The following is a 56776-nucleotide window of genomic DNA, read 5'->3' as shown; positions in this document are numbered from 1 at the left end:
TTGCGCTCTTCTTCGTCTAGCTCCGCAATTTCCGATTCGATAGCGGCGCATACCGGCACCACAATGGCGCCTTCTTTCTCAGCGATCGCAGTAACGATATCTAAGTAGGGGTTATTCTCGAAACCATCTTCCATCACGTTAGCAATATACATGGTGGGCTTGATCGTTAAAAAGTTCATGTAGGCAATCAGCGCCTTTTCTTCTTTTTCTAACTCAAGCTGGCGCAGGGTATGGCCCTGTTCTAAATGCGCCTTCACTTTTTCTAAAACCTGGATTTCTGCTTTAGCGTCTTTATCGCCGCCTTTTGCTTTCTTTTGAACACGGAAAATGGCGCGATCAGCGCTGTCCATATCAGATAGCACTAATTCCATGTTAATGGTTTCAATGTCATCGGCCGGATCAATTTTACCGGCAACGTGAATAATGTTTTCATCGTCGAAACACCGTACAACATGACCAATAGCGTCAGTTTCGCGGATGTTTGCTAAAAATTTATTACCTAAACCTTCACCACGGGAAGCGCCCTTGACTAAACCTGCGATATCCACAAATTCCATGGTAGTGGGTAATACGCGTTGCGGTTTAACGATTTCAGCCAGTTTATCTAAGCGTAAATCGGGTACTGGCACCACGCCGGTATTCGGTTCGATAGTACAGAACGGAAAGTTGGCGGCTTCGATGCCAGCTTTGGTTAAAGCATTAAATAAGGTGGATTTACCAACATTAGGTAAACCGACGATGCCACATTTGAAACCCATGAGTGTATCCTTTAATGTGCTATTAGCGACGGGAGTGTTCCGAAATTTTAGCTTGCCTGAAAGCTGTGTAAACGGTGCTGAGCTTTTACCAAGCCATCGCGAGCTAACAGGTCGAAACAGGCAACCGATTCATCGATGCAGCTATTAATCAGTGATTGTTCACTGCTTGGCGCTTTACCCAGAACAAAACCAGTTACCTGATCTTTGTGCCCCGGATGGCCGATGCCAAGCCGCAAGCGATAAAAATTGGGGTTATTACCCAACTTACTTGTGATATCGCGCAGACCATTGTGGCCCGCATGTCCACCGGCAAACTTAAATTTGGCTGTGCCGGGCGGTAACGCCAGCTCATCATGAACTACTAGAATGTGCTCTGGTGACAGTTTATAAAACTGTGCCATAGCCAAAACGGCTTTGCCGCTTAAGTTCATATAGGTCGATGGAATAAGTAATTTGAATTCTTGGCCGGCAAGCATGAATTTGCCAGTGTGCCCGAAAAATTTAGTTTCGGGTTTTAAGGTCGCATGATAGGTCCGAGCCAGTTGCTCAACAAACCACACGCCCGCATTATGACGGGTATATTGATATTCGGGGCCTGGATTACCCAGGCCCACGATTAGCTGAAGCTTTGGCTGAACAGCGTCAGACATTACTCAGCAGGTGTTTCTTCTTCAGCTTTACCAGCTGGTTTGTTTACAGATACTACAGGCAGGTCATGACCTTCGCCTTTAGTTAACTGAACAAAAGTAACACCTTTAGGTGCTTTGATGTCAGTTAAGTGTAAGGTTACGCCTACTGCAACATCGCTTAAATCTACTTCGATGAACTCTGGCAGATCCTGTGGTAAGCAGGCAATTTCAACTTCGTTCATACCATGAACAACTACACCACCTTTCTTCGCACCGGCTTCTTCATTGATGAAGTGGATAGGAACAATAGTATGTAACTCGTGGCCAGCTTCTACGCGTTGGAAGTCAACGTGTAAGATTTTTGGCTTGAACGGGTGACGTTGCATGGCTTTAACGATGGCTTTTACTTCTTCACCCGCGACGTTGATAGTCAGGATGTGAGAGTAGAAGGCTTCAACGCTTTGCGCTTTCAACAGTTTAGAGTGCTCTAAAGTGATTGATTGAGCGGCTACGCTGCCACCGTAAATGATAGCTGGAACTTTGTCTTCGTGACGTAGGCGGCGGCTCGCACCTTTCCCCAGGTCAGAACGGACTTCTGCGGTTAATGTAAAAATTGCATCAGACATGATGTACTCCAATAATTAGTATTTGTCCCGGCTTGCGACCAGCCGAAACCTGTTGCCTTTTGTAGCATGACAAAAGGCGCGACATATTACCACCAGCCCCCGTTAGCTGCAAATGCAAATTGGCAGCGTTGTGGCTGTGTCGCTATCTGATATGCTGTTTATCATTTTTCAGCGTCTAAGGATAAAACGCTCAATGGCTTTTTAGCATGGCGTATTAGGCTTAAAAAAACCAAAAGGCGCCCTAAAGCGCCTTTATGATCGAAATCGTCTGCTTAATCGAACATCGATGAAATCGACTCTTCGTTACTAATACGACGAATACATTCGGCTAATAAATCGCTTAAGGTTAGCTGACGTACTTTTGGAATGGCTTTCATCGCTGCGGATAATGGCACAGTATCGGTAATAATGAGTTCATCAATAACCGAGTTGGTAATGATCTCAGGCGCATTACCTGAAAATACCGCATGCGTCGCGTAAGCAAAGACACGTTTAGCACCTTGCTCTTTTAAGGCTTCGGCTGCTTTACACAGTGTACCGCCCGTATCAATCATATCGTCAACGATAATACAGTCACGATCACGTACATCACCAATAATATGCATCACTTGCGACACGTTAGCGCGCGGACGGCGCTTGTCAATAATCGCTAAATCAGCGTCATTCAACAGTTTAGCCACGGCACGCGCTCTGACTACACCACCGATATCTGGCGATACCACAATGGGTGATTGCAGATTTTTCTTGCGCATGTCATCCAGTAAAACCGGACTGGCAAAAACGTTATCCACCGGCACATCAAAGAAACCTTGAATTTGCTCAGCGTGTAAGTCAACCGTCAGCACACGGTCAACACCGACGCTAGACAGAAAATCGGCAACCACTTTCGCGGTGATAGGAACCCGAGCTGAACGTACACGGCGATCTTGACGCGCATAACCGAAGTAAGGCATCACGGCAGTGATCCGTCCGGCAGAGGCACGACGTAATGCATCAACCATCACGATCAGTTCCATCAAGTTATCGTTGGTGGGTGCACAAGTAGATTGGATAATAAAGACGTCTGAACCGCGTACATTTTCGTTGATTTGCACACTGACTTCGCCATCACTGAAGCGACCAACAGAGGCGTCTCCCAGTTTGATGTAAAGACGGCTGGCGATTTTGTTGGCAAGATCTGGTATGGCGTTACCAGCGAAAACCTTCATGTCGGGCACGGTAGGATCCTCAGGGCAGTGGTGAGTCCGGTTTAATCATTATAACGTCATAAAAGTTAAGTATACCCAGATTATTGTCAAACCGACCTATTATTACGTTGGCGTGTAACATCCATGCACACTGTCATCAGGCTGCGTTGCCTGCAACGTATAACGTAATGATCGTGTTAGCAACTTATTCAGTAATACACTAACGTTTAGTGACATCAGCTGTTAGAGTCGGTATCTGTCAGCGCAGCCCATAATGGCGACTGGTTGACCCCTCTTGCGATAAAGCCATTGCATGATGCAGGCAAACTCGCTAGGGCATGTTGAGCACTGGCCGCGTCCGGGAATTCGGCGAACACACTTGCACCAGTACCCGTCATTCGACACGGGGCGTATTCTAACAACCACTGTAAGGTCATTGCAACAATCGGATACAGCTGTTCGACCAAAGGCTGGCAATCATTTTGCCAATTGCGTTGCATTAAATCAGCCAAAACCATGGTAGGCGTATCACGTTTTAATTGCGGGTGGCTGAAAATAGCCGCCGTACTAATATGACAATGAGGTGTCACCACGAGATAAATTTTTTCGGGTAATTCGACAGCTTGTAAGCGCTCGCCAACCCCCTCAGCAAAGGCAGTTGTGCCATGCACAAAAACAGGGACATCTGCGCCTAAGCGTAAACCCAGTTCGGCAAGTTGCTGGGTAGACAGGCCTAATTGCCATAACTTATTTAAACCATGCAGGGTCGTTGCTGCATCAGATGAGCCGCCGCCTAAGCCGCCACCCATGGGTAAGTTTTTTTCTAAATAAAGCTGACAGCCCGCTGCAGCGGGCGCAAAAGGTTTCAGCAGTTGAGCCGCACGATAAATTAAGTTATCGCTACCGTTAAGTGAAGGATCGCTACAACTTAGCGTTATTTCACCGCTGTTGTCTGCTTTGAAATGTAAGCGGTCACCAAAATCAAGCATCTGAAACAGCGTTTGCAGATTATGGTAACCGTCAGCGCGACGGCCTGTGATATGCAAAAATAAATTCAGTTTGGCCACTGCCGGTAACGAAAAACTCATGGTTGCCAGCTCCGGATCACTAAGCGAATGTGTGTATCGTCGCTGCTTAATTCTAGTTGCTTGGGTAACGAGAGCGCATCGGCAAAAAAGCTGCGATATGTTAATTGCCAGCGAATACCGGTGCTATCTTGTAACGTAAAGCGGGTTAAGCGTCCAGCAGCGTCATATTGCAACTCGGTGGCACTGGCGCCAGGTAAGCCGCGCAGCCATAACGGCATATCATGCAGCGGAATTGACCAACCGGCTAATTGCCACAACAAACTGCTGGCATCTGCCGCCTGATAACGTTCGCCTTTAACCAGTAGTTCTGAAAAGTTTGTTTGCTGGGTCAGTTCAAATAAACTGATACCGAGCATATTGGCCAGCCGAGCTTGAAAATCGTTGGCATTCATTTGCTGCCATCGCAAATTACCACTGATCGATTCATTCGGCGCTTTAATGCCCATCGATGCTTGTACGGTAAAACTTTGCATGGCGTTTAATTGTTGTTGTCGCGCCGCGGCGTTCATCACTGGCTCGGCGGGTGGAGCCTTGGGTTTTAGGCCACAAGCGCTTAATAAAGCCACAAAAACTAACATACTCCATCGGCTATTCGGTAATGACACACTAAAGTCCTTTGCTTTTGCTTTTATTAACCTGGGCTTTTTCGTACAATTCGCCCCCTACAGAAACCATGATACAGGTGATGGCTATTTTTGCACTAGGCATAAATCACAAAACAGCTCCAGTTGCGCTGCGCGAAAAGCTGGCTTTTGCACCCGAACAGGTGCCTGAGGCCTTGCAACAATTGGCAGCGAAACTGCAGTTGGTCGATGCAGTGATTTTGTCTACCTGTAATCGTACCGAGCTGTATTTTAGCGGTGGTGCTGAACAAGCCGAGCAAGTGGTGCAGTGGTTAGCACAGTTTCATCAATTGTCGTTACCGGATTTACAACAACATCTCTACTTATTTCAAGATCAGCAAGCGGTGCAGCATTTAATGCGCGTGGCGGCAGGGTTAGATTCTTTGGTGTTGGGTGAGCCGCAAATTTTTGGGCAGGTGAAGCAGTCTTATAATCAATCGCGCCAAGCGGGTACGATCCAGCCCTTATTCGAGCGGCTATTTCAAAAGACTTTTGCTGTTGCTAAAGACGTGCGCACCGAAACAGAGATTGGCGCAAATGCGGTATCGGTTGCTTTTGCTGCCGTTACGCTGGCCAAACAGATTTTTGGCAAGTTAGATAATGTGCGGGTACTTTTGATTGGCGCAGGTGAAACCATTGAACTGGTTGCGCGGCATTTGTCTGAGCAGGGCGCAACTAAATTAAGCGTGGCGAACCGCACCTATGAGCGAGCCGAAAACTTGGCTAAGCAGTTTAATGCCCAAGTGTTAACCTTAGCGCAGGTGCCATCTCGTTTAGCTGAAGCGGATATTGTGATTTCCTCAACGGCCAGTACCTTACCTATTGTGGGCAAGGGTATGGTTGAGCAGGCGTTACGGCAGCGTAAGCACAAACCGATGTTCTTGGTTGATTTAGCTGTACCGCGAGATATTGAGCAGCAGGTGTCTGAGTTAGAAGATGCTTACCTGTACACCGTAGATGATTTACAAAGCATTGTGGCGCAAAATTTAAACCATCGACAACATGCCGCTGCACAAGCGGAGGTGATGATCGAATCGGGCGCCAACGAGTTTCAGCAATGGTTACTTTTACAGGATAAAGCCGATTGGCTGCGTGATTATCGGCAGCGTTGTGAACACGTGAAACAAGAATTGCTTGTCCGAGCGCAAAACCAGTTGGCCGCAGGGCAAGATCCCGAAAAAGTGCTGCAAGAAATGGCCAATAAACTGAGTAATCGTTTAATGCACAGCCCAACGCAAGCCATTCGTCATTTATTACAATCCGAGCAACCGGACGCGTCCGAGTTGGTTAAGGTCTTAGTCGATTTATAATCAGGTTAACAGGTTAAAATGAAAGAGTCGGTATATCGTAAGCTCGAAGCCTTAGTAGAACGCTACGAAGAAGTGCAAGCGTTGCTAAGTGACGCAGGCGTTATTAGCGATCAAAAACGTTTTCGTGAATTATCAAAAGAATTTAGTCAGTTAGAAGATCTTAACAAAGCCTTTCGTAGCTATTGTCAGGCGCAAGACGATTTGCAAATGGCTGAAGAAATGCAAAAAGATCCCGATCCTGAGATGCGGGAAATGGCGCAAGAAGAGTATAAATCTGCTCGTGCCAGCATTGAAGCGCTTGATACTGAACTGCAAATTTTGTTACTACCTAAAGATCCGAACGACAGCAATAGCTGCTTTTTAGAAATTCGCGCCGGTGCCGGTGGCGATGAAGCCGCCATTTTTGCCGGTGATGTGTTTCGAATGTATAGCCGTTTTGCTGAAAAACAACGCTGGCGATTAGAAGTGGTCAGTGCCAGTGATGGTGAGCACGGTGGTTTTAAAGAAGTTATCGCCCATATTCAAGGTGAGGGTGCCTTTGGTACCTTGAAATTTGAATCGGGTGGCCATCGTGTGCAGCGCGTACCCGCAACCGAATCGCAAGGTCGGGTGCATACTTCCGCTTGTACTGTAGCCATTATGCCGGAGATCCCAGAAAGTGAAGCCATTGAAATCAATCCGGCTGATTTAAAGGTGGATACCTACCGCGCTTCTGGTGCCGGTGGACAGCACGTTAACCGAACTGACTCCGCTATTCGGATCACTCACTTACCAACGGGTATCGTGGTGGAGTGTCAGGATGAGCGTTCGCAGCATAAAAACCGTGCCCGAGCAATGAGCGTGTTGCAATCTCGTATTCAAGCGGCCGAAGATGAAAAGCGCCGTTTAGCAGAACAAGACACTCGCCGTTCATTAGTGGGCAGTGGCGATCGTTCAGAGCGCATTCGCACTTACAACTTTCCACAAGGCCGCTTAACCGACCACCGAATTAACTTAACCATTTATCGTTTAAACGAAGTGATGGAAGGTGAATTAGGCTTGGTGATTGAGCCATTGAAGCAAGAGCACCAAGCTGACTTATTAGCCGCGTTAGCGGATGAAAACCGTTAATGCAGCTGCAGCCTTGGTTGCAGCATAGCGCCGCGTTGCTGCAAAGCTGTTCTGAGAACCCGCTACACGAAGCTCGGCTGTTGCTCTGTCGGGTATTAAACTGCAGCAGCAGTTTTTTATATACCTATCCAGAGCGTCTGTTAAGTGCCACTGAACTGCAAGAGCTCGAGCGTATGTTAAAGCGGCGTTTAGCGGGTGAGCCCTTAGCCTATATTTTTGGTTACTGGCATTTTTTTGGTTTAGAGTTGGCCGTAGCGCCTAGTACGCTGATCCCTCGACCTGATACCGAAGTGTTGGTAGAGCATGTTTTAACATTACCCTTAACTGCTAATGCACGGGTGCTCGATTTAGGCACCGGCACGGGCGCTATTGCCTTAGCGTTGGCAAGCGAGCGCCCGACTTGGCAGATCACGGCGGTTGACCTACAGCCAGAGGCTGTCGCCTTAGCACAGCGTAATGCGGCTGCTTTAACGTTACCTCACGTGCAAGTGCAACAAAGCCGTTGGTTTAGCCAGCTTGCTGCAGAGCAATATCAATTAATTGTCAGTAACCCCCCTTATATTGAAGCTGAGGACCCGCATCTTTGTGCCTTACGTTATGAACCTTTGAGCGCTTTGGTGGCCGCCGATCAGGGCTATGCCGATTTGCAACATATCATCACTAATGCTCCCCAGCATCTGACCCCGGGCGGTTGGTTGTGGCTTGAGCATGGCTTTGAACAAGCGCCGCTGGTAAGACAGATGTTAGTTGCTGCGGGTTTTGAGGAAGTGAGTTCGGTGAAAGACTACGGTGGTCATTGGCGCATTAGTGGCGGTCAACTTAATTAGCTACCGGTAAGCAGAGCATTCTCCCTACTCCTTTCAAAAGAAACTTAATGCTCACTATCCGCTTTCTTCACGATTTGGTGGTTTAGCTTTTTTGTATGCGCGCGCTCCCATCATCATGCCCAACACTCAAGCCGATCGGATACAATTATTTTGACCTGCAACGAAAAGCAGCCTATAACCATGGTAAGTTTTTTTGGGAGGGAGCCTCAGTGATGTCTGAGCAATTTCTGTTTGCAGATGAACCAGAGTTAGAAACCACAGTATCCAATGGTACTTGGAAGGTATTGATCGTGGATGATGAGTCTGAAGTGCATGTAGTAACGCGTCTTGCACTGAGTGACTTCAGTTTTCAACAAAAAAAATTATTGTTTATCAGTGCCTACTCTGGCGCAGAAGCACAACAAATCATGTCTGAACAACACGATATTGCCATCGTATTGCTTGATGTTGTAATGGAAACCGATGATGCCGGCTTAAAAGTCGCGCGCTATATTCGGGAGCAGTTAAATAATCAATTTGTAAGAATTATTTTACGTACCGGTCAGCCAGGACAAGCCCCTGAGCGGCAGGTAATAGTGGATTATGATATCAACGATTACAAATCAAAAACTGAGTTGACGGCACAAAAGTTATTTACCGTAATGATGTCAAGCTTACGCTCTTACCGCGATATTATTTCCATCGAACAGAGTCGACAAGGCTTAGAAAAAATCATGAATGCCTCCGTCGATTTGTTTTCTGCACACTCGATGGAACAATTTATTGATGGTGTGTTGCAACAACTAACCTCAGTGCTCGGCTGTGATCAAGACGCTTTATTGGTCAGTTCTTCTTTAGTTGCAGGTAATGTACAAGCGAGCGACCCACATGAGTTGGTGGTGTTTGCTGGGCAAGGCGAATTTGAGCAAAAAGAAGGGCAGCCTATTCAAAAGGTATTGGAGAAGCCTTTACTCGATGCTTTTGAGCAAGCGCTGAGTTCCAAAGACATCGTTTATCGTGATAATTATCTGGTTGCATATTGCAGCAGTAAATTTACTCACGGATCTTTGTTATATATATCTGGTTTACCCGGCCCGATGAGCGATAACCAACAAAAGTTGGTGCAGTTATTTGCACAAAATGTGCAAATTGCTTATGAAAACGTGCAATTACAGCACGAAGTTGAAGATACACAGCGTGAAATTGTTTATCGGTTAAGTGAGGCTGTTGAGCAGCGCTCGGTGGAAACCGGCAATCACGTGCGGCGTATTGCCTTTATTTGTTATGAATTAGCCATTGCCTATGGTTTAGCCAAAGAGGATGCTGAATTACTAATGTATGCTGCGCCGTTGCATGATGTCGGTAAAGCGGGGATCCCTGATGAAATTTTAAATAAACCGGACAAACTCACCGCTGAGCAATGGTCCGTTATGAAGCAACACACCAACATCGGTTTTAACATACTCAAAGATTCGAAGCGCTCTATTATTCAGGCGGGCGCAATCATCGCACGTGAACATCATGAGCGTTGGGATGGTTCGGGCTATCCGGATGGTAAAAAGGCAGAAGAGATCCATGTGTTTGCGCGTATCGCGGCATTGGCCGATGTTTATGATGCGTTAAGGCATCGTCGCTGTTACAAAGACGCTTGGAATTTGCAGCAAGTCATCGCAGAGATTAATGCGCAAGCTAATCGGCAGTTTGAACCTAAAATGGTGGCGGCCTTTAACCAGATTGTTACAAAGCTTGAAGCTGTACTGCAAAAATATCCAGATAGTGGTAACGTAGCGCCACTTTAATTGATTGATATTCACAAGAGGTTGTTTTTTATGTATATGGCGTTTAAGCATATTCATTTGTTAATGGTGGCGTTAAGTGTATCACTGCTATTTATTCGCTTTGCTTTGCGTTTAAAAGACTCGCCGCTGTTGCAGCGTAAATTCTTTAAAATAGCGCCCCATGTGGTTGATACCTTTTTATTGTTATCGGCGGCGGCGTTAATGATCACCATTGCCCAGTATCCCTTTGTTAATCCGTGGTTGACCGAAAAAGTTATCGCGCTGTTTGCTTACATCGCTTTAGGTTTTTCTGCTTTAAAAGGCCGCACTGTCGCCATTCGTTGGTTATCGTTTTTAGGTGCATTGGGCTGGCTTGGTTTAATGATCCGGGTTGCCCTGAGCAAGCAGCCGATATTTCTTCCATTTTAATAAGCTAACCTGACGGATCTGTTATGCAAAACCACCTGATTAATGTTGCCGGTATTGATGTTGCCAACGATAAACCTTTTGTGCTGTTTGGTGGCATGAATGTATTAGAGTCTCGCGATCTCGCCATGCGTATTGCCGAGCACTACGTGCAAGTGTGTGCAAAATTGGGCATTCCTTATGTGTTTAAAGCGTCGTTTGATAAAGCGAACCGTTCTTCTGTGCACTCTTACCGTGGTCCAGGGTTAGAAGAAGGATTACGTATTTTCGAAGAGATTAAACGTACGTTTAATGTGCCGCTGATTACTGATGTGCATGAGCCGCATCAAGCAGCGCCGGTTGCAGAAGTTGTCGACGTGATCCAATTGCCTGCTTTTTTAGCCCGCCAAACCGATTTAGTGGTGGCGATGGCGAAAACGGGCGCGGTCATTAATGTGAAAAAACCGCAGTTTTTAGCGCCGCATGAAATGCGCCATATTCTGAAGAAGTTTGCCGAAGCTGGAAATGAGCAAGTGATCCTCTGCGAGCGCGGCTCGAGCTTCGGTTACAATAACCTGGTTGTCGACATGCTGGGCATGGATGAAATGAAACAGTATGCACCTGTCATTTTTGATGCAACCCATGCCTTACAAAAACCGGGTGGCCGTGAAGACTCAGCGGATGGCCGTCGTGCCCAAGCGGCACAACTGGCTCGCTCGGGTATGGCTTTAGGCTTAGCAGGGTTGTTTATTGAAGCACACCCTGAGCCTAATTTGGCTAAATGCGATGGCCCTTGTGCTTTGCCATTGGCTAAGCTCGAGCCTTATCTGGCGCAGATGCAGGCGTTAGATCAGTTGGTTAAAAGCTTTCCTGTGCTGGATACTTCAGCCAATTAAGTGTTGTTAGCAAAACGCTATTGATGCTGACGCCTGTCAGCATCAATAGCGCTGTTTCACATAATGGATCACGTTATGAAACTGATCGGTTAATTGTTCAATCGTTTCCGCTACCGTACTTAAATCTGCTGTTTCCGCAATCTTCTCTAAACTCAACGCTTTGTTGGCCACTTGTAAAGCCCCGACACTCTTTGCCATGGCTTTTAATTGATGAGCTTCACTTCGAATGCCCTGACGCTGCTGACTCGTGTTTAATTGCGATAATTTCCTAATGACGGGAGTCGCTTCGCTAATAAAATAATTTAAATATTCTTCATGCTTAACTGGGTCATTACCCAGGCAATTGGCTAAAGTGGTAAAACAAATCGGTGAGAGATTATTTTGCTCAACAGTATCTTGTGCTGATTCTTTAGCACTCTGTTTTAGCGGTAACCATTTTTGCATGACATTTTGTAGCGTGACCAGTTCAATCGGTTTGGTGATATAAGCGTCCATACCCACGCTTAGACATTTTTGCTCTTCGCCTTTCATCGCATTAGCGGTAATGGCGATAATACGAGTAAATTGGCTATCCTCTTGTCGATGTAAATCTTCTAAGCGAATAGCTTTGGTTAGATCATAACCACTGAGATTAGGCATATGCAAATCGGTTAATACCAGTGGGTAATGATACTCACGCCATTTTTCAAGAGCGATAGCGCCATCATCGGCTACTTCGACGGCATAGCCTAAAGCACTTAACTGTTCTACGATGACGCGCTGGTTCATTTGATTATCTTCAGCTAACAAAACCAGTTCACGATTTTTTCGTGCGGTTTCAATACTGGGAGCTTGCAATGAAGCTTGGTTAGTTGGTTGGATAATTTGTTTTGGACGCGCTTTTAGGCCGCAGATAATTTGTACGGCATCGAGGATTTGTGTGCGGCAAATCGGGCTACCATGCACATAAATAACATTATCAAATAGCAAGTCGGCTAATTCAGTTTGGTTAGTGATAATCACAAACTTTACACTTGATAATTTGGGATGAGTGACCAAATGTGTTATTTCGCTTGCCGATATTTGTTCATAAGTCGCATCCAGCAACCAAATCGTCTGGGTTTTCGCATCTTCTCGTTGATTTTCGGCACGAAGATGCAAAGCCTCTACACTCAGCACGATATCTAAGTTGGCTCCGCAAAATAGCAGGTAGTCTGATAAGTGATGTTGATTATCGCTATCTTGGCTAAACAGGCAAATAGATAAGTCTTTGAGTAAGCTTTGTGATAGATAGCGAGCGTTCTCAATGCGGTGCATCGGCAGCCGTACTCGAAATTCAGAGCCTTTGCCCGGTTCACTCTTCGCATCTATCTCGCCGTACATTAAAGAGGTGAGGTATTGGCAAATAGATAAACCTAACCCTGTACCACCAAAACGCCGAGTGATGGAACCTTCTGCTTGGTTAAAGGGCTGGAAAACATAACTAATTTGCCGCTGGGTCATGCCGCGGCCGTTATCGGACACTGTCAATTGGATTTGGCTAAAATCCATGTTCTCTTCTAGTAACCGAGCGCTGACCAATACCACACCGGTTTTCTCTGTTGTGGTTTCTGTAAATTTAATGGCGTTACCCGCCAAGTTATACAGAATTTGCCGTAAGCGGACAGGATCGCCCATTAAGCCATCGGGAATGCGCGGATCGATATAAATTTTTAAATCAATTTGTCGCTGATAGGCCACTGAGACTAAGATGCGGCCCACTGCTTCAATGATATCGACCAGCGACACGGGGATATTTTCAAGCTCAAGCTTGCCGGCTTCGATTTTAGAGAAATCCAAAATATCATCGAGGATCCGTAATAACGAAAACGATGATTCTCGGATCGTATCAGTCATGCGATATTGCGGATTACTTAATTCCGTTTTACGTAACAAGTCGATCGTGCCGATAATACCGTTCATGGGGGTACGAATTTCGTGGCTCATGGTGGCTAAAAAAGTCGACTTGGCTTCATTGGCTTTTTCAGCCGTTAATTTTGCAGTTTCTAAGGCATCGGTTCGTTCTTTGATGCGATGCTCAACCTCTTGCTTCAATTGGCTGATATTATCTTCAGAGGCTTTCAAGGCTTGTGTGCTTTGTTGTAGCCGATAAAACACGGTATTGATTTGTTCAGCTAACAGCCCAAAGACATCTTTTTCATGGCTGTGGAAACCGGGTACAAACTGTTCTTTTTCTAAGGCGTTGCGTGTGCCTAAGACCAAAGGCAGCAACCGCTCCCGAAAATATTGCGATAAGTGATAACTGATGCCTGCGAGTAACAATAACCCCGTGACGAGCCCGATAAATAACGCAAATAGAGCGGGTTGATAATTAGGCGGGGGCAGTAATTGTAATGACACTAAAACTTTATTTGTTTGTCCTGGTAAAATGCGGTGCACAATTAGTAAATCGTCTTGGCGAATGGCCATATTTGAGAGGGTCGGTGAGGGTACAATATTTGGTAAATTTTCCGTATTGAATTCAAGCTCTATACCTTTGGCCGTCACGCTGTAAAGATAGAACGCTCGGCTGGGATCATTATTGCGCGCTTGTAAAAATAACTGCTGTTGTAAGACTTTATCATCAGTGGGCACCAGACTAAGGCTTTGTGCCAATACCATACTTTCTGCAGTGAGCCGTTGCAGTTGTTCAGAACTGCGCTGGGCAGAAGCGGTAAACCAGCCAAATAACCATGTTTGAATGGCAAGACAAATAAGTAAAATTATCGCCAACCGAAAAAATATTGGTTTAGTAAAATGGGTGTTTTCCATTGACCTTCCATAGCGTTAAATGAAACAAAATTAACCGAAACTGCAATTTTCTAGCTTAACAAGTTTCTGCCAGCAAAAGCAGTAATTTTAGCAGTTTGTTTTTAGCTTCTCGCAGTATATTTAGTACTCGAAAACGGTCTTTTTGTTCAAGTTATAAGCTGTCAGTATGCTTTTCAAAAATATTTATTGACTTAACTCGGCAAAATCCGTTTAATACGCCGCATTGCCCAGATAGCTCAGTCGGTAGAGCAGCGGATTGAAAATCCGCGTGTCGGTGGTTCGATTCCGCCTCTGGGCACCATGAATTTTGGTGCCATTGTTTAACATTTTACAGTGTCGCTGCCGCTTTAGCTCAGTTGGTAGAGCAACTGACTTGTAATCAGTAGGTCATCCGTTCGACTCGGATAAGCGGCACCATCCTTTTGCCCAGATAGCTCAGTCGGTAGAGCAGCGGATTGAAAATCCGCGTGTCGGTGGTTCGATTCCGCCTCTGGGCACCACTACAGTTAAAACGCCAGCCTCGTGCTGGCGTTTTGCTTTTTATCGCCCTCGGCGTCATCTTCGATTACTCGGCGCATCCTGCGCCTCGCCCTGCGGGCCAGCAAAGCTGTTCCACATCGTTCCCGACGATGTGGTCCGCCTCTGGGCACCATTATAGCGAAAGCCTGTCATACAACAGGCTTTTTCTTTTTCAGCTCAAGGCGTCATCTTCGATTACTCGGCGCGTCCTGCGCCTCGCCCATGCCCTTACCCTGGCGTTTTGCTTTTAAAAATCGAATTGAGCCTCCTATCAATCCACAGAAAATTCCGTTCAGTGAAATAGGCAAACAGCATGGTCTTTGTTAAGCTCTCAGGTGTTAATTCCTATAATCACAATAAAACTGGAGTCCACCTGTATGAAGTTTGCCTTAACCTTATTGGCTGCCGCGGTCTTAACCGCTTGCGGCGGTGCTAAGCAAGATGTCGTCCCGGAGCAAAATGTGACTGTCACTCAGCAACAAAGCACAATTAACTACCCCCAGAGCCGCCAAGGTGATGTGGTTGATAACTATTTTGGTACGCAAGTCGCCGATCCTTATCGTTGGTTAGAAGACGATCGTAGCAGTGAGACTGAAAGCTGGGTAAAAGCGCAAAACGAGAGTACTTTCGCATATTTAAAACAGATCCCATTTCGGGATCAGATCCGCGATAAATTACAGCAATCGTGGAACTATGAGCGGATTAGCGCACCGTTTAAAGAAGGTGATTACACCTATTTTTACAAGAATGACGGTTTACAAAATCAGTTTGTGTTGTATCGCCAAAAAGGCGATGGCGCTGCCGAAGTGTTTTTAGATCCCAATACTTTTAGCGCTGACGGCACAACGTCCATGGCCGATATTCAATTCTCCGCAGACGGAAAACTGGCCGCTTATGCCATTTCAGAAGGCGGCAGCGATTGGCGTAAAGTGATTGTCATCGACACTGAGACCAAGCAACAAATTGGCGATACGCTGATTGATATTAAGTTTAGCGGTATTGCTTGGCAGGGGAACGACGGTTTCTTTTATTCTAGTTATGATAAACCCGATGGCAGTGAACTCTCTGCCATGACCGATCAGCATAAGTTGTACTACCACAAGCTTGGTACGCCTCAATCAGCGGATCCGGTCGTATTCGGTGCCCTAGATGGTCAGAAACATCGTTATGTAGGCGCTGAAGTCACAGAAGATAATCGTTATTTGTTAGTGTCCGCTGCGGTGTCGACGTCGGGTAATAAGCTTTTCGTGAAAGATCTCACCCAACCCAATAGTGAGTTTGTTGCGATTGTTACCGATACCGATTCAGATGTGGATCTAGTGGACAGTGACGGTGATATGCTCATCTTAGCAACTAACCGTGATGCGCCTAATCGTAAAGTGGTGAAAGTGTCGGCAAAAGCACCGCAGCCAGAAAATTGGCAAGTGCTGATCCCGGAAACTGAACATGTGCTGCGTATTAGTAGCGGAGCAGGCTTTTTATTCGCTAATTACATAGTCGATGCGATTGCCAAGGTAAAACAATATGATATGAACGGCAAACTGGTGCGCGATATCGAATTACCTGGTTTAGGCAGCGTGGGCGGCTTTGGCGGTAAAAAAGAGGCGGATACGCTGTATTTTAGCTTTGCTAACTACATCACTCCGGGTTCTATTTACGCTTTTGAGCCAAAAGCGGGTGAAACCTCGCTGTATAACCAGCCGAAAGTGAATTTTGACCCAAGCAACTACGTGTCTGAGCAGGTGTTTTATACCTCTAAAGACGGTACTAAGGTGCCGATGATCATCAGCTATCGTAAAGATTTAAAACGCGATGGCAGCAACCCCACCATCTTGTACGGTTATGGCGGTTTTAATATCAGCCTAACCCCATCTTTTAGCGTGGCGAACGCGGTATGGATGGAAATGGGCGGTATTTATGCGGTGGCCAATATTCGTGGTGGGGGTGAGTACGGTAAAGCCTGGCATAACGCCGGTACACAATTACAAAAGCAAAATGTATTTGATGACTTTATTGCTGCGGCTGAATATCTGCAAACAGAAAAATACACTTCCAAAGAGAAAACCGCTGTTCGCGGAGGATCAAATGGTGGTTTATTGGTAGGTGCAGTCATGACCCAGCGGCCAGAGTTGTTTAAAGTGGCGATCCCGCAAGTGGGTGTACTTGATATGTTACGTTATCATACCTTTACCGCCGGTGCGGGTTGGGCCTATGATTACGGCACGTCAGAGCAATCAGCCGACATGTTTAACTATCTGCAAGGTTACTCGCCGGTACACAACGTGAAAACAGGTATCACTTATCCTGCTACCATGATTACGACAGCCGATCACGATGATCGCGTGGTGCCTGCGCATTCGTTTAAGTTTGCTGCAGAGCTGCAAGCCAAAGCCAGCAAAGCAACGCCTCAGCTTATTCGCATTGATGTTAATGCAGGGCATGGTGCGGGTATGCCGGTGGCGATGGTGATTGATCAAGCCGCAGATATTTACAGCTTTACGCTGTTTAATATGGGGTATAGTCAGTTACCGAAATAAGCGCTTCATGGCGAAGGGTTATGGCGTCTTCGGACGCCATTTTCGTTTTCAGTAGCGATAAGTTGCCAAGGTGTTGCTAAAACGGCCGTGGCGTATTAAGCTGCGTGCCCTTTTTATTTTGTTAGCTTAGCGCTATCTGGCAAAATAACATCGCCAACAATGGCTGTTCTGCACAGGAGTAAGTGATGGCAAAAGCAGTAATTTTAGTCCTCGATAGTTTTGGGATCGGCAGTGCGCCGGATGCCGCAAAGTTTGGTGACGAAGGCGCTAATACCTTTGCCAGCATTGCCCGAACCTTTACCGAGCAGAAACAACGAGCCTTGCAATTACCTCATCTTGCGCGTTTAGGCTTGGTAAAAGCCTGTACCGCCGCCAGTCAGGGCCAAGCACCGACAGTCGCCGATGCCAGTTCGCTGCATGGTGCTTATGGCTATGCCCGTGAGCTGAGTAGTGGTAAAGATACACCCAGTGGTCATTGGGAAATGGCCGGTGTTCCGGTGTTATTTGATTGGGGCTATTTTAGCGCTAAAACAGACAGCTTCCCGCCAGAATTAATCTCAGAATTATGCCAGCGCACAGGCATCAGCGGTATCTTAGGTAATTGTCATGCCTCGGGCACCGATATTTTAGTAAAACTGGGCGATGAGCATATTAAAACAGGCCAGCCGATTTGTTACACCTCAGCTGATAGCGTGTTTCAAGTGGCTGCGCATGAAGAGCATTTTGGTTTAGAGCGTTTACTGCGCTTTTGTGAAGTAGCCCGCGAACTGCTCGACAAATATAATATTGGCCGCGTCATTGCTCGGCCTTTTACGGGTACTGCGCCAGAGAACTATGCCAGAACGGGTAATCGTCGTGATTATTCAGTATTACCACCTGCGCCGACTGTACTCGATAAATTGGTGCAGCAAGGTGGTCAGGTGATCAGTATTGGTAAAATTGCCGATATTTTCGCGCATCAGGGTATTTCGCAATCGTTAAAAGCCAATGGTTTAGCGCATTTGGTCGATACCACTTTAGCGCAAATGGCCAAACAGCCGGATAACAGTTTAATTTTTACCAACTTGGTCGATTTTGACCAAAACTTTGGCCATCGCCGCGATCCTATTGGTTATGGCGAGGCATTAGAGTATTTCGATAGCCGCTTGCCAGAGCTGATTAATGCCTGTGATGAAGATACCTTGTTATTACTTACCGCTGACCATGGTTGCGATCCCACTTGGCCGGGTACTGAGCACACACGCGAATATGTGCCAGTGCTGGTTTACAAACAAGGGTTAAACGGTGTTGATCTTGGCGAACGCATGAGTTTTGCTGATATGGGCCAAACCTTGGCCGATTACTTCGCGCTGGATGCCATGGCATACGGTGCATCTTTCTTAGCTGATTTGAATTAATTAAAGAGAAATTATGGCAACTCCACATATTAATGCCCCTGCGGGCGCTTTTGCTGAAACCGTGTTAATGCCTGGCGATCCACTGCGGGCAAAACATATTGCTGAAACGTTTTTAGAGGATGCTGTTTGCGTTAACACGGTACGCAATATGTTTGGCTATACCGGTACTTATAAAGGTAAAAAAGTCAGTGTATTAGGTTCAGGTATGGGCGTGCCGTCTATGTCTATTTATGCCACTGAATTAGTCAAATTTTACGATGTAAAAAACATCATCCGTATCGGTTCATGTGGTGCTTTACCGTTATCGGTTAAAGTGCGTGATGTGGTAATTGGTATGGGCGCGAGCACCGATTCTATGGTTAACCGTAATCGTGTTGGCGGTTTAGATTTTGCCGCAATGGCCAGTTTTGGTTTGTTAGAAAAAGCCGTTGCCGCAGCCCGTGCTAAGTCAATTGATGTCAAAGTGGGTAACGTGTTCACTTCAGATTTATTCTATAACCCCAGTGAAACGTTATTCGATACCCTCGAAAAATACGGTGTGTTGGCCGTGGAAATGGAAGCCGCCGGTTTGTACGGTGTGGCAGCAGAGTATGGCATTAATGCATTAGCCATTTTTACCGTGAGTGATCATATCCGAACCGGTGAAGCCTTAAGTGCCGAGCTGCGTCAAACCAGTTTTAATGAAATGGTTGAAGTCGCCTTAGGCTGTCTGTAAACAACGAGGGATTGCTGATTATGTCATTAACCACCAATAAAATGTTTTATGTGTCTTGGGAAGCGTTTCATCGCGCCACGAAAGAGCTGGCACGTCAGCTGTTAGCCGAAGACTTTGATGCCATCGTCGCGGTAAGCCGCGGCGGTTTAGTACCAGCAGCCATCTTGGCGCGTGAGCTGAATATTCGTACCGTCGATAGTATCTGTGTGGCCAGTTACGATCATGATAAGCAAGGTAGTTTAACGATCTTAAAAGACGCGCAGTTAGCCGATTCGGCCAAACTGTTAGTGGTCGACGATTTGGTCGATACCGGTGAAACGGCAAAGGCACTGCGCGAGCGTTTTCCGCTGGCGCGTTTTGTTACGGTATATGCCAAACCACAGGGTAAGCCGTTAGTGGATAACTACGTCACGGATATCGAGCAAGATACTTGGATCCAGTTACCTTGGGATATGGAGTTAGCCTACAGTAAACCACTGGCCGAGGAAGTATGAGCCTTACTCAACTGACTTTAACGCTGCCTGACTGGATCAACGAGGTAGTTGATTGGCAGCAGACGTATCAAAACGATAAGCAAAAAATGGCGCTAGCCATAGAGTTATCTCGGCAAAACGTATTGCGTGGCACGGGTGGCCCTTTTGGTAGTGCGATTTTTGATATCGAAAGCGGAAAGTTACTCAGTGTAGGGGTTAACCGGGTCATGCCGTTAAGTAACTCCACTGCCCATGGCGAGATGATGGCGATTATGCTGGCTGAGCAATCACTGCAAAGCTTTAGCTTGTCTGCAGATGGTGTTAAGCGCGAGTTGTTTACCTCCTGTGAGCCTTGCGCTATGTGCTTAGGCGGCACCTTGTGGAGTGGGGTGAAGCGTTTGGTCTGTGCGGCAACCGCCGATGATGCGCGAGCGATTGGCTTTGATGAAGGCCCTGTATATGAGCAAAGCTATCAATATCTAACCGATGTGGGTATTGAAGTGGTGCGGTTAGTTGAGCGTGATGCCGCAGCTGCAGTGCTACAGCATTATTTGCAAGAGGGTGGCACCATTTATAATGGTTAAGCTATCACAATAGCATTAATAAAAAAGCCAGCGTTAGCATAATACCGATCATTTAGTGTTTAGCATGACGCGGTTTGCTCACATCAACACGCCATGAATCATCCCTGCGGCTCCATTCCGGCCATCCATGGCCTTCAACGGTTGATTTAGAGCAAACAGGTCATGCTTAACTGACTTTAATTAAGCGTTAGCTGGCTTTTTCCATTCAATTAACTTTGCTATACAGTTTATTGCTGATAAAAAGCGCTTCGACTTTTTCGCGTGCCCATGGGGTACGCCGTAAAAACTTTAGGCTACTTTTTACCGACGGATCTTTTTTAAAGCAGTTAATGTCAATCTGCTCTGCCAGCTTGGGCCAACCATAATGCACCACTAACGCAGTAACAATTTGTTCTAGCGTAACGCCATGCAAGGGGTTATTTGTTTGTGTCATGTGGTTTCCCATTACGCCAGCGGCAATCGCTGCTGGCGCTGGCTATCAGATGTTATAAACGTTCGATCAGGGCTGCAGTGAAGTCGGTTGTGCCGAAGCTACCCCCTAAATCACGCGTGGTGCGATCACCGCTAGCGATCACGTCAGTTAATGCCGCTAAAATCTTATCGGCTTTATCTTTCATACCTAAGTATTCTAGCATCTGAATGGACGCTAAGATCACTGAACTTGGGTTTGCTAGGTTTTTACCCGCAATATCTGGCGCGCTACCGTGCACCGCTTCAAAGATGGCACAATCTTTACCGATATTCGCACCTGGCGCCATGCCTAAACCACCCACAAGGCCTGCACAGAGATCCGATAAAATATCACCAAATAAGTTAGTGGTCACAATTACGTCAAACTGCTGTGGGTTCATGACCAGTTGCATACAAGTGTTATCAACGATCATTTCTTGAACTTCGATATCCGGATACGACTGAGCAACCTCGCGCGCCGTTTTCAGGAATAAACCTGAAGTCGATTTTAAGATATTGGCTTTGTGCACGATGGTGACTTTTTTGCGGCTTTCGCGGCGTGCGGTTTCAAAAGCAAACTCGGCAATACGGCGCGCGCCTTCTTTAGTGACAATGCTAGACGCTTGCGCAGTTTGTCCATCTTCAGACACGGTTTGGCCATGGCCTGAATACATACCTTCGGTATTTTCACGAATGGTAATAATATCGATATTTTCGTAACGGGCTTTGGTGCCTTTAAATGAGATTACCGGGCGAACGTTAGCGTACAGGTTAAACTTTTTACGTAAGGTTACGTTAATTGAAGTAAAGCCTTCACCTACTGGCGTGGTTAAAGGGCCTTTGAGTGTGATCTTGTTTTTAAGAATAGCGTCTAAGGTGGCTTGTGGTAGCAATTCACCGGTTTTTTCCAGCGCGGTCAAACCGGCATCCACGTATTCGTAGTCAAAATCACAACCGGCTTTTTCCAGTACTTGAATCGCGGCTTCAACAATACTTGGGCCAATGCCATCGCCTTTAATCACGGTAATCGTTTGCTTGCTCATGGAAATCCTTAGCTGTATATTTTTGATATTTATAGTCAGGCGTCGGCCTGAAAGCGTTCTCATTATAGCGCTGCAGCGGGTTTTAAGCCAGTTTACCGCGCAGGATAGCTAGTCACGACTTTGATAGGTGCTATAATTTTGGTGAATGTAACTTGTGTTAGGCAAATTCACTATTTAGCGGATAAAACAGCCCGTCGTACTGCAGCAGCAGTTGCTGCCATTCTTTTAATGATTTAAGCGGTAATGATAGCGTAGTTGTGGCTTGTTGTAGCAGGTGTTGGGTACTTTGCTGTGCCGTCGGATAACAAAATACGCTGAATGTCAGCTGCCAGGCCAACCGTAACAGCAAGCCTTGTTGCTCGGCTAAGGTCCAAGGCATCCCTTCAATATGTTGTGTATATTGACACATGGCGCCTTCAGCCCAATTTTCTAACTGATAATGATGCAATAGTGCCGCCGTCAAACGCTGACTTTTAACCGGTTCCAGCAGGTATTTTTGTACGAGCTGGCCCAGTAAATGTTGATGTTGGACGAGACGGCTGACCGGTACGGCTTGTAGGCTAGGGTGATGCCACAGTGGCGTACTGGCACAACAGGCGATTAAGCCAGCTTGTTGCTGTGATAAGGGTTGTGCTAAGTGTTGGCCTAATAGGAATAAGCTATGATACAGCGCCTGTTGTAATTGCCATAACCAAGCATGCTGATTACTGCGCTGGCATTGCAGGTAAAACTGCAGTTCGGCGCGCGCTACCGCAAGCGGCAACTGTGCTTGACCGAAACTGGCAAGCGCATGACGTAAATTGTTCACTGCAACTTTCTGCCGATTACTGGCAGTGGCATTCTCGAGTAACAATTGAGCAATAGCCGGATGCTTTTCCAGTAAGCTAACCTGAGCATTTAAATCGCTGTGACTTAAACTGCCTAAAATAGACTGCTGCATTAGGTCATTTGGGTTGAGTATGGGCACTTCGGGTCGCTTTGGCATACTGACTTTAGCTAACCAGTGTTGCTGTATCAGCTTAGCCGGTGGCAAAATATTCAATTCATCCAAATTACGTTTAGTCGGATGCTCCGCTAAACGTTGGTGTTCTGGCCAGTATTGCAACGCCTGATAGCCTTCGCTGTGATTATCCGCATGGCAAAGTAGCCAAAAGTTGTCTTGCTCATCGCTGGCAACTCGACCACACAAGTACAATGCAGGTGCATAGTGTATTAACTGACTGATTTCGGTTAACACTAACTCATCATTAGAACCGATAATCCAGCGCGCTAACAGTACTTCTAAAGCCGGTGCGCTGCCCTTTTCAGGTTGTAATTGATAACCCAGCTCAATGGCTAAGGTTAATAGTGGGCTGTCGTGATGCACCTGCCAAGGTAGGCGTTTTTGTAAGCGATGAAAAGTGCCAGCGAGTACCGTGGTAATAATGCCGCCGATTTTATGTTCTTTCAGTTTTTTGGCTAATTGTAATGCCGCTGGTATCTTATTGTGTACTGTTGTACAACCGGCCAATAACACGGCTACCCCTAATAGATCGCGTCGTGCTTTTGGCCAATGTTTCAGGCGAGTCCATAGCATCAACAGCACCCAACTTTTGATGGTGCGATTTACCGTAGCCGGTTCTTCCGAGGGAATATAGGATAATTGCGCCATTGCTGCGGCTAAATTAATTTCACTACTTTGTTGCAGTTGGCTATGCAGTTCTCGCGCTTGTTGAATAACCCTTTGTAAGGTTTCAGGTGTATCGGCTTGCGCCAGCGCTTGACTTAATAAGGGCAGTTGTTGGTAACTACGTAGCCAATTAATCGATTGATCCGGCATGCGGTTGCTGCTCCAGATAGTGTTTCGTGGCGTCGTCACCTATGGCGGTCAGTTGGCGATTAATAAATAATAAGGCGGTACATTCGTCTGCAGTGGTAATACCGTCTGCAGCTTTACGATGAGTACGATAGTACAATAGTTGATAAACTTGATTATTAAGCACAAAGGCTTCGGTAATATCGGGGCTGCCTAAACGATTGATCAGCGCATCCTGCGCGAGGGGTTGCTTCAGATCAAGGCGTTGTATCACTTTAGCATTAAAAGATTCGCGGTCTTGCCAATTCATTTGAGTCGGGTCATCGGGATAAAAACGCAAAATAGCGAAAGTACTCACAAAATAGAGTACAACACCAGCAGCAAACCATAGCAGGGTTTTAAATTTCATAAGTGACTACGATGACTCCGTTAAGCGTATATCTTGTAAGTTTAAACCCAGCTCTAATTGAGTTTGCAATGTCAAAATTTGAGTATAAAGAATAATATCTTGTTTTTGCTCAGTGATTTTTAGTTTCAATTTTTTCGGGCAATCAGGGTGTTGCAAGGCATCATTTAAGCTGCGGCCTAGTGCCATAAATTCTTCAGCACCTTTGGGGCCCACACCGTTTACTCCCGGGATATTATTGGTACTATCACCCACTAAGCTCCACCAACTGACGAGTTGCTCTGGCTGTACACCAAACTTTTCTTTTACCTGTTCGCGGCTGACATAGTGTCGGGCGAAAGGATCATAAATCTCAACACCTTGGCTTAGTAGCGGTAAATAGCCTTTATCGGTTGACACAATAACCACGTCTTGTTGGTGCTGGCGTATCTTGGTGGCAATAGTGGCAATCACATCGTCTGCTTCATATTCAGCCTGATGAAAGCATTTCACGCCGCTTAGCTCGGTAGCGGTTAATAAGTCGGGCAGGGCAGCGGCTAAAATACTGGGCATGGGCTTACGATTGGCTTTGTACAGGGCGCATAATTTTTGTCGCCACTGGCTGCTATTGTCACCGTCAAATACCATTAACGCATGGGTGGCCTGCAGCTCTTGGCGCAGGCGGCTTAACGTTTGCAGTAGCATTTGTTGAGTATTACTAATGATTTGCTGACGCGTACCCTCTGCGACTTCTTCCGCTAAAGGCAGGTAGGGGCGTTCTTGTACCGCATACAAGCGACGGATCAGGTTTAGCGCATCTAATAGTATTACTCTAGCCATAATTATTGTGAGATCCGATAACAGGGTTCGTATTTGCTGCCAGGCAATTTCATGCGACCTTGCTCAACAAAAGCCGCCAATAATTTATCCATCAAACGCATTAAAACTGGCTCGCCACTGAGAATAAAGGGGCCATGCTTACGAATGGCTTTTATGCCCTCGTCTTTAACATTACCGGCCACGATACCCGAAAATGCGCGGCGTAAGTTAGCCGCTAGTTTCGCTTTGTCCTGATCGAGGTGCAAGTCGAGTGCGGCCATATTCTGATGATTTGGGATAAAAGGTTGCTGAAAATCAGGGGCGATATCCAAGGTCCAATTAAAGTGGTAAGCGTCACCTACGGATTTACGATAGGCACGCACATCCTGACAACCTTGTTTTAAGCGTTTTGCCACAGCTTCCGGATCATCAATAATGATTTCCAGCAAAGCTAATGCCTCAGCGCCAAGTGTTTGCTGGATAAAATCGGCAATTTCATTAAAGTAAGCTGCACTACTGGCAGGGCCGGTTAAAACGATTGGAAGGCGTTGCTCAGCGTTACGTTTATCTAGCATGATGCCGACCAGATACAGTAACTCTTCCGCTGTACCAGCGCCCCCTGGGAAAATAATAATACCGTGTGCCACGCGCACAAAAGCTTCTAAGCGTTTTTCGATATCTGGCAAGATCACTAATTCATTTACAATCGGATTTGGTGGCTCGGCAGCAATAATACTGGGCTCGGTTAAACCTAAATAGCGACCAGTGCGAATACGTTGTTTACTATGGCCAATGGTTGCCCCTTTCATTGGGCCTTTCATCGCGCCCGGGCCACAGCCAGTACAAATGTTTAAACCGCGTAAACCGAGTTGATAACCCACCTCTTTCGTGTAGTGATATTCTGCTTCGCGGATAGAGTGGCCTCCCCAGCAAACAATCATATCCGGTTCACTGGTGGCATCGATGACACGAGCATTCCGCAATATATCAAACACACTGTGTGTCAAATGCACGCCATTATTAAAATCTAAAGGGTTAGTTTCGCCGCTATGACGGGTGTGATAAAACAAAATATCGCGTAACACCGCAAACAAGTGTTCATGGATACCTTTGATAATTTTGCCATCGACAAAGGCGCTGTGCGGAGGATTGTTTAATTCAATTTTGATGCCGCGCTCGCGGCTGAGTAATTTAATCGAAAAATCTTGATATTGTTCGTAGATTTCCGCTGAACTGTCGGTATGGCTGCCGACATTCAGCACCGCAAGGGCGCAATTGCGAAACAGTTGATAAGTGTCGTTTTCGGTATTTTGTTGTAAACGTTCAACTTCTAATTGGGATAGTAAATCCATAGCACCCAATGGGTTAAGGTGTACTTGCATCGGCAATCTCCTGACTGCGGGCAACAGCGTTGTTATTTTAATGCTATTTGGTCCCGTCCGCCCTTTTTGGCGAGGTATAAGGCTTCATCGGCGCGGTCGAAAGCTTGGCGCGGTTGTTCGCCGGCTAAAAACTCAGTGGCTCCGAAAGAAATGGTAATACGTACATGTTCATTTTTAAATTTAAACGGAATTTTTTTGATTTTTTCTCTTATTAAATTAAGCGGCTCACTGGTTTGACTCAGTTTAGTATCGGGCATGATGATCACAAATTCTTCGCCACCGTAACGGGCTAAAAAATCTGTTTGTCGAATCGATTGTTGTAGTATTTTGGCAATAACCCGAAGGGTTTTATCACCGGCACTATGGCCGTAACTGTCGTTAATTTTCTTGAAAAAGTCTACGTCACCTAAAATAATACATAGCGGCGTGCCTTGGCGTAGCCAGCGTTTAAATTCTAGATCTAGGCGAGCTTCGTACGCAGCACGATTTGGGATCCCCGTTAAAGTATCACGAGCACTGCGAATACTTTGCTCGGCGAGACGTTCTTTAAAACTTTTAGCATCGCGCTCTAATTCTTTGACGCGGCTCTCCATCACAACCAAGCTGCCCAGCAGCTTCTTTCTTTCTTGTTGTTCTAGCCGTTCTTTTTCATTTAATGACTCGGTTAAATCATTCATTCGCACGATAACCAAGCTTTTAAGTTGTTCTAAAGACTGTGCTTTTTTAGTTTGTTTGCCTAGGTCATCGATTTGATTTTCAATTTTTTGATTTAGCGTGGCGAGTTTTTGTTGAAAATGCCCTGAATCTAGTAAGGTTGCTTCAACAGCTTGTTGCACACTGGCAAGGGCTGCATTCAACTTTAATAAAAAGTTTTCAGAGGATTGCCGCTCTTCTTGCAAGCCATTGGCGATAATGTTGATGGTGGTTAAACAGGCATTAAAGAGGTCTTCAATAGTCAATGAACCGAGTAAACTGGCCTTGATTTGTTCGGCAGCAGGAGCGTGTTTTTCGGTAAAGGTGAGCTCGCTCAGTAAATTACTCAGTTCTAAAGTCAATTGCCGACAAACATGTGCATAGCGCTCATGCTCATCATGACCATCACTTAAAACGTTGCTGTTTTTGGCATCCTGATGCGCACTTAATGCGGTTTGGTAAAGTTGCGCAAGGTGCGTCAGTTGCGGCAAAAAAGCTTGTAAGGTTGCGGTGGGCTGCTCAACTTTACTTAACAGTTGGCGTAAATCGCGGCGTAACTGATCAGGTAAACCCCGCTGTTGTTGCAGCATTTTGCCTGCTTGGGTCAGTTCTTGTTGGATCTTAACAATCTCAAGCTCTTGTTGCTTTTCAAGCGCTTGCAAGCTGCTGCTTATATCATTAATTAAAGGTAAGACATTTTCCAGATCTGCACTTTTACTTAGCGCACTGCGTAACTTTGCTAGTCGATTATCTAGTTCTAAATCAATGCCTTTTGTTAGTAAGGATAAGCGTAATACAAGCTGCGAAAGCAGTGAAAACTGCTTTTGGTAAGTTTGCTCTAAGGTTTTTCGAGCAGAAACGGCTTGGCTAAGTTGTTGCTTCAGGTCTTGTTGCAATGCTGCCACCTTACTAAGGGTTCCAAGAGTCTTGATGAATCAAGTATATCCCCAGACTGGGCTAAGAAGGTAGCGTAATGCTAAAAAACTTAAAGTAAAAAGCGAGCTTAAGCTCGCTTTCGATATTTCTTATTATTTTAGCTTGGCTTACTTTGTTAGGTAGTAAGGCAGCCAGCTAGTTTCTTCTGTAGGGGTAAGATGTAACATTATCAGGTTCCATTTTGCTATTGCCTGTTGTCAGCATCAACAGGTGTGACTATTAAAGCAGAATCACCTCTGAATTGAAAGTGCGCGTGTAATATTTCTTATTGGCTTTCATGTTTTAGCATCATTTTACTGAATTAAAGCCTAAAAAAAGCTAAAAGACAGCGATATGCTGTCTTTTTGTGTGTTGGGGTACGTGCTGGGTTACATTATTGGCGGCTTAAACGAATATTGGGTGCCTGATAAGGCTCACTGCTGCGTAATGGATTAATATCTAAGCCACCACGGCGTGTATAGCGCGCATATACTGCTAAAAATTCGGGCTTGGCAAAGCGCCATAAATCCGTGTAAATGCGTTCTACACATTGTTCATGAAATTCGTTATGGCTGCGGAAGCTGATTAAATATTTTAATAAGGCTTCATGCGACAGTGCTGGGCCGCGATAATGAATATAAATACTGGCCCAATCGGGTTGCGAGGTAATTAAGCAATTTGATTTTAACAAATGCGAATGCAGCTTTTCATCAACGCGATCTCGGTTCGGATCTAATGCCAGTAGGCTGGCATCGTACTGATACTGGTCAACGCTAATATCTAATTCATCTAAACAGATACCTGGGATCCAGGTTGCTTGAAACGCCATAATTTCACTTACATTATGCAGGCTAACTTGCACTGGCTTACCAGCACACGTCGATAAGTCTTGTTGTAATGCTTGATAAACCTGACCTAAATCAGCAAAGCGGCTTTGATTAAAGCTGTTTAAATATAATTTAAAGGATTTAGATTCAATTAAGTTGGCCGAGTCTACCGGGACCACAAAAGTCGCCAGCGCCACCATGGGTTTGCCTTTGGCGTTTAACCAAGATAGTTCGTAACCGTGCCAGATATCTTGACCAACAAAGGGCAGGTCAGCATCGCTTATGCCAAGTGTTTGGCGGCCTAAGCTACGAGGAACCGCTTGTAACAGCGTAGGAGTGTAGTGATCAACATAATCGGTAATCTTGCCTAGACTTAAGTCGGCCAGAATGTCGGTATGGCTTTTTGTCATTTCTCTGTCTTTTTAGCTACAATACCGCGCATATTATCATAACTGTCCCGAGGAGTAGAGGTGTCTACTGAACAAGCGTTGGCAAAATTTATCGAACACAGTGTCACTTGGCATCAGGCCACGGCGCAGCCGTTAACTGCATGGGCCGATCCGGCTAGCCCTTCTCCTTGCCAACAGCAATGGTTAGCCGAGGATCAGGTCAGTTGGCTACCTGTTGCCCAGCAACCCGTCGCGGATTTTAGCAATATTGAGCAAGCATTAGAGTTAACGCTGCATCCCTCCATTAAAGCTTTTTACAGCTGTTTTTATGCAGCGAATATGGCCGCAGGGCATCCACGTGGCAAGTTAGCTTTACTATTGCCTTGGAATCAAGATGATATTAGCCGTTTGCAAGAAAACATCATTGGTCACATTTTAATGAAGCAACGCTTAAAACAGCGAGCCACGGTATTTTTTGCCGTAACTGATGACGCCAACATTATGTTGTCGGTGTTAAATAGTACCGGCGAGGTATTCTTAGAGCATGTTGGAAAAGAAGTCTCGGAAAAAATTGCCGATGATCTGCCGTCGTTTCTAGCCAGTTTAACTCCTCAAGTTTACGACGCTTGTTTTGACTGACACTCCCATGCGATATTACTGAGTAATTGGCAGTTATCGCATTGAAAATCAAACATCTCGAGTCGTGGCGTCGCCAGACGCCAATCAGCACCACAGCCGGGACAACATTTATTAGCGTCTTGCTGACAATCCGAACTGCTGCCACTGTAAAGGGCATACCAGATCGGCAGCTGATTAAGTCGACTGATCTGCTGTGCCAATTGGCGGCCGCGTCGATTTAATTTGCTATGTAATTGCTGCAGACTGTTTTCGGCGATCTTCGGTAGTACCCGATCTTCTTGTAACTGTATTTCATCTAAGGCCTGATATTGGATCTGCCAGCGGATCAATGCTTCAAAATCGTCTTCTGCTGCGGTTAACCAAAAGAGTGGCACGGGTCGCAAGGTTTCAGCACAACGTAAAGGTGAGCAGGTATCGGCGAAGCTAGTAAATAATATCAGGCTCTTGGGAAGGGTTTCACAGGTTTGCTGTGACATCAAATCAGCGCCAAGTAAGGTGTGTTGGGCATAGCCGAGGCCCGCCTCGGTTAATTGTTGCTCAGCATATCGTACTCTATTACTGTGCCATTTGCTGGTAAGCGCATCTTGGCTGGCCAGTACAACCCGGCTGCTAAACGTATCTTGTTGCCATGCGGTAGGAAACTCTCTGCCTAATACTTGGCCATTAAAGATTAAGGCTTCAATATAAGCACGGATCGCTTGTTCTGCCTGCGTTAAATCGGTATCAGCGATGACCCGAAACCGTAACTCAGCGAGATACATTATTGTTTTCTAACAGGCTGATTAATAAATCGAGTTTCTGTTCAATGCGGTTAAGCTGGCTGCTCATATCTTGCTCGGCATTGATGGGCCGACTAAATGCCAGATCGGCGACCAATGCAGGATCTTCTTCGGCGATCGGCTGCTGACGCCATTGCTGGTATGCTGTAAACAGTTCTGGTGCATTAAGTTGCCCAGTTAGTTTCGCTTTAAACAGCGCTAAGCTGGGCTTTTTGCCCTCTTGACGCAATTGTGCTGCAGCGTGTTGTAATAAACGGATGGCCGTGGTCATAGCGGATCGTCTGGTTCACCAAAAAGTAGTTTAATTTACCACTCCCTTGGCCTTAGCAAAAGCCCTATGTTTTTAAGTTGCTGAAATTAATAATATTTTAAAATTGGTGTCAATTTTGCTTGGTTTGGCGTGTTAAGTATCATACTTTATTGATTACTGGCATTACTTAGAAGGAGAAGATTTATGTCGGGTATGGGCACTAAAATGATTAAAGCCGGTGTAGTGGCGTTTCTGGTGTTGGGGTTAAGTGGTTGTGTCGTGGCTATTGGCAATACGGATGAGCCAAAAAATCAATTGGCTTCAGATAAAGCACAACATGAAAATTTGAAAAAAATTAACCAGTTACAGTTAGGCTTTTCCGTAGCAGAAGTAAAAACTTTACTTGGTGCACCTGATTTCACCGAGGCCTTTCAAAAAAACGGCGAGCAAGTTCAAGTGCTGTTTTATCGCACACAACTTAATCGCCGAGATAATAAAACCACTAAAGATGAATGTACGCCTATTGTATTTCATGGCGATCAACTCAGTGGTTGGGGTGAGAAAGCCTACAATTATTTATAAGTAGCGGTTATTGCGCAGCAACTTGATGTAGTTGCGCATTTAATTGGTCAATCACTTCGCACCATTCTGCATCATTTCGCAGTGCCTCATTAATAAAGCTCGCCTGCGCCTCATTCCAGTAGGGGGCTTTGGCAATGTCGGTGTTTTCGGTTAATTGGTGCGTTTGAATAAAGTCTTCAATCGCTTTAGCACTGTTGGCTAAACCGAGTTGCGCGAATAAATTTTCTAACGAGGTTGCTGTGGTATCCATTTTTTACTCCTGTTTGACGTTAAGAATAGTATTTATTACCGTTTTTGCACGGTGATTTAGCGTGATTAACGATACATCGTCTGTAAAAATCATACTTGGCAACCTAGCATGACACTGCTATTGTGAATAAAAAAACAACAATAGCAGGTGCCGCATGTTAGCTCAGGTAACTAATTTTGAACCCTCTCAATTAACGGCCAGTTTGCTGGGAGGCGAAGATTTAAAACTGGCTGCTTCCGTGTTATATCAGTCTTATCATGATGACCCACTTTTTATGGAGATTTTTCGTGCTGCTGACACGGATTATGAAGCTCGTTTGCGCTCCGCTATTCGCGAAGAACTCAGTACTTTTTGGCAAGCTGGGCAGCCAATCATCGGCTTGTTTAATCAAGAGCAGTTACTGGGTGTAGCCTGTGTAGTCGGGCCAGATTCAGGCATTGGCAGCAGTCGTTTGTGGCATTGGCGTTTAAAAATGCTGTTAACTGCCGGCTTTGTTTCTACCAAACAGCTGTTAAATAAAGAAGAAAAAATTCATGCGGCCATGCCGGCAAAACGCTATCACATGCTGGCTTTTATTGCCGTGGCGCCGAAATATCAGCATGCGGGGTTGGGCCACTATTTAATTGCGGCCGTGGATGGCTTAGTTGATGAAGATCCGTCGTCTGCAGGGATTGGAGTTTTTGTCACGTTAACAAAGTACCACGCTTTTTTTGCGGATGAGCAATATCAAAAAGTCAGTGAGCTTGCTTTTGGCTCAGTCAGTGGCACTTTAATGTTTCGCGCCCGTCAGTCGGTTCAAGGTTAAAACGGTATGGCACGTTTTACCTGTTTTGCCGATTTTTATCCCTATTATTTAAGCGAGCATGCCAATCCGCTATGTCGGGCTTTACATTATATGGGTAGCAGTTTAGTGCTCGTCGTGCTGTTTTGGGCAGTGTTAACACAACAGTGGCTATGGCTGTTCAGTTTACCTGTCATCGGTTATGGCTTTGCTTGGTTGGGCCATTTATTGTTTGAGCATAATAAACCGGCCACGTTTAACTATCCTTTCTATAGTTTGGCAGCCGATTGGGTGATGTATAAAGACTTTTTAACTGGCCAGTTAAGCGGCAAATTACAACACCTAGCCCGGACATCGCCCCCGTCTTAAATACGATGCGCGGGTAAAGTAAAATTTGCCACACGCATGCCGCTTAATAGCAATTCTGCTTGATAGCGGCTCTCACCATCACTGCTAAAGTCAACCTGATAGCTGGTGAGTAAGCGCCAACCTTGCTGCAATTTGCGAAAATGATGGCGATTGCGGCCACACTCTAAAAATTGTAATTGATGCTGTTGACATAATTGGCGCGCTAACACAAAAGCTCGCTCATCTTGTTTACGTTGCATCCAAAACCCATAAATTACGCTGACTAACAGCAGTAGTAACCAAATTGATGTCATTGCTTCTCCTTGTTAGCCACATAATGGCGTTTGCTTCGCGGTTTTACAAGATGCTGCGTTGCAGCGGCAATGTGTTAGAATTGCCGCCTTGTAGCAGAGAGGAACCGTATGAGTCAGCACCTGAGCCTATTGCTAGCCGATATTATGCAAGCACTAAAGCAAGCCGGTCTGTATAGTCGGCAGCCACCTTCGCCGCAGGCGATGGCCAGTTCGATGCCTTTTTGTTGTGATAGCATGCCGCTGGAGCAGTGGTTGCAATTTATTTTAATTCCTCGTCTGCAGGCGATGCTCGCTGCCGGTCAACCGCTACCGAATAAAGTGGCTATTTTACCGATGGCAGAGCAGGTGTATGCCGGGCGAGACGAGAAGATTCAACCGCTGTTAGCGGCGATTACAAGGTTAGATCTGTGTCTGAACAAACCCTAGCGTATGACCTCACCGAAGCTCCCACTTTTGCTGAACCTTTAACGATTTTATACCAAGATGAGTATCTGGTTGCGGTCGATAAACCCAGTGGCATGTTGGTGCATCGTTCTTTTTTAGATAAAGAAATCAGCCGTTATGCACTGCAGGCCGTGCGCGATCAAATTGGTCAACATGTCTATCCGGTGCATCGTCTGGACCGACCCACGTCAGGGGTACTGCTGTTTGCTTTGTCATCTGAGGTGGCACGGTTATTATCAGAGCAAAATCAGCAAGGGCTGTGGCAAAAAGGTTACTTAGCGGTGGTTCGAGGCTATGTGACTGCCTCAGGTGAGTTAGATTATGCTTTAACCGAGCAACTCGATAAAATTGCCGACAAGTTTGCCGCTGCGGATAAAGCCGCACAAGCTGCGCTCAGTCGTTATTCACCGTTACAACGCGTGGAGTTGCCGATCCCAGTTAGTCGTTATACGACCTCGCGTTACACCTTGCTGGCGCTGCAGCCCATCACTGGCCGAAAACATCAATTACGCCGGCATATGGCCCATTTACGCCATCCGATTGTCGGCGATACTAGCCATGGTGATGGTAAACATAATGCGATGTTTCGTGAACAGTTTGCTTGCAACCGTTTATTATTGTGCGCATTCACGTTACGCTTACCCCATCCGATTACCGGACAGCCGTTGTTGCTTGAAGCAGGGCTAAACGAATTAACAACACTTTTTACCCACTTTAATTGGCCGGTAGACTCCGCTTACTATCGCCAGCAGTTTAATTTTTTTCTGGAGACACAAGCATGCAAAAAATCGCCATAATGGTCGGCAGTGTATACGGTGGTGCAGAGTATGTTGCAGAGCAAGCGCTACCGTTACTAACCCACAAGGGTTATCAGGTGCAATGGTTTCAACCAGCAGAATTAAGTGAGGTGTTAGCCTTTGCTGCGGATTGTTGGTTAGTGATCACTTCAACGACTGGCCAGGGTGATATTCCCGATTCGTTGTTCCCTTTTTATATGGCTTGCAAGGATCAGTTTCCGCTATTAACCGGTAAAAAATATGCCGTTATTGCTTTAGGTGACAGCAGTTATGATACTTTTTGTGCGGCTGGCCAGCAGGTTAATGAGCTACTTGTTGAGTTACAAGCCAGTGAGGTGGCGCCGATGTTAGAGATCGACGCCGGTGAAACCTTACAAGCTGAAGATGTTGCATTGCCTTGGTTAGCTGAGCACTTCTAACAATACTTGTTTAACTTCTGGTAACTACGCGCCCCTGGTGCTTGTAATGCCGGATCATAGTGTTCGGCAAAACGCTCACACCACAGTACTGTCGCGCCGCATACCGCGGCCGGCATTACTAATAAGTTCAGTAACGGCACCATGCTAAAGAGTGCTACGGCACTGCCAAAAGATAAGCTGAGGGCTGGCGCTTGTCTTAGTTGACGTCTTAGCTCGGTAAAACTCACCTTGTTGTTATCAAACGGGTAATCGAGATATTGCAGGCTAAAGAACCAGGCGCTGATAAAAAACCACAGAAAGGGGCCCGCCACCGGGATCAATAAACACAGAATAAACAGGATGGTAGCCCGAGGTAATAGATAACACAGTTTTTGCCATTCTCGCGCCAGTAAACGCGGCGCGTCATGCAGGAATTGTCGCATACTCACTTCGGGGATCGCTTTGCCACTGAGTAGCGCGGCGGTTTTTTCACTGAGTAAGCCATTAAAGGGCGCGGCAATAAAATTAGCGACCATCGTAAAGCTATAGGCAAAACTGAGCAGTAATGACATCACCCCCAGCGGGATCAATAAATACTCTAACCAATGCAGCCATTGCGGAAGCCATTGCTGAATATGCACAATAAACGACTGTAGCAGTTGCCACATCCAATAAAACGCCATAAAGAACAGCACTAAATTAATCAGCAAGGGTATTAACACAAAACGTTTTAAGCCTTTTTGCCCCAGCAAGCGCAGCCCTTTAAAAAAGTAAAACATCATGTCCTCCGAATACTGGCTGTTTAAACTAGTATACCGACTTCGTACCAGAAAACCCTGCATAGACTGTGACAAAACGTAACAAAATCTCGCCATTTGCTGTTGAGGTTTTTAACCGTCTTTTGCTGGAGTCACTGCAGCCATAGCGCGCATTGTGTTAAGATGTGACCGATTTCAATAAGCTAATAAGCAGAGGTATGAAATGTCCGTGTGGTTAGTAGAGCTAGGTTCAGCAGTGGAGTTTGCAGTAACATTGTTATTACTGATAACCGCGCTAGTATGTCTGGTATCGGCTATCGTTGTGCCAGCCAATAAAGATGCAGAGTTACGCTTTGAGAAACGTTTAGAATATACGGTATTTGCCATTGGCGCTGCGGTGTTGTGGGCATTATTTATGTTTGCACCACGCTAATGCAAAGCAACACACCTTGCTATTTTAGCAGCAAGGTGTGAACTTATCAGTATTCAGGTTTATTCTTCAATACTACGCAATAGCGCGTTAATGCCAACCTTAGCACGAGTTTGCGCATCAACCTTTTTCACGATGATCGCAGCATATAAGCTGTGACTGCCATCTTTAGAAGGAATGGTGCCTGGCACGACAACTGCGCCGGCCGGTACGCGACCATAGCTAATTTGCCCCGTTTCACGATCATAAATACGGGTGCTTTGGCTAATATAGACGCCCATTGAGAGCACTGCGCCTTCTTCAACGATAACGCCTTCAACCACTTCAGAACGTGCGCCGATAAAGCAATTATCTTCGATAATCGTTGGGTTTGCTTGCAGCGGCTCTAACACACCACCAATGCCAACGCCGCCTGATAAATGCACGTTTTTACCAATTTGCGCACAGCTACCGACGGTGGCCCATGTGTCCACCATTGAACCTTCGCCCACATAAGCGCCAATATTGACGTAAGACGGCATCACCACCACGTTTTTACCAATATAGCTACCGCGACGCACGGCAGCAGGCGGTACAATTCGCACGCCATCGGCACGGAATTGCGCGTCAGTGTAGTTAGCATATTTCATCGGCACTTTATCAAAAAAACGGTTTTCGGCGCCATCCATCACTTCGTTATCGTTGATCCGAAACGATAACAGAACAGCTTTTTTCAGCCATTGATGTACTACCCATTCACCGGCAATTTTTTCTGCGACACGGGCGCTACCGTTATCCAGCATGCTTAACACTTGCTCGACAGCCTGTTTTAATTCGGCGGTCACGGTTTTTGGGGTAATGTCAGCACGTTGTTCAAACGCCGTTTCGATAAGGTTTTTTAAGTCAGACATTCGTCATTTAGCCTTCTGTTTGCTGCGAGAGTTGCGAGATTAACACCCGTCTTAACTGGCTTTGTTGCTCAGTTGTCAGCGCGTCATCCTCTGCGTTAGAAATTAAGAAAAAGTCTTCGGCGCGCTCGCCGATGGTGGTGATTTTTGCCGCGTGAATATTCACACCGCACTGTTGAAACACTTGGCCTAGATCAGACAATAAACCCGGCGTATCCAATGCAGCAATTTCTAGCATGGTACGATGGCGGGTATTGCCTGGTAAAAATACCACTTTCGGTGGCACGGTAAATTGGCGCATTTGCCGTGAGAGTTTTGGTTTTTGTCGCGACAAATCAGGCTTGCCAAGAATATATTGCTCAAGAGCTTTCTTGATACTTTGCTGGCGCGAGGGGGAGTTCACGGTTTCACCGTTTTGCTCTAAAATCACAAAAGTATCCATCGCATAACCGTCTTTGTTGGTCATGATTTGCGCGTCGAAAATGTTCACCTTTTTACTGTCTAGCGCGGCGACCATTTTCGCAAATAAACCGGGTTGATCTTTTGTGTAAACAAACACTTGGGTGCCGCCTTTGATTGGTGCTTTACTCACCAGTACTAAAGGTTCATTCGGTGTTTTATGCTTTAAAATGTGTTCGGTATGCCAGACAATTTGTTTTGGGCTGTAGCGCGCAAAATAATCTGCTTTGATGCGACTCCATAACTGCAACACTTCACTTTCAATAAAGGTTTGCCGTAATAGCATGGGCAGGGCTTCGCTTTGGTTTTCCCGGATCAGATCGCGTAAATCCATCGGTTTTTCTAAACCACGACGAAATGCTTTTTGTGTGGCTAAAAACAATTCACGCAGCAGTGAGCCTTTCCAATCATTCCACAAGGTATCATTGGTGGCGCGAATATCGGCCAGCGTTAAACAATACAAATAGTTTAAACGCGTTTCATCACGCACCTTGGCGGCAAATTCGGCCACAACTTCAGGGTCGTGAATATCGCGGCGTTGTGCGGTTACCGACATGAGTAAGTGGTTTTCCACTAACCAAGCAATTAGCTTACTGTCGAATTCACTCAGTTTGTGCAACTTGGCAAATTCCCGTGCATCCATACCGCCTAATTCAGAATGATCACCGCCACGGCCTTTGGCAATATCATGGAAAATGCCGGCGAGGTATAACAGCTCTGGCTTTTCCATTTTTTTGACAATAGCCGTGCACAGTGGAAACTCACTTTCATGCTCAGCAAGGCTGTATTTGTACAAATTTTTTAATAAGCGGTGGGTATGCTCGTCTACGGTATAGGCGTGAAACAAATCAAATTGCATTTGGCCTTCGATATTGCGCCACTGCGGTAAATAGGCCGCTAAAATGCCATAACGGTGCATCAAGGTCACCGCTAAATCCATACCGCGCGGGTGGCGCAGTAGGGTCAGAAACAGTTGGCGACAGGCTTCATAATCTTGTAAGTCACCCATTAAGCGCCGCCGGACTTGGCGAATTAAGCGAATAGTGGTCGAGTGCACGCCAGTGATATTGGAGTTATTGGCGATATGCCAGAACAGCCGCAATAAATTATCGCGCCGGGCAAACACCGCGCTGTCGCGCGCTTTAATTAAATGACCTTGCAACTCAAAATAATCATCTAACTGACTGACCTTGAGTTTTTGTTGCGAATTAAGAATGCTGCCTTCAAAGTGTTGCAACAACATTTCGTTTAGTTCACTGACGCGTTGAACTGTCCGAAAAAACCGCTTCATCATTCGTTCTACTGAGGCTTTACCATCCGAGCCAAAACCTAAGCGTTCAGCCGCGGCGGGTTGATAGTCGAACAAAATACGGTTTTCGTTACGGCCCGCTTCTAAATGCAAAGAGAAGCGCATCTGCCATAAATAGGCTTCACATTCGATCAGCTCTTGGTATTCATCTTCAGTAAGATATTGATAAGCCACTAACTCGCGCATCGTGCGGGTATTAAAATGGCGTTTGGCTACCCAACCGATGGTTTGAATATCACGCAAACCACCCGGGTTAGCTTTTAAATTCGGTTCAAGGTTGTATGCCGTGCCGTGATACTGGGCATGGCGCTGTTGTTGTTCATGGCGTTTAGCCTGAAAAAACGCTTGGCTGGTCCAAAAACTATCGGCATTGACCGCGGTTTGTAATTCTTGAAACAGGGTTTTATTGCCGGTGAGTAAGCGCATCTCCAAAAGATTGGTGGCGATGGTAATATCGTCTTTACCTAGGCTTAAGGTTTCTTTGTAGGTACGAACACTGTGGCCGACTTCTAAGCGTAAATCCCACAGCATGGTAATAAAACGGGCGATAGCCTCTTGTTGATTGCTATCGGGGCGTTTATCAACCAGTAATAATAAGTCAACATCAGAGTAGGGGTGTAACTCACCGCGACCATACCCCCCCACGGCGATTAAACTGATGGCTTTATCTTTAGCCAGCCCGCAATGTTGCCAGAGCTCAAGTAGTACTTCATCAATAAAACTCGCACGGCTTTTTACCAGGATATTAATGGGCTGACTATGAAAAGCCCGTGCCTGAAACTCTTGAAATTCTGCAAAGTGCTTTTTGTAAGCGTCTAGTGAATAGTGCTCGGGCAGCGCGCGGTTAAAACTAAGAGCCTGGGTCACATTAATCTCCTGTTAGGCGGTTATTCCGCGGTGACGATCCGTTCAAAGGTTTCATCTTTACGCAGGGTCAGGATTTCACAGCCGGTGTCGGTCACTAAAATCGTGTGTTCAAACTGTGCCGATAAACTGCGATCTTTGGTTACTACCGTCCAGCCATCGGCCAGCAATTTACTGTGGCGGCCACCGGCGTTGACCATGGGTTCAATGGTCAAGCACATGCCACTTTTTAATACTTCACCTGTGCCTGGGCGACCGTAATGCAAAACTTGCGGATCTTCATGGAACACGGCGCCAATGCCATGGCCACAGTATTCTCTAACAATGCTGTAACTGAATTTTTCGGCGTGTTGTTGAATAGCATGGCCAATATCACCCAAGCGCACGCCATCTTTCACTTTTTTAATACCTAAGTACATGGCCTCTTGTGTCACTTTAATCAGGCGCTCAGCCATGATGCTTGGCTTGCCAATAACGAACATTTTAGAGGTGTCACCGTGATAACCATCTTTAATCACGGTAATATCGATATTAATGATATCGCCTTCTTTTAACGCTTTATCATTTGGAATGCCGTGACAAATCACCTGATTGACCGAGGTGCAAATTGACTTAGGAAAACCGTGATAATTCAGTGGAGCAGGAATGGCCTGTTGCTCGTTCACAATATAATTATGACAAATCGTGTTCAGTTCATCAGTAGTAATACCCGCGACAACATGCGGCTCAATCATCTCCAGCACTTCGGCAGCAAGTCGGCCTGCAATGCGCATTTTTTCGATTTCTGCTGGGGTTTTAATAGGTGCTGTCATGCCTGCTCTCTCTGATACATCTGTTGAAAGGATAATGCTGTTAATTTACACATTTCATTGTGTTTGCAAGCTGCCTATGGTATAAAGCGCGCCGCAATTTAGCAAATTGCATTGTACCCTAACTTAAGGCTCGTGTGCTGTAGCTTTACAGAATTTCTGGCAATAAGTTAGACAGTTCAGTGCTTAAGCAGATTGCACTAACCTTAATTAAATAACACACATGCATCGACACATATTCCGGGGTGCTTAGCGAAAGCTGAGTCGGCATATGGGATGCATGGAGGCCTAACCCCTTAACAGGAATTAATATCATGGCAAAAGTTTCTATGCGCGACATGCTCCAGGCGGGCGTTCACTTCGGTCACCAAACTCGTTACTGGAACCCAAAAATGAAGCCATTCATTTTCGGTGCTCGTAACCGTGTTCATATCATCAACTTAGAACAAACTGTTCCGATGATGAATGACGCTTTGGCGTTCATCCAGCAAGTTTCTGCGAAAAAAGGCAAAATCTTATTCGTAGGTACTAAGCGCGCAGCCTCAGAAGCAATCAAAGAATCTGCAGCAAATGTTGACCAGTTCTACGTAAATCACCGTTGGTTAGGTGGTATGTTAACTAACTGGAAAACAGTGCGTCAGTCTATCAAGCGTCTGAAAGATCTTGAATCGCAAAGCCAAGACGGTACTTTCGACAAGCTGACTAAAAAAGAAGCTTTAGACCGTACTCGTGAAATGGACAAGCTGGAAAAGAGCTTAGGCGGTATTAAAGATATGGGCGGCTTGCCAGACGTGCTGTTCGTTATCGACGCTGACCACGAACATATCGCGATCAAAGAAGCCAATAACCTAGGTATCCCGGTAGTAGCTATTGTAGATACTAACTCAGATCCTAAAGGTGTTGATTACGTAATCCCTGGTAACGACGATGCTATCCGCGCAATCCAGTTATATCTGGGCGCTGTTAGCCAGGCGATTCAGGAAGGTCGTGACAAAAACATCGAAGTGCAAGCTGAAGCTGAAGCCTTCGTTGAAGCAGAATAATTTTTCTGATTTGGGCTGGCTGTAATACCGCGAGCCCTTTGACAGAATCACTTTGCAACAGGGGCATTTTGCCCCTGTTTGTCTGAACTAAATTACGAGGATGCTTTTATGGCTGTAACTGCCGCTTTAGTAAAAGAACTGCGCGAGCGCACTGGCGCTGGCATGATGGATTGTAAAAAAGCTTTAGAAGAAACCGGTGGTGACATCGAAGCCGCGATCGACGCGATGCGTAAAAGTGGTTTAGCGAAAGCTGCGAAAAAAGCCGGCCGTATTGCTGCTGAAGGTGTGATCATCACGCGCGTAGCTAACGGTGTAGGTATTGCTATCGAGTTTAACTGTGAAACTGATTTCGTGGCACGTGATGCCAGTTTCTTAGCGTTCGCAAACAGCGTTGCTGATTTAGCGCAAGCACAAAAACTTTACACAGTTGAAGCATTATTAGCGGCTGACTTAAACGGTGCTTCTGTTGATGATACGCGTGCTACACTGGTTGCTAAAATCGGTGAAAACATGAACGTACGTCGCGTAGCCGTAGTTGAAGGCGCGGTAATCGGTCAATACATCCACTCTGGTCGTATTGGTGTATTAGCCGTGTTAGAAGGCGGTAACGAAGATATCGCTAAAGACGTGGCTATGCATGTTGCTGCCAACAACCCAGGTTATGTTAACCCGGAAGACGTTTCAGCTGAAGAAGTTGAGCGTGAGCGTCAAATTCAAATCGAAATCGCGGTTAACTCTGGTAAGCCACAAGAAATCGCTGAGAAGATGGTTGCCGGCCGTATGGCTAAATTCACTGGCGAAGTGAGTTTAACAGGTCAGCCGTTCGTTAAAGATCCGTCAATCTCTACTGGCGAATTCTTAAAGCAAAACGGTGCTAAGGCCATCTCTTTCATTCGCTTAGAAGTAGGCGAAGGTATTGAGAAGAAAGAAGAAGACTTCGCAGCTGAAGTTGCAGCACAGATTGCTGCTGCTAAAAAGTAATTTGCGCTTTAGCAATTTGCTGAAAACAGCTAAAATAACCGCGACCTGAGTCGCGGTTTTTTTTTGCCTGACTAATTCTAATAGCATAATGGGGAAATTATGAGCATTAATCCGAAACCAACCTACCGTCGCATCCTTTTAAAACTGAGCGGTGAAGCCTTAATGGGAGACGAAGGCTTTGGTATTGATCCCAAAGTGCTAGATCGCATGGCGCAAGAAATTAAAGAACTCGTTGAACTCGGTGTACAAGTCGGTATTGTGATTGGTGGCGGAAATATCTTCCGTGGTGAGGGCTTGGCTAAAGCAGGGATGAACCGGGTGGTCGGCGATCACATGGGGATGTTAGCCACGGTAATGAATGGCTTAGCTATGCGTGATGCTTTACACCGTGCTTATGTTAATGCTCGCATGATGAGTGCAATTCCGTTAAACGGGGTGTGTGATAACTACAGCTGGGCAGAAGCCATTAGCTTACTAAAATCAGGCCGTGTGGTGATTTTCTCGGCCGGTACGGGTAACCCATTTTTTACTACTGACTCTGCCGCCTGTTTACGCGGTATTGAAATTGAAGCCGACGCTGTATTAAAAGCCACGAAGGTCGACGGGGTGTATTCAGCTGACCCAGTAAAAGATCCGGCTGCTACCTTGTATAGCAAATTAACCTATAATGAAATTCTCGACAAAGAATTAAAAGTCATGGATTTAGCCGCTTTTACTCTGGCGCGCGATCACAACTTACAAATTCGTGTGTTCAATATGAACAAGCCCGGCGCACTTAAACGCGTGATTATGGGTGACGATGAAGGCACAATCATCGACCACGCGGAAAATTTACAGTAAACTAAACGACTGCGTTACTGCTGCATAAATAAAAAAAGGATAACGATCGTGATTAACGACATTATTGCTGATGCTCAAGTCCGGATGGATAAAAGCGTTGATGCTCTGAAAACTCAACTAAGTAAAGTGCGTACAGGCCGTGCGCATCCTGGTCTGCTAGACGGCATTCAGGTTTCTTATTACGGCGCAGATACGCCGTTACGTCAGCTGGCAAACGTGTCTATTGAAGACTCGCGTACCTTAGCCATTACCGTGTTCGACAAAAGCCTGACACCGGCGGTAGAGAAAGCCATCATGGCCTCTAACCTGGGTTTAAATCCAATGTCTACAGGCACCGTAATCCGTGTGCCGTTACCTGCATTAACGGAAGAGCGCCGTCGCGACTTAGTTAAACTGGTACGCTGTGAAGCTGAAGCCGGTCGAGTGGCCATTCGTAATATTCGTCGTGATGCGAATTCTGATTTTAAATCGCTATTAAAAGATAAAGAAATCAGTGAAGATGATGAGCGTAGAGCGGCAGATGAGATCCAAAAAGTTACTGATCTGTTCGTGAAAAAAGTGGACGAAGTGTTAGCAGAAAAAGAAAAGGAACTGATGGAAGTCTGATTTCAGACCTTTCATTTGTTGCTGTTTTTAGTATGAAATAGTATGAAGAAAGCGCCGTGTCAGTCTAACTTCGCGGCGCTTTTTTGTTTAACCCAATAAAATGTGGCGTGCAACGGCAGCGTTGGCACATAAGAACAACAATAACAGGTTAACTGATGACTGCAGTTTCACAGCTTAAACAACAAGCGTTGCCGCAGCATGTGGCAATTATCATGGATGGTAACGGACGCTGGGCAGAGCGTCAGAGCAAGCCCCGCGTTTGGGGGCATAAAAAAGGCGTTGAAGCGGTTCGCCGTAGTGTCAGTTTTTGTCGTGAATTAGGCATTCCTTCTTTAACGCTGTTCGCTTTTAGCAGTGAAAACTGGCGGCGACCCGAAGAAGAAGTCAGTACGCTGATGCAACTTTTTATGCTGGTGTTACAAAAAGAAGTAAAATCTCTGCATAAAAATAATATTCGCCTGAAAATTATTGGCGATTTATCTGCATTTAGCGATAAGCTGGTACAAAATATAAAAAAAGCAGAAGCTCTTACCGCCGCTAATACTGCGATGACGCTGAATATCGCAGCAAATTACGGTGGTCGTTGGGATATCGTTGCTGCAAGCCGGCAACTGGCTGAACAGGTACAGCAGGGAAAATTAACCCCCGCTGAGATTACCGAACAGTTAATGGCTCGCGAAATACAAATGGCCGATCAGCCAGAGTTGGATTTATTAATTAGAACCGGTGGCGATTTACGCATCAGCAACTTTTTATTATGGCAAGCTGCCTATGCTGAGTTATGGTTTACTGAAACCCTCTGGCCTGATTTTGACCAACAAGTATTTTCTGAAGCGATAGCTACCTTTATTAACAGAGAGCGACGTTTTGGTTGTACGGGTGCCCAGATCCGAGAGCTTGCTGCTGAAAATAAAGGATAATCATATTGTTTAAGCAACGCGTGATCACCGCATTAATCCTTGCGCCTTTGGCGCTGGTCGCGGTTTTTTATTTACCTTTGGTCGGCTTTGCCGCGGTGTTATCTGCGGCGTTTTTACTGGGCGCATGGGAATGGAGCGGCTTTTGTGGTTTAGCCGCTCGGCGTATTAGAGCCAGTTATGTCATCTTAACTGCGCTTATTATGTTGTGCTGGTATACCCTAGTGTCATTTAGCGAGCCATTGAGTAGTAATCTACTGTTATTCAGTTTGTTATTGCTCGGCGCAGCCTGGTGGACGCTGGCTATCGTCTTAGTGTTAACCTTCCCAAACAGTCAAACCTTGTGGGCCACCAGTGGCGTTAGACGCGCACTGATGGGCTGGTTCACACTGTTACCCGCTTGGGCGGCTTTAATTTTCATTCGCGGCATGCATTATGATGAAACACCCTTTTACGGTGCATGGCTAATTTGTTGTTTACTTGGCTTAGTGTGGGCCGCGGATATTGGTGGCTATTTGGTCGGAAAGCCATTTGGTCGCACCAAATTACTGCCCAAAGTGAGCCCAGGGAAAACGTTGGAAGGCATGCTCGGTGGTTTAGTTTTTGTCTTATTGATGGTCACTGCGCTGTTAGCGTGGCTGGAGAAAACCGATCACAGCCTGTACTGGTATGTTGCTGCCGTGTTACTTACCGTGTTATCGGTGTTCGGTGATTTAAGCGAGAGTATGTTTAAACGTGTAGCGGGCAAAAAAGACAGCGGGGCTTTCTTACCCGGGCACGGTGGTATCTTAGATCGTATTGATAGCTTAACGGCGACCGCACCGGTGTTTGCACTGATGTTGGCCTTTTTAGGTAAACAGTTTTTATGAAGCAAGTGGTTATTCTGGGGGCAACAGGGTCGATTGGTTGCAGTACCTTATCGGTATTAGCTGAGCATCCCGAGCAATTCCAGGTATTAGCATTAACGGCTGCCACTGGTGTCGACAAATTATTGCAACAATGTTTGGCGGTGAGACCGCGTTTTGCTGCGATGCAAGACAGCGTTGCGGCTGCAGAGCTGGCTACAAAGTTAAAAGTAGCGGGCTTATCGACTGAGGTCTTAAGCGGCGAAGCTGGCTTAGTGGCATTAGCCGGGCATCCAGACGCTGATATCGTCATGGCAGCGATTGTCGGTGCTGCGGGTTTACTACCAACCTTGGCTGCAGTCGAGCAAGGTAAAACGGTGCTTTTAGCCAACAAAGAAGCCCTAGTGATGACCGGTGAGTTGTTTATGCAAAAGGTGGCCGCCCATGGGGCCACCTTATTGCCGATAGACAGCGAACATAATGCGATTTTTCAATGTCTGCCGTTAGCTTTCCAGCAAAATACCCAGCAAGCCACCTTGCAGCAGTTTGGTATTTCTCGTTTATTACTGACGGGCAGTGGCGGGCCTTTTCTGACTCGTCCGTTAGACACTTTTGGGCAGATTACAGTGGCTGAGGCGGTTGCCCATCCTAATTGGAGCATGGGGCAAAAAATCTCAGTCGACAGTGCAACCATGATGAATAAAGGCTTAGAGCTCATCGAGGCGCGCTGGCTGTTTAATTGTCAGGCCGCGGATATTCAAGTGGTGATTCATCCGCAAAGTATCATTCATTCGATGGTGCAATATACCGACGGTTCCGTGCTGGCACAGCTGGGTCAACCCGACATGCGCACGCCGATTGCACATGCTTTGGCATTTCCATCGCGGATCAGTAGTCCAGTTCCACCCTTAGATTTCTTTAGCTTACAGTCATTTACCTTTGAGCAAGCCGATGCTGCACGCTATCCAAACCTGTATTTAGCGATGGATGCTTGCACCGCAGGTCAGGGGGCAACCACAGCACTGAATGCAGCTAATGAGGTGGCTGTGGCGGCTTTTCTTGCCGGAAAATTAAGCTTTAACGGTATCCATCAGATTAATGCTTCATGCCTCAATCGCTTCCTAACCTATCAAGCGCACGCGCTGGATGATATATTGGCGCTCGATACCGAAACACGAGCCTATGCTCGGCAGTTGTTGGAGAGGGGTTAATGTCGGCTTTTTTGTTGAATGCGCTGAGTTTTGTGGTCGCGCTAGGTATTTTAGTCACCGTTCACGAATTTGGTCATTTTTGGCTGGCACGTAAAAATGGCGTGCTGGTAAAGCGTTTTTCTATTGGCTTTGGCAAAAGCTTAGTGCGTTGGCGTGATCGTCAAGGTACTGAATTTGTTATCGCTGCAATTCCGCTTGGCGGCTATGTGCAAATGCTCGATGAGCGAGTCGATCCTGTTTTGCCACAATTTAAAGATCTCGCCTTTAATCATAAAACGGTTTGGCAGCGCATCTCTATTGTGGTCGCGGGCCCAGCTGCCAACTTTATCTTTGCCATTTTCTTGCTGTGGGTGATGTATCTTATTGGTGTGCCGGAAGTCAAACCGGTGATCGCGCAAGCCCAACCGCAATCTATCGCGGCACTGGCCGGGGTGCAGCAAAATGAACAATTACTGGCCGTTAATGGTCGACCCTCACGCGATGTACGCACAGCAAACTTACTGTTAGTCGAACAATTGGGTCGTTCTGAAATTCGTTTAACCTTAGAACATACAGAAACGGCTCGACAGCGTGAAGTTGTGCTCGACACACGCGATTGGCAATTTGACCCTGAGCGTGATTCTGTTTTCCAAAGTTTAGGTTTGTCGTTATTGCTGCCTCAGGCCACCACTACCTTGGCGATGATCTCCCCAGGCTCTGCTGCCGACGCTGCGGGTTTACAAGCGGGCGATATCATTTTGGCTATTGATGGCCAGCCCATTAGTGCCTGGAGCGAAGTGGAGCAGGCGATAAAAAATCAACCTGAGCAAACTTTGCGTTTTATGCTGCTGCGAGATAATCAGCAACTGACACTCGACGCAACGCCAGCATTAACACAAGATAGCGCGGGTTTTAGTTTAGGGGTGTTGGGCGTAGTACCTGCCGTGTCACCTTGGCCTGAGGGCCTGCGTTATACCCAACGCTATGGGGTGTTTGCGGCGATGGCTGAAGGGTTAAATCAAACCTGGCAGTTAACGCGGCTCAGTTTTGCCATGGTTGGCAAATTATTAACCGGCGATGTGTCGGTAAAACATTTGAGTGGTCCCATTTCGATTGCACAAGGTGCAGGAAGCTCCGCCAGTATTGGCCTGATCGCGTTTTTGTCTTTTATGGCATTGATCAGTGTTAATCTGGGCGTAATCAATTTATTGCCCTTACCTATTTTGGATGGAGGCCATTTAATGTATCTTGTGGTGGAACTAATACGCGGTAAACCTGTCTCTCAGAGAGCGCAGGATATAGGTTTTCGCTTCGGTGCTTTAGTCCTGCTAATGTTAATGGGAATTGCGCTGCTCAACGATATTTCTCGTTTGTAATAAACTAATCATAAGTAGTTCAAATAATGACAATTAAACGATTAGTAGCTGCGATCTTGCTTGCTACAGGCAGCAACTCGGTGCTTGCTGAAGAATCTTTTACCGTACAGGATATTCAGGTCGAAGGCCTGCAACGTGTTGCACTGGGTGCGGCACTTAATAACCTGCCTTTCAACATTGGTGATACCGTGACAGACTTTGCTTTGTCGCGCAGTATCCGCACGCTATATAGCGCCGGTCACTTCGATGATATTCGGGTATACCGTGATGGTAACACCGTTATATATCGGCTGCGCGAGCGTCCAACCATCAATAATATCGAGTTCAAAGGCAACAAAGATATTAAAGAAGAGCAGCTAAACGAAAGTCTTGCTGGCAATCGGATCCAAGTGGGAGAGCCGCTTGATAAAACGATCCTCAAAAATATTGAAAACGGCTTAACTGAGTTTTACCACGGTGTGGGTAAATATCAGGCTAAGGTTGAAGTCAAAGTCACCTACCTGCCGCGTAACCGCGTCAATCTTGAATTTGCCTTTGAAGAAGGCGATGCCGCTTCTGTGCGTCAAATCAACATCGTCGGTAACCAAATCTTCCCGAATGAAGAATTGCTTAACGTTGTTGAATCAAAACAAGATATGCCTTGGTGGCGTTTTTGGACTTCGGACCGCTACCAAAAGCAAACGCTGCAAGGTGACTTTGAAAAGATCAACAGTTACTACCTTGACCGCGGCTACCTGCGCTTTAATATCGACTCTTCACAGGTGGCAGTTAGCCCAGATAAAACCGCTGTTTATGTCACCATGAACGTAACAGAAGGCGAGCAATACAACATTAGCGAAATTAATTTTGTTGGTGATTTGATTGGGCAAGACGAGGTCATTAACGCTATTTTACCTTTGCAAAAAGGCCAGCTGTATAACGGCGCTTTAGTCACCTTCACCGAAGAAAGCATTGCTCGCTTCTTAGCACGCTTTGGTTATGCTAACTCGAAAGTTCGCACTATTCCAACCATTGATGATGACAAAAAAGAAGTGGCGTTAACCATCAGTGTCGATCCGGGTAAACGCGTTTACGTGCGCCGTATTGATATTAAAGGCAATGCCAGCACCAAAGACGAAGTTATTCGTCGCGAATTACGGCAAATGGAAGGCGCTTGGCTATCTAACGACTCGTTAGAGTTGTCAAAAGAGCGTTTACAACGTCTGATGTACATTGAAAAAGTCGACTTTGCCACCTCACCGGTGCCAGGTGTTGATGATCTAGTGGACATTGGTTTTACTATCAAAGAGCAACCATCAGGCAGTTTCAATGCGGGTGTGTCTTATGGTAGCTTCCAAGGTCTGTCGTTCCAGATTGGTGTGGAACAAAACAACTTTTTAGGCTCGGGTAACTCAGCCGGTATTAATCTTAATACCAACAAATACCAAAAGAGCGTGACGCTGAGCTATACCGATCCTTACTATACCTTGGATGGCATCAGCTTAGGCGGTCAGGTATTTTATTCAGATCTCGATTACAGCGGCACCTCATCTAACCTTGAAGCCTACAACCGCAGAAGTTATGGCGTCGGCGCTAACGTCGGTTATCCGATTAACGAGCGTAACCGCTTAAACTTCGGTGCCAATGTTTCAGTCAACAAGATCAACCAAATAAACGAATATGACCAGTTACGTCATTTCCGCGCGGTATTGTTAGATGCGTCTAATCCAGACGGTGGTTATGATTTCACTAACTTTGAATTAAGTACATCGTGGATGCATAGTACGTTAAACCGGGGTTTGTTCCCTACCGCAGGTAGGATGATGAACTTATCCTTGCGCGCCACTACGCCTAATTCTGATTTGCAGTACTTTAAAACTAACTTTGAAGCGCAGCAGTATGTGCCACTGAGTAATGATCATCAGTGGTCATTCCGTGCCAAGTTCGAACTAGGTTATGGTAATGGTTACGGTGATAAAGATGGTTACGATTACACCTTACCCTTTACCGAAAACTTTTACGGTGGTGGTACTAACCTGCGGGGTTTCGAAAACCGTATTATCGGACCTCATGCTATCTTCCGTTCAACCAGTTCAGTACCGGGCGTACCTGATCCAATAGGCGGTAGTATTGCCTTCCCTGGTGATATCAGTAATGACTCTTATCAGGTGTCGCAGCGCTCGATTGGTGGTAATGCCATGGCGATGTTGACGCTGGAATTAATTACTCCCACACCATTTTTAAAAGAAGAAAATCGTAATTCAGTGCGCACCAGTATATTTGTTGATGCAGGTAACGTCTGGGACACAGAATTTGATATTAATCGTTATGCCAATTTGGTACAGTTGATCGCGAGTGATCGTGATCCTGCACTCATCGATTATTCTGATCCTAGCTTGATAAGAGCAACAGCAGGTATATCGGTACAATGGATTTCACCTATGGGGCCTTTGACCTTTAGTTTGGCGAAAATCATTAAGAAATACGACGGTGATTTACAAGAAAACTTTAGTTTCAATATTGGTACAACTTTCTAGAACATGATAGGAAATAAGATGTTTAATTCAAATCTTTTTAAATCTGCAGTATTTGTTGTAGTGGCGATGCTTTATACCGGTAATGCACAAGCTAAAGAAGTTAAAATTGGTTTTGTTGATGTAGCCGCTGTTGCAGCGAGTATTCCGCAAGCCGCGCAAGTTCAAGAGACGATCAAAAACGAGTTCGCCGCTAAAATAGCTGAAGTGAACAAGTTAGAAACCGATATCAATTTCAATATTGAGAAATTGCGTCGTGATGGTCCTACCATGAGCGAAAAACAACAAAAAGATTTAACAGAGACAGTTAACAATCAGCGCCAACAGTATGAAACACTGGCACGCCCTCTAGATGAGCAAATTCGTCAGCGTCAAACAGAAGAGCGTAACCGTATTCTTGGTCTGATTAAAGCCGCGATTGATGTGGTTGCGGCTCGCGAAAATTTTGATGTCGTGTTAAATGCAACGTCAGCAGTTTATGCTAAACCAGAATTTGATATCTCTGAAAAAGTGATTCAACAGGTCGGCAAGGCGAAATAATATTGTGATGCTACTCTCTGTTTTAGCTGAAAAGCTTAATGCAGAACTTAACGGAGACGCCGCTTGCGGCGTTTCTGCTGTTGCCTCTTTAGAAAAAGCTGGCCCTGGCCAATTGAGCTTTTTATCTAACAGCAAGTTCCGTTCATATTTAGCCGATACTCAGGCCAGTGCGGTGCTGATTAAAGCTGCAGATTTACCTTTTGTTGCCCCCGGAGTTAACAGCTTAGTGGTGGCCGATCCTTATGTTGCTTTTGCCAAAGCTGCGCAATTATTTGACACCACACCTGACACAGCTAAACCGGGTATTGCGCCAAGTGCTGTAATTGATGCCAATGCCAAGATTGCCGCTGATGCCCATATAGGTGCCAATGCGGTTATTTCGGCTAACGCAAAAATTGCGGCAGGGGTGCAAATTGGTGCCGGCTGCTTTATCGGCGAAGGCGCTGAAATTGCCGAAAATACCCGCCTGTGGGCTAATGTTACCGTTTATCATGGCGTAAAAATTGGTGCGCGTTGCGTTATCCAAAGTGGCGCGGTTATTGGTGCGGATGGCTTTGGCTTTGCCAACGAACGTGGCCGTTGGCTGAAGATCCCACAAACGGGCAGTGTGCGTATCGGTGATGATTGCGAGATCGGTGCGAATATCTGTATTGATCGTGGTGCTATCGACGATACGGTGATTGGTAATAACGTTATTCTTGATAACCTTTCTCAAATTGCCCATAACGTCGTTATTGGTGATCATACTGCGATTGCCGGTGCAACGACAATTGCCGGCAGCACGACCATTGGTCGTTATTGTATTATCGGTGGCGCAGCTGCCATTAACGGTCATATTTCTATCTGTGATGGTGTACATATTTCAGGAATGGCCATGGTCATGAAATCCATTTCTGAAAAAGGCGTCTATACTTCAGGTTTGCCAGCTACAACGAATGCCGAATGGCGAAAAACAACGGCGAAATTACGGCAAATTGATCAACTGTATCAGCGCGTAAAATTATTGGAAAAACAATTGGCCGCAGCAGACGGTTCTGCTGATAGCGCCTCAGAGGATTAATTTTGGCTAACTCACTTAATAGCCTGGATGTTCAGGAAATCATGGCCTTGTTGCCACATCGCTATCCGTTTTTATTAATTGATAAGGTGTTGGATTACACACCAGGCGTGTCATTGACCGCACTGAAAAATGTCACCATCAATGAGCCTATTTTTACCGGTCATTTCCCCGGCATGCCAATCTTCCCTGGTGTACTGATTTTAGAAGCGATGGCGCAAGCTACCGGGATTTTAGGTTTTAAAACGGCAACAGAACGTTCAGAAAACGAATTGTATTTGTTTGCCGCCATTGACGAAGCCCGTTTTAAAAAACCGGTAGTGCCCGGTGATACCTTAATTTTAGAAGTAAAATTTTTAAAGGAACGTCGCAACATTTGGAAGTTTTATGGCGAAGCAAAAGTCGACGGTCAAGTCGTATGCAGCGCTGAACTTATGTGTGCCAGAAGAGAGATGTAACGTGATTCATCCTACCGCAGTAATTGAAGCCAGCGCTAAGTTGGGACAAAATGTAAAAATAGGGGCCTTTTGCTACGTCGGTCACGATGTGGTGTTAGGCGACGACTGTGTGTTAGAAACGCACGTTGCCATCAAAGGCCCTGCTAACATCGGTAAAGGTAACCATTTTTTCCAATTCGCCAGTATTGGTGAAGCTTGTCAGGATAAAAAGTACAAAGGTGAACCGACAGAGCTGATTATTGGTGATTACAATGTGTTCCGTGAAGGCTGCTCAGTGCACCGTGGTACGGTGCAAGATCAAGGTAAAACCATTATCGGCGATCATAATTTATTTATGAACACCACGCATATCGCGCATGACTGCGTTATTGGTAACAATATCATCTTCGCCAGTGGTGCTCAGGCAGCGGGGCATGTGCATGTTGGTGATTGGGCCATTTTAGGCGGCATGACAGGCGTACATCAATTTGTCAAAATTGGTGCACATAGTTTTTGCGGTGGTGGCTCTATTGTATTAAAAGATGTCCCTCCTTATTTAATGGTGCATGGTGCCCCTTGTGTGCCTGCCGGTATCAATACCGAAGGCTTAAAACGTCGTGGCTTTAGCAGCGAAGCGTTGTTAGAAATTCGCCGCGCTTATAAAGAAGTGTACCGCAAAGGCCTAACCGTGCCACAAGCCTTAGAAGCCTTAGCTGAAAAATCAGCTAGCATGCCTGAAGTGAAATTATTTACGGATTTCATTGCAGACGCCAGCCGTGGTATTGCTCGCTAGCCTGAGCATTCAACCGTGCTGCGCTGTGAATAAAACGCTCTGCCTGCTTGTAAGGGGCAGAGCGTTTTTGTTATTACTGCGTTTTACTGAAGCGGATTAGCGGTTAAGATAGCCGTTATAGCGCATCGCATGACAGATAGACACTTACAGGAAGCATTTGCCCGGATATGGCTGAACACGACTTACCCGTTACCCCCGTTATTAAATTTGCCTTCATTGCTGGCGAGCACTCTGGCGATATCCTTGGCGCGGATCTGATTGTTGCTTTAAAACAGCGTTATCCCCACGCCGAGTTTTTCGGAATAGGCGGTCCACGAATGCAAGCTGAGGGCTTTCAAGCTTTATTTGATATGGAAGAGTTAGCGGTAATGGGCTTGGTCGAAGTGTTAGGCCGTTTACCGCGTTTATTACAAGTAAAGCGGCAAATTGTCAGCGCCATTTTACAAGATAAGCCGGCGGTGTTTATTGGTATTGATGCGCCTGATTTTAATTTGCCAGTAGAATTGGCATTAAAACAACAGGGCGTAAAAACCGTGCATTATGTTAGCCCGTCAGTTTGGGCCTGGCGGCATAAACGTATTTTTAAAATTGCCAGAGCAACCGACATGGTGCTGGCATTACTGCCGTTTGAAAAAGCGTTTTATGATAAGTATCAAGTACCCTGTACTTTTGTCGGGCATACCTTAGCCGACTCGATGCCGTTGCAAGTGGACAAAGCGGCGGCTAAGCAGGCATTAGGTTTAGATCCATCGCGCCCAGTACTGGCGATTATGCCGGGCAGTCGCTCCAACGAAATTAACTTATTAACTGCTGATTTTCTCAAAGCGGCGGCTGAGTTACAGCAGCAACGCCCAGAAATACAATTAATTACTAATATGGTGACTACCGCCAAAGCCACTTTATGGCGACAATTAAAAGCGGAGCACGCTGCCGATTTAGTGGTAACTGAATATATCGGCCAAGCACGCCAAGTCTTACTCGCTGCTGATGCCACCTTTATTGCATCGGGTACCGCCACCTTAGAAGCCTTATTAGCCAAATGTGCCATGGTGGTGGGGTATCGGACTAATTGGCTCACCTTTCAAATCGCCAAGCGTTTGGTTAAGTTGCAATATGTTAGCTTACCTAATTTATTAGCGGGTAAAGGCTTAGTCACCGAGTTACTGCAAGATGATCTTAACGTAGCGGCCCTGGTGAGTGCTATGCAGCCGTTGCTTGCCGAGCCGTCTATTGAACTACAACAAGCGTATTTAGCGATCCATCAACAATTAAAGCAGCAGGCGAGTCAGGTGGCGGCAGCCGCAATCAGTGAGGTAATGGCAGATGTTTGAGTATTCTCGGCCAGAGGTAGAATGGATTGCCGGTGTAGATGAAGTGGGCCGTGGCCCTTTAATTGGTGCGGTTGTTACCGCTGCGGTGATTTTAGATCCCGCTAAACCGATTAAGGGGTTAAACGATTCCAAAAAACTATCAGAGAAAAAACGCCTGCTATTAGCCGAAGAAATTAAAGAAAAGGCTCTGTGTTGGGCGTTAGGCCGAGCCGAGCCGGCAGAAATTGATCAGCTTAATATTTTGCATGCCACCCTGTTAGCTATGCAGCGCGCAGTGGCCGGTTTAGCGATTACACCACAGTGGGCCTTAATTGATGGTAATCGTTGCCCTGCGTTAGCCATGCCCGCGACAGCAGTAGTGAAAGGCGATAGTTTGGTGCCAGAGATCAGCGCTGCCTCCATTTTAGCCAAAGTGGCACGCGACGCTGAAATGCAGCTGCTGCATCAGGCTCATCCGCAATTTGGCTTTGCGGATCACAAAGGTTACCCCACCGCTGCGCATTTAGCCGCAATTCAACGATATGGCATTTTACCTGAGCATCGGCGCAGCTTTAAACCTGTGCGGTTAATCGTGGAGCAACACGCTCAGCAGACAGGCCAGTGCGAGGTTACAGCGCGATGAGCGATCCGGCCTTTATCCATTTACGGGTGCATAGCGACTTTTCGATGATCGATGGCGTCGCGAAGATCAAACCTATTGTTAAAATGGCGGCAGGTTTGCAGATGCCAGCCTTAGCCTTAACCGATCAAATGAATATGTGTGGTTTGGTCCGTTTTTACAGTACGGCGCACGATGCGGGTATTAAGCCGATCATTGGTGTGGATTGCTGGGTACAACATCCGATCTTTCCCGGTGAGTTAAACCGGCTGTTACTGTTATGCGTTGATAACGTGGGTTATCAAAATCTGACAACCCTGATCTCAAAAGCCTATTTACGCGGCCACATCGATGGCAAACCGCAGTTAGATCATGATTGGTTAATTGAACATGCCGCGGGCCTGATCGTGTTATCCGGTGCCAAAGATGGCTTACTCGGCAAAGCCTTGCTAAAAGAGAATCCGGGCAGTGTGCAACAGCTGGTCAGTTTTTATCAGCAGTATTTCCCTGAGCGGTTCTATATTGAATTATGTCGCACTGGCCGAGCAGAGGAAGAGCGATATATTCAAAAGGCCATTGCCTTAGCCGAAGCAGAAGATTTACCCGTGGTCGCTACTAATGAGGTGGTATTTTTAAAAGCCAGCGATTTCCCTGCCCACGAAATTCGGGTGGCGATCCATGATGGTTTCACCTTAGATGACAAGCGTCGTCCGAAGAACTACTCAGAGCAGCAATACTTACGCACCGCAGCTGAGATGCAGCAGCTGTTTGCTGATATTCCTGAAGCCTTGGAAAACAGCGTAGAAATTGCTAAACGCTGTAATGTGACGATTCGTTTAGGCGAATATTTCTTACCGGCGTTTCCCACCGGTGGCATGTCAGACGCCGATTTCTTAGTGATGAAATCGCGCGAAGGCTTAGAGCACCGTTTATTGCAACTGTTTCCAGATGAACAAGTCAGAGCCGCGCAGCGTGTCGGCTATGATGAACGGTTGCAAATTGAACTAGACGTGATTAACCAAATGGGTTTCCCCGGTTACTTTTTGGTGGTCATGGAGTTTATTCAATGGAGCAAGGATAACGATATTCCGGTGGGCCCTGGCCGGGGCTCGGGGGCGGGGTCGTTAGTTGCCTATGCATTGAAAATCACCGATCTTGATCCTCTGGAATTTGACCTGCTGTTCGAGCGTTTCTTAAATCCCGAGCGGGTATCGATGCCTGACTTTGACGTCGACTTCTGTATGGATCGCCGAGATGAGGTGATTGAACACGTTGCCGATATGTACGGCCGTGAAGCGGTGTCACAAATTATTACTTTCGGCACCATGGCGGCGAAAGCGGTGATCCGCGATGTCGGTCGGGTCTTAGGCCATCCTTATGGGTTTGTTGACCGCATCTCGAAACTGATCCCGCCCACGCCCGGCATGACCTTGGAGCAAGCGTTTAAAGAAGAACCGCGCTTACCTGAATTATATGACTCAGATGAAGAAGTTCGCGATCTGATTGACATGGCAAGGCAGTTAGAAGGGGTAACTCGTAACGCCGGAAAGCACGCGGGCGGTGTGGTTATCGCCCCAACAAAAATTACTGATTTTTCACCGCTTTATTGTGATGAACACGGTCAAAACCCAGTCACCCAGTTTGATAAAAACGATGTGGAATATGCCGGTTTAGTGAAGTTC

At 46.1% G+C, this 56776-nt stretch carries 58 protein-coding genes and 3 tRNA genes (2 of these 61 only partly in view); 38 read left to right on the top strand and 23 right to left on the bottom strand.

The genetic code is table 11. The features are described from left to right. The 6 genes from ychF to lolB form a co-directional block, all read right to left on the bottom strand. Nucleotides 1-758 carry the 5' portion of a redox-regulated ATPase YchF gene (gene ychF / locus ORJ01_RS03565; RefSeq protein ID WP_229585452.1) on the bottom strand. Its footprint begins 334 nt before the window's first position, so 758 of the gene's 1092 nt are visible here — the first part of the coding sequence; its start codon is at nucleotides 756-758; the stop codon falls past the left edge of the window. A gap of 47 nt (nucleotides 759-805) precedes the next feature. Further along, the gene (gene pth, locus ORJ01_RS03560; RefSeq protein WP_306176986.1) at nucleotides 806-1408 is read right to left on the bottom strand and encodes an aminoacyl-tRNA hydrolase; all 603 of its coding nucleotides are present in this window, start codon (nucleotides 1406-1408) and stop codon (nucleotides 806-808) included. After that, nucleotides 1408-2013 carry a 50S ribosomal protein L25/general stress protein Ctc gene (locus tag ORJ01_RS03555; protein WP_226749688.1) on the bottom strand — a complete coding sequence of 202 codons (606 nt, stop codon included), beginning with the start codon at nucleotides 2011-2013 and terminating at the stop codon, nucleotides 1408-1410. Before ORJ01_RS03555 ends, pth begins: the two co-directional genes overlap by 1 nt. Nucleotides 2014-2285: 272 nt before the next feature. Further along, nucleotides 2286-3230: a ribose-phosphate pyrophosphokinase gene (locus tag ORJ01_RS03550; RefSeq protein ID WP_306176985.1), complete on the bottom strand. Its 945-nt coding sequence runs from the start codon at nucleotides 3228-3230 to the stop codon at nucleotides 2286-2288. 206 nt (nucleotides 3231-3436) lie between these two features. Continuing rightward, the gene (gene ispE / locus ORJ01_RS03545; RefSeq protein ID WP_306176984.1) at nucleotides 3437-4288 is read right to left on the bottom strand and encodes a 4-(cytidine 5'-diphospho)-2-C-methyl-D-erythritol kinase; all 852 of its coding nucleotides are present in this window, start codon (nucleotides 4286-4288) and stop codon (nucleotides 3437-3439) included. Next, complete coding sequence (gene lolB, locus ORJ01_RS03540; protein WP_306176983.1) at nucleotides 4285-4893, bottom strand: lipoprotein insertase outer membrane protein LolB; 609 nt, start codon at nucleotides 4891-4893, stop codon at nucleotides 4285-4287. The genes ispE and lolB overlap by 4 nt, the downstream gene beginning before the upstream one ends. An 80-nt stretch (nucleotides 4894-4973) precedes the next feature. On the opposite strand from lolB, the gene hemA reads away from it, so the two are divergent. From hemA to kdsA, 6 genes are all read left to right on the top strand, one after another. Next, entirely contained in the window at nucleotides 4974-6221 is a 1248-nt protein-coding gene (gene hemA / locus ORJ01_RS03535) for a glutamyl-tRNA reductase (RefSeq protein WP_226749692.1), read from the top strand. Nucleotides 6222-6239: 18 nt separating this feature from the next. Next, nucleotides 6240-7331, top strand: a complete 1092-nt coding sequence (gene prfA, locus ORJ01_RS03530; protein ID WP_226749693.1) for a peptide chain release factor 1 — start codon at nucleotides 6240-6242, stop codon at nucleotides 7329-7331. Continuing rightward, a complete protein-coding gene (gene prmC / locus ORJ01_RS03525) occupies nucleotides 7331-8158 on the top strand; it encodes a peptide chain release factor N(5)-glutamine methyltransferase (RefSeq protein ID WP_306176982.1) in 828 nt (275 codons plus the stop codon). The genes prfA and prmC overlap by 1 nt, the downstream gene beginning before the upstream one ends. A gap of 212 nt (nucleotides 8159-8370) precedes the next feature. Continuing rightward, complete coding sequence (locus tag ORJ01_RS03520) at nucleotides 8371-9936, top strand: DUF3369 domain-containing protein (protein ID WP_306176981.1); 1566 nt, start codon at nucleotides 8371-8373, stop codon at nucleotides 9934-9936. Between the two features lie 30 nt (nucleotides 9937-9966). Further along, nucleotides 9967-10344 (top strand): SirB2 family protein, encoded by a 378-nt coding sequence (locus ORJ01_RS03515; RefSeq protein WP_226749696.1) that lies wholly within the window; start codon nucleotides 9967-9969, stop codon nucleotides 10342-10344. A gap of 23 nt (nucleotides 10345-10367) precedes the next feature. Next, entirely contained in the window at nucleotides 10368-11216 is an 849-nt protein-coding gene (gene kdsA / locus ORJ01_RS03510; protein ID WP_226749697.1) for a 3-deoxy-8-phosphooctulonate synthase, read from the top strand. A 42-nt stretch (nucleotides 11217-11258) separates the two neighbouring features. Here kdsA and ORJ01_RS03505 read toward each other — a convergent pair whose 3' ends face one another. Continuing rightward, on the bottom strand, nucleotides 11259-14006 hold the full coding sequence (locus ORJ01_RS03505; protein WP_306176980.1) for a hybrid sensor histidine kinase/response regulator: 2748 nt from the start codon (nucleotides 14004-14006) through the stop codon (nucleotides 11259-11261). 225 nt (nucleotides 14007-14231) lie between these two features. On the opposite strand from ORJ01_RS03505, the gene ORJ01_RS03500 reads away from it, so the two are divergent. From ORJ01_RS03500 to ORJ01_RS03465, 8 genes are all read left to right on the top strand, one after another. After that, nucleotides 14232-14307: transfer RNA gene (locus ORJ01_RS03500), tRNA-Phe, on the top strand. A gap of 40 nt (nucleotides 14308-14347) precedes the next feature. Beyond that, nucleotides 14348-14423, top strand: a tRNA-Thr gene (locus ORJ01_RS03495). A 7-nt stretch (nucleotides 14424-14430) separates the two neighbouring features. Beyond that, a tRNA-Phe gene (locus ORJ01_RS03490) sits at nucleotides 14431-14506 on the top strand. 396 nt (nucleotides 14507-14902) lie between these two features. After that, a complete protein-coding gene (locus ORJ01_RS03485) occupies nucleotides 14903-17062 on the top strand; it encodes a prolyl oligopeptidase family protein (protein ID WP_306176979.1) in 2160 nt (719 codons plus the stop codon). Nucleotides 17063-17247: 185 nt separating this feature from the next. After that, complete coding sequence (locus ORJ01_RS03480) at nucleotides 17248-18459, top strand: phosphopentomutase (protein WP_306176978.1); 1212 nt, start codon at nucleotides 17248-17250, stop codon at nucleotides 18457-18459. A 13-nt stretch (nucleotides 18460-18472) separates the two neighbouring features. After that, nucleotides 18473-19174, top strand: a complete 702-nt coding sequence (gene deoD, locus ORJ01_RS03475; protein WP_226749701.1) for a purine-nucleoside phosphorylase — start codon at nucleotides 18473-18475, stop codon at nucleotides 19172-19174. 20 nt (nucleotides 19175-19194) lie between these two features. Continuing rightward, nucleotides 19195-19668, top strand: coding sequence for a xanthine phosphoribosyltransferase (gene gpt, locus ORJ01_RS03470; RefSeq protein ID WP_226749702.1), 474 nt, complete (start codon nucleotides 19195-19197; stop codon nucleotides 19666-19668). Further along, the gene (locus tag ORJ01_RS03465; protein ID WP_306176977.1) at nucleotides 19665-20231 is read left to right on the top strand and encodes a nucleoside deaminase; all 567 of its coding nucleotides are present in this window, start codon (nucleotides 19665-19667) and stop codon (nucleotides 20229-20231) included. The genes gpt and ORJ01_RS03465 overlap by 4 nt, the downstream gene beginning before the upstream one ends. A 205-nt stretch (nucleotides 20232-20436) precedes the next feature. On the opposite strand, the gene ORJ01_RS03460 is transcribed toward ORJ01_RS03465, so the two are convergent. The 8 genes from ORJ01_RS03460 to queF all read right to left on the bottom strand — a co-directional run bounded on the left by ORJ01_RS03460 (nucleotide 20437) and on the right by queF (nucleotide 28950). Next, complete coding sequence (locus ORJ01_RS03460) at nucleotides 20437-20664, bottom strand: VF530 family DNA-binding protein (protein WP_226749704.1); 228 nt, start codon at nucleotides 20662-20664, stop codon at nucleotides 20437-20439. A gap of 52 nt (nucleotides 20665-20716) precedes the next feature. Then, nucleotides 20717-21724 (bottom strand): isocitrate dehydrogenase, encoded by a 1008-nt coding sequence (locus tag ORJ01_RS03455; protein ID WP_226749705.1) that lies wholly within the window; start codon nucleotides 21722-21724, stop codon nucleotides 20717-20719. A 157-nt stretch (nucleotides 21725-21881) separates the two neighbouring features. Continuing rightward, the gene (locus tag ORJ01_RS03450) at nucleotides 21882-23543 is read right to left on the bottom strand and encodes a hypothetical protein (protein WP_306176976.1); all 1662 of its coding nucleotides are present in this window, start codon (nucleotides 23541-23543) and stop codon (nucleotides 21882-21884) included. Continuing rightward, nucleotides 23524-23928 (bottom strand): DUF3192 domain-containing protein, encoded by a 405-nt coding sequence (locus ORJ01_RS03445; protein ID WP_226749707.1) that lies wholly within the window; start codon nucleotides 23926-23928, stop codon nucleotides 23524-23526. Before ORJ01_RS03445 ends, ORJ01_RS03450 begins: the two co-directional genes overlap by 20 nt. A 6-nt stretch (nucleotides 23929-23934) precedes the next feature. After that, nucleotides 23935-24744, bottom strand: a complete 810-nt coding sequence (xni, locus tag ORJ01_RS03440) for a flap endonuclease Xni (protein WP_306176975.1) — start codon at nucleotides 24742-24744, stop codon at nucleotides 23935-23937. Nucleotides 24745-24746: 2 nt separating this feature from the next. Continuing rightward, complete coding sequence (ppnN, locus tag ORJ01_RS03435; RefSeq protein ID WP_306176974.1) at nucleotides 24747-26105, bottom strand: nucleotide 5'-monophosphate nucleosidase PpnN; 1359 nt, start codon at nucleotides 26103-26105, stop codon at nucleotides 24747-24749. Nucleotides 26106-26137: 32 nt separating this feature from the next. Then, a complete protein-coding gene (locus tag ORJ01_RS03430; protein WP_306176973.1) occupies nucleotides 26138-27703 on the bottom strand; it encodes a GGDEF domain-containing protein in 1566 nt (521 codons plus the stop codon). 404 nt (nucleotides 27704-28107) lie between these two features. Further along, a complete protein-coding gene (gene queF / locus ORJ01_RS03425; protein ID WP_306176972.1) occupies nucleotides 28108-28950 on the bottom strand; it encodes an NADPH-dependent 7-cyano-7-deazaguanine reductase QueF in 843 nt (280 codons plus the stop codon). Between the two features lie 60 nt (nucleotides 28951-29010). Between queF and syd the strand changes: the two genes are divergently transcribed. Continuing rightward, nucleotides 29011-29568, top strand: coding sequence for a SecY-interacting protein (gene syd / locus ORJ01_RS03420; RefSeq protein WP_306176971.1), 558 nt, complete (start codon nucleotides 29011-29013; stop codon nucleotides 29566-29568). Here syd and ORJ01_RS03415 read toward each other — a convergent pair. Then, on the bottom strand, nucleotides 29547-30329 hold the full coding sequence (locus ORJ01_RS03415) for a DUF2310 family Zn-ribbon-containing protein (RefSeq protein WP_226749713.1): 783 nt from the start codon (nucleotides 30327-30329) through the stop codon (nucleotides 29547-29549). The genes syd and ORJ01_RS03415 overlap by 22 nt on opposite strands. Next, entirely contained in the window at nucleotides 30316-30618 is a 303-nt protein-coding gene (locus ORJ01_RS03410) for a hypothetical protein (protein ID WP_226749714.1), read from the bottom strand. The genes ORJ01_RS03415 and ORJ01_RS03410 overlap by 14 nt, the downstream gene beginning before the upstream one ends. Before the next feature lie 183 nt (nucleotides 30619-30801). On the opposite strand from ORJ01_RS03410, the gene ORJ01_RS03405 reads away from it, so the two are divergent. Then, nucleotides 30802-31179, top strand: coding sequence for a DUF3192 domain-containing protein (locus ORJ01_RS03405; RefSeq protein WP_306176970.1), 378 nt, complete (start codon nucleotides 30802-30804; stop codon nucleotides 31177-31179). Nucleotides 31180-31186: 7 nt separating this feature from the next. Here the strand turns inward: ORJ01_RS03405 and ORJ01_RS03400 are convergent, their stop codons facing one another. Beyond that, nucleotides 31187-31429, bottom strand: coding sequence for a DUF2789 domain-containing protein (locus tag ORJ01_RS03400; RefSeq protein WP_306176969.1), 243 nt, complete (start codon nucleotides 31427-31429; stop codon nucleotides 31187-31189). Between the two features lie 154 nt (nucleotides 31430-31583). On the opposite strand from ORJ01_RS03400, the gene ORJ01_RS03395 reads away from it, so the two are divergent. Further along, nucleotides 31584-32234 carry a GNAT family N-acetyltransferase gene (locus ORJ01_RS03395; RefSeq protein WP_306176968.1) on the top strand — a complete coding sequence of 217 codons (651 nt, stop codon included), beginning with the start codon at nucleotides 31584-31586 and terminating at the stop codon, nucleotides 32232-32234. Nucleotides 32235-32240: 6 nt separating this feature from the next. Continuing rightward, nucleotides 32241-32579, top strand: a complete 339-nt coding sequence (locus ORJ01_RS03390; protein WP_306176967.1) for an Mpo1-like protein — start codon at nucleotides 32241-32243, stop codon at nucleotides 32577-32579. Here the strand turns inward: ORJ01_RS03390 and ORJ01_RS03385 are convergent. Next, nucleotides 32576-32872, bottom strand: a complete 297-nt coding sequence (locus tag ORJ01_RS03385) for a DUF3301 domain-containing protein (protein WP_226749719.1) — start codon at nucleotides 32870-32872, stop codon at nucleotides 32576-32578. The two genes, ORJ01_RS03390 and ORJ01_RS03385, sit on opposite strands and share 4 nt — an antisense overlap. Nucleotides 32873-32980: 108 nt before the next feature. On the opposite strand from ORJ01_RS03385, the gene ORJ01_RS03380 reads away from it, so the two are divergent. The 3 genes from ORJ01_RS03380 to ORJ01_RS03370 are packed head-to-tail and all read left to right on the top strand — an operon-like array spanning nucleotide 32981 to nucleotide 34532. Further along, nucleotides 32981-33298 carry a YqcC family protein gene (locus tag ORJ01_RS03380; protein ID WP_306176966.1) on the top strand — a complete coding sequence of 106 codons (318 nt, stop codon included), beginning with the start codon at nucleotides 32981-32983 and terminating at the stop codon, nucleotides 33296-33298. After that, on the top strand, nucleotides 33280-34113 hold the full coding sequence (gene truC / locus ORJ01_RS03375; protein WP_306176965.1) for a tRNA pseudouridine(65) synthase TruC: 834 nt from the start codon (nucleotides 33280-33282) through the stop codon (nucleotides 34111-34113). The genes ORJ01_RS03380 and truC overlap by 19 nt, the downstream gene beginning before the upstream one ends. Further along, complete coding sequence (locus tag ORJ01_RS03370) at nucleotides 34095-34532, top strand: flavodoxin (RefSeq protein ID WP_306176964.1); 438 nt, start codon at nucleotides 34095-34097, stop codon at nucleotides 34530-34532. The genes truC and ORJ01_RS03370 overlap by 19 nt, the downstream gene beginning before the upstream one ends. On the opposite strand, the gene cysZ is transcribed toward ORJ01_RS03370, so the two are convergent. Then, complete coding sequence (gene cysZ, locus ORJ01_RS03365) at nucleotides 34529-35293, bottom strand: sulfate transporter CysZ (RefSeq protein ID WP_306176963.1); 765 nt, start codon at nucleotides 35291-35293, stop codon at nucleotides 34529-34531. The genes ORJ01_RS03370 and cysZ overlap by 4 nt on opposite strands. A 199-nt stretch (nucleotides 35294-35492) precedes the next feature. On the opposite strand from cysZ, the gene ORJ01_RS03360 reads away from it, so the two are divergent. Further along, on the top strand, nucleotides 35493-35702 hold the full coding sequence (locus ORJ01_RS03360; RefSeq protein WP_226749724.1) for a hypothetical protein: 210 nt from the start codon (nucleotides 35493-35495) through the stop codon (nucleotides 35700-35702). Nucleotides 35703-35761: 59 nt separating this feature from the next. On the opposite strand, the gene dapD is transcribed toward ORJ01_RS03360, so the two are convergent. From dapD to map, 3 genes are read right to left on the bottom strand one after another with little or no spacing between them, the layout of a single operon-like run. Then, complete coding sequence (dapD, locus tag ORJ01_RS03355) at nucleotides 35762-36589, bottom strand: 2,3,4,5-tetrahydropyridine-2,6-dicarboxylate N-succinyltransferase (RefSeq protein ID WP_226749725.1); 828 nt, start codon at nucleotides 36587-36589, stop codon at nucleotides 35762-35764. A 7-nt stretch (nucleotides 36590-36596) separates the two neighbouring features. Continuing rightward, the gene (gene glnD, locus ORJ01_RS03350) at nucleotides 36597-39221 is read right to left on the bottom strand and encodes a [protein-PII] uridylyltransferase (RefSeq protein ID WP_306176962.1); all 2625 of its coding nucleotides are present in this window, start codon (nucleotides 39219-39221) and stop codon (nucleotides 36597-36599) included. 20 nt (nucleotides 39222-39241) lie between these two features. Continuing rightward, nucleotides 39242-40030 (bottom strand): type I methionyl aminopeptidase, encoded by a 789-nt coding sequence (gene map / locus ORJ01_RS03345; protein ID WP_236128639.1) that lies wholly within the window; start codon nucleotides 40028-40030, stop codon nucleotides 39242-39244. Between the two features lie 311 nt (nucleotides 40031-40341). Here map and rpsB point away from each other — a divergent pair, with 311 nt between their 5' ends. The 16 genes from rpsB to dnaE form a co-directional block, all read left to right on the top strand. Further along, the gene (rpsB, locus tag ORJ01_RS03340; RefSeq protein WP_226749728.1) at nucleotides 40342-41070 is read left to right on the top strand and encodes a 30S ribosomal protein S2; all 729 of its coding nucleotides are present in this window, start codon (nucleotides 40342-40344) and stop codon (nucleotides 41068-41070) included. A 108-nt stretch (nucleotides 41071-41178) separates the two neighbouring features. Beyond that, on the top strand, nucleotides 41179-42051 hold the full coding sequence (gene tsf, locus ORJ01_RS03335; protein ID WP_226749729.1) for a translation elongation factor Ts: 873 nt from the start codon (nucleotides 41179-41181) through the stop codon (nucleotides 42049-42051). A gap of 99 nt (nucleotides 42052-42150) precedes the next feature. Then, a complete protein-coding gene (pyrH, locus tag ORJ01_RS03330; protein WP_226749730.1) occupies nucleotides 42151-42891 on the top strand; it encodes a UMP kinase in 741 nt (246 codons plus the stop codon). A 48-nt stretch (nucleotides 42892-42939) separates the two neighbouring features. Continuing rightward, a complete protein-coding gene (gene frr / locus ORJ01_RS03325; RefSeq protein WP_306176961.1) occupies nucleotides 42940-43497 on the top strand; it encodes a ribosome recycling factor in 558 nt (185 codons plus the stop codon). Nucleotides 43498-43652: 155 nt separating this feature from the next. Next, entirely contained in the window at nucleotides 43653-44417 is a 765-nt protein-coding gene (gene uppS, locus ORJ01_RS03320; protein ID WP_226749732.1) for a polyprenyl diphosphate synthase, read from the top strand. A gap of 5 nt (nucleotides 44418-44422) precedes the next feature. Further along, nucleotides 44423-45283, top strand: a complete 861-nt coding sequence (locus ORJ01_RS03315) for a phosphatidate cytidylyltransferase (protein WP_306176960.1) — start codon at nucleotides 44423-44425, stop codon at nucleotides 45281-45283. Beyond that, entirely contained in the window at nucleotides 45280-46470 is a 1191-nt protein-coding gene (gene ispC / locus ORJ01_RS03310) for a 1-deoxy-D-xylulose-5-phosphate reductoisomerase (RefSeq protein ID WP_306176959.1), read from the top strand. The genes ORJ01_RS03315 and ispC overlap by 4 nt, the downstream gene beginning before the upstream one ends. Beyond that, entirely contained in the window at nucleotides 46470-47825 is a 1356-nt protein-coding gene (gene rseP / locus ORJ01_RS03305) for a sigma E protease regulator RseP (RefSeq protein WP_306176958.1), read from the top strand. The genes ispC and rseP overlap by 1 nt, the downstream gene beginning before the upstream one ends. 26 nt (nucleotides 47826-47851) lie before the next feature. Continuing rightward, a complete protein-coding gene (gene bamA, locus ORJ01_RS03300) occupies nucleotides 47852-50341 on the top strand; it encodes an outer membrane protein assembly factor BamA (RefSeq protein WP_306176957.1) in 2490 nt (829 codons plus the stop codon). 18 nt (nucleotides 50342-50359) lie between these two features. Then, nucleotides 50360-50878 carry an OmpH family outer membrane protein gene (locus ORJ01_RS03295; protein ID WP_226749737.1) on the top strand — a complete coding sequence of 173 codons (519 nt, stop codon included), beginning with the start codon at nucleotides 50360-50362 and terminating at the stop codon, nucleotides 50876-50878. A 4-nt stretch (nucleotides 50879-50882) separates the two neighbouring features. Then, complete coding sequence (gene lpxD, locus ORJ01_RS03290) at nucleotides 50883-51938, top strand: UDP-3-O-(3-hydroxymyristoyl)glucosamine N-acyltransferase (protein ID WP_306176956.1); 1056 nt, start codon at nucleotides 50883-50885, stop codon at nucleotides 51936-51938. A gap of 2 nt (nucleotides 51939-51940) precedes the next feature. Further along, nucleotides 51941-52393 (top strand): 3-hydroxyacyl-ACP dehydratase FabZ, encoded by a 453-nt coding sequence (gene fabZ, locus ORJ01_RS03285; protein ID WP_226749739.1) that lies wholly within the window; start codon nucleotides 51941-51943, stop codon nucleotides 52391-52393. 1 nt (nucleotide 52394) lies between these two features. Further along, entirely contained in the window at nucleotides 52395-53165 is a 771-nt protein-coding gene (gene lpxA, locus ORJ01_RS03280) for an acyl-ACP--UDP-N-acetylglucosamine O-acyltransferase (protein WP_226749740.1), read from the top strand. Nucleotides 53166-53332: 167 nt separating this feature from the next. Continuing rightward, nucleotides 53333-54496 carry a lipid-A-disaccharide synthase gene (gene lpxB, locus ORJ01_RS03275; RefSeq protein ID WP_306176955.1) on the top strand — a complete coding sequence of 388 codons (1164 nt, stop codon included), beginning with the start codon at nucleotides 53333-53335 and terminating at the stop codon, nucleotides 54494-54496. Then, nucleotides 54489-55118: a ribonuclease HII gene (gene rnhB / locus ORJ01_RS03270; protein WP_236128634.1), complete on the top strand. Its 630-nt coding sequence runs from the start codon at nucleotides 54489-54491 to the stop codon at nucleotides 55116-55118. The genes lpxB and rnhB overlap by 8 nt, the downstream gene beginning before the upstream one ends. Continuing rightward, nucleotides 55115-56776, top strand: the beginning of a protein-coding gene (dnaE, locus tag ORJ01_RS03265) for a DNA polymerase III subunit alpha (RefSeq protein ID WP_306177523.1). Its footprint extends 1839 nt past the window's final position; only the first 1662 of its 3501 coding nucleotides appear in the window; the start codon lies at nucleotides 55115-55117; its stop codon lies off the right edge, out of view. The genes rnhB and dnaE overlap by 4 nt, the downstream gene beginning before the upstream one ends.

Source organism: Alishewanella sp. SMS8 (genome assembly GCF_030737935.1).
Classification (GTDB): domain Bacteria; phylum Pseudomonadota; class Gammaproteobacteria; order Enterobacterales; family Alteromonadaceae; genus Alishewanella; species Alishewanella maricola.
This window is presented reverse-complemented; position numbering and strand designations above follow the sequence as displayed.

Excerpts from the sequence above, each read along its gene's own strand:
- prmC (WP_306176982.1), top strand. The coding sequence starts at position 7,331 with ATGCAGCTGCAGCCTTGGTTGCAGCATAGCGCCGCGTTGCTGCAAAGC.
- rnhB (WP_236128634.1), top strand. The coding sequence starts at position 54,489 with ATGTTTGAGTATTCTCGGCCAGAGGTAGAATGGATTGCCGGTGTAGAT.
- ispE (WP_306176984.1), bottom strand. The coding sequence starts at position 4,288 with ATGAGTTTTTCGTTACCGGCAGTGGCCAAACTGAATTTATTTTTGCAT.
- ORJ01_RS03370 (WP_306176964.1), top strand. The coding sequence starts at position 34,095 with ATGCAAAAAATCGCCATAATGGTCGGCAGTGTATACGGTGGTGCAGAG.
- ORJ01_RS03445 (WP_226749707.1), bottom strand. The coding sequence starts at position 23,928 with ATGAAATTTAAAACCCTGCTATGGTTTGCTGCTGGTGTTGTACTCTAT.
- ORJ01_RS03480 (WP_306176978.1), top strand. The coding sequence starts at position 17,248 with ATGGCAAAAGCAGTAATTTTAGTCCTCGATAGTTTTGGGATCGGCAGT.
- ORJ01_RS03450 (WP_306176976.1), bottom strand. The coding sequence starts at position 23,543 with ATGCCGGATCAATCGATTAATTGGCTACGTAGTTACCAACAACTGCCC.
- xni (WP_306176975.1), bottom strand. The coding sequence starts at position 24,744 with ATGGCTAGAGTAATACTATTAGATGCGCTAAACCTGATCCGTCGCTTG.
- map (WP_236128639.1), bottom strand. The coding sequence starts at position 40,030 with ATGACAGCACCTATTAAAACCCCAGCAGAAATCGAAAAAATGCGCATT.
- ispC (WP_306176959.1), top strand. The coding sequence starts at position 45,280 with ATGAAGCAAGTGGTTATTCTGGGGGCAACAGGGTCGATTGGTTGCAGT.
- ORJ01_RS03390 (WP_306176967.1), top strand. The coding sequence starts at position 32,241 with ATGGCACGTTTTACCTGTTTTGCCGATTTTTATCCCTATTATTTAAGC.
- kdsA (WP_226749697.1), top strand. The coding sequence starts at position 10,368 with ATGCAAAACCACCTGATTAATGTTGCCGGTATTGATGTTGCCAACGAT.
- rpsB (WP_226749728.1), top strand. The coding sequence starts at position 40,342 with ATGGCAAAAGTTTCTATGCGCGACATGCTCCAGGCGGGCGTTCACTTC.
- cysZ (WP_306176963.1), bottom strand. The coding sequence starts at position 35,293 with ATGATGTTTTACTTTTTTAAAGGGCTGCGCTTGCTGGGGCAAAAAGGC.
- gpt (WP_226749702.1), top strand. The coding sequence starts at position 19,195 with ATGTCATTAACCACCAATAAAATGTTTTATGTGTCTTGGGAAGCGTTT.
- ORJ01_RS03505 (WP_306176980.1), bottom strand. The coding sequence starts at position 14,006 with ATGGAAAACACCCATTTTACTAAACCAATATTTTTTCGGTTGGCGATA.
- ORJ01_RS03385 (WP_226749719.1), bottom strand. The coding sequence starts at position 32,872 with ATGACATCAATTTGGTTACTACTGCTGTTAGTCAGCGTAATTTATGGG.
- ORJ01_RS03460 (WP_226749704.1), bottom strand. The coding sequence starts at position 20,664 with ATGACACAAACAAATAACCCCTTGCATGGCGTTACGCTAGAACAAATT.
- rseP (WP_306176958.1), top strand. The coding sequence starts at position 46,470 with ATGTCGGCTTTTTTGTTGAATGCGCTGAGTTTTGTGGTCGCGCTAGGT.
- ORJ01_RS03410 (WP_226749714.1), bottom strand. The coding sequence starts at position 30,618 with ATGACCACGGCCATCCGTTTATTACAACACGCTGCAGCACAATTGCGT.
- ORJ01_RS03415 (WP_226749713.1), bottom strand. The coding sequence starts at position 30,329 with ATGTATCTCGCTGAGTTACGGTTTCGGGTCATCGCTGATACCGATTTA.
- ORJ01_RS03395 (WP_306176968.1), top strand. The coding sequence starts at position 31,584 with ATGTTAGCTCAGGTAACTAATTTTGAACCCTCTCAATTAACGGCCAGT.
- hemA (WP_226749692.1), top strand. The coding sequence starts at position 4,974 with ATGGCTATTTTTGCACTAGGCATAAATCACAAAACAGCTCCAGTTGCG.
- ORJ01_RS03515 (WP_226749696.1), top strand. The coding sequence starts at position 9,967 with ATGTATATGGCGTTTAAGCATATTCATTTGTTAATGGTGGCGTTAAGT.
- ppnN (WP_306176974.1), bottom strand. The coding sequence starts at position 26,105 with ATGCAAGTACACCTTAACCCATTGGGTGCTATGGATTTACTATCCCAA.
- deoD (WP_226749701.1), top strand. The coding sequence starts at position 18,473 with ATGGCAACTCCACATATTAATGCCCCTGCGGGCGCTTTTGCTGAAACC.
- pyrH (WP_226749730.1), top strand. The coding sequence starts at position 42,151 with ATGAGCATTAATCCGAAACCAACCTACCGTCGCATCCTTTTAAAACTG.
- ORJ01_RS03555 (WP_226749688.1), bottom strand. The coding sequence starts at position 2,013 with ATGTCTGATGCAATTTTTACATTAACCGCAGAAGTCCGTTCTGACCTG.
- queF (WP_306176972.1), bottom strand. The coding sequence starts at position 28,950 with ATGACAAAAAGCCATACCGACATTCTGGCCGACTTAAGTCTAGGCAAG.
- ORJ01_RS03485 (WP_306176979.1), top strand. The coding sequence starts at position 14,903 with ATGAAGTTTGCCTTAACCTTATTGGCTGCCGCGGTCTTAACCGCTTGC.
- bamA (WP_306176957.1), top strand. The coding sequence starts at position 47,852 with ATGACAATTAAACGATTAGTAGCTGCGATCTTGCTTGCTACAGGCAGC.
- ORJ01_RS03360 (WP_226749724.1), top strand. The coding sequence starts at position 35,493 with ATGTCCGTGTGGTTAGTAGAGCTAGGTTCAGCAGTGGAGTTTGCAGTA.
- ORJ01_RS03465 (WP_306176977.1), top strand. The coding sequence starts at position 19,665 with ATGAGCCTTACTCAACTGACTTTAACGCTGCCTGACTGGATCAACGAG.
- dapD (WP_226749725.1), bottom strand. The coding sequence starts at position 36,589 with ATGTCTGACTTAAAAAACCTTATCGAAACGGCGTTTGAACAACGTGCT.
- uppS (WP_226749732.1), top strand. The coding sequence starts at position 43,653 with ATGACTGCAGTTTCACAGCTTAAACAACAAGCGTTGCCGCAGCATGTG.
- lpxB (WP_306176955.1), top strand. The coding sequence starts at position 53,333 with ATGGCTGAACACGACTTACCCGTTACCCCCGTTATTAAATTTGCCTTC.
- tsf (WP_226749729.1), top strand. The coding sequence starts at position 41,179 with ATGGCTGTAACTGCCGCTTTAGTAAAAGAACTGCGCGAGCGCACTGGC.
- prfA (WP_226749693.1), top strand. The coding sequence starts at position 6,240 with ATGAAAGAGTCGGTATATCGTAAGCTCGAAGCCTTAGTAGAACGCTAC.
- ORJ01_RS03295 (WP_226749737.1), top strand. The coding sequence starts at position 50,360 with ATGTTTAATTCAAATCTTTTTAAATCTGCAGTATTTGTTGTAGTGGCG.
- ORJ01_RS03405 (WP_306176970.1), top strand. The coding sequence starts at position 30,802 with ATGTCGGGTATGGGCACTAAAATGATTAAAGCCGGTGTAGTGGCGTTT.
- pth (WP_306176986.1), bottom strand. The coding sequence starts at position 1,408 with ATGTCTGACGCTGTTCAGCCAAAGCTTCAGCTAATCGTGGGCCTGGGT.
- ORJ01_RS03380 (WP_306176966.1), top strand. The coding sequence starts at position 32,981 with ATGAGTCAGCACCTGAGCCTATTGCTAGCCGATATTATGCAAGCACTA.
- ORJ01_RS03520 (WP_306176981.1), top strand. The coding sequence starts at position 8,371 with ATGTCTGAGCAATTTCTGTTTGCAGATGAACCAGAGTTAGAAACCACA.
- ORJ01_RS03455 (WP_226749705.1), bottom strand. The coding sequence starts at position 21,724 with ATGAGCAAGCAAACGATTACCGTGATTAAAGGCGATGGCATTGGCCCA.
- ORJ01_RS03400 (WP_306176969.1), bottom strand. The coding sequence starts at position 31,429 with ATGGATACCACAGCAACCTCGTTAGAAAATTTATTCGCGCAACTCGGT.